Genomic DNA, 57511 nt, shown 5'->3' with positions numbered 1-57511 from the left:
CGAGCGTATGGGCAACAGCCCGGACCCGGAACCCCTCCCAAAGCCGGATGGCGGATCGTCGAGGACCCGGTGGGCCAAGAGCGCCCGGCGGCTCCGCAATGAGGCCGGCCTGCATCTGCTCCGCGGGGCCGCCACCGCGGTCGGCGGCGCCGTCGTCGCGTACGGCGGCCTCTGGATCCAGTCGCGCTGACCGCGGATAGGAGGCGACAGCCCTGGTAACCCTCCAGGAGGCACACAGCGGGACCGTGTGCGTGAGAAGATCCTCCGCCAAGATTCACTCGCCCTGAAGGATCCCCATGCATGAGCAATTTCTCGATGATGCGTCGAGTCATGAACCTGAGGAGATATCGCAGTCAGTGGATCAGCGCTTGGTGGAACATAACGGGTCCTACTACCAGGTGCGCCAAGCGGAGCTCGCAGGTGATGTGCACTTTCCACCCGTCAGGAATGGTCTGGACTACTTGGTCAGCGTGGCAGAGCACCTGGAGGGTGGAAGTGAACCGAGTGCAAGAGCCATGAAGTACGCCGTGCTGCACCTGGCTGCGGGTGCAGAAGTGCTTCTGAAGGCGCGTCTGCAAATGGTGCACTGGTCTCTGGTGTTCGCCAACCCCGGGGACGCTACGCGAGAAGCACTTGAGAACGGAACACTGAACAGTTGCTCTCCGGAAGAGACGCGTAAACGGCTGACCAACCTTGCGGGTATCAGATTCAGCCAGAGTGAAAAGGATGCCCTCTCCGACCTGGCCAAACGCCGCAACGCTCTGCAGCACTATGGCTTGTTCGGCGAGAACGCCAATGCTGGCAAGGTGGAAAGCACCACTGCCCAAGTGCTGAACTTCCTCATCGGTTTCGTCGGTGAGCACATTTTGGAGCGCATCACGGATGAAGAGGAACGACACCACGCGGAGATCGACATGGACCGGATCCGCGGAGGGGTCCGTACGATCCAGGGCTATGTAGCAGAGCGCATGAAGGACCTCGCTCCGGTGCTGGGACCCGTCAGAGCGCGTACCCTCCAATGCCCACAGTGCCAGCAGTTCGCCCTCACTCCGACCGTGATCAAAGGCGTGCCGAAGTGGTGCCAGTCGGACGCCATCCTCTTCCCCATGTACTGCCACCTCTGCGTCGAGGGTTACGCCCCTCAGGGCCTGGCTCTGGGCTACACCGTCCGCGTTCTCGACCGCGCTGCTCCTGATGCCTCGTACGACGGTGACGCCCCGAACCGCTGTCCCGTCTGCGCAATAAACAGCCTAGTGCGAGGGGCGCGGACCGCTGCCGCTCCAGAGACACCTATCGACTTCTGCTTCCGTTGTGCAGACGTGGTCGATGGGCTGCAAGAGTGCCAGCGCTGCGGCTTCATTTACACCACTGAGATAGAACATCGATGCCGACTCCGTAGCTGAATGCTCGCACGTGAGGACGTCGTCCGCCGGGAACGAGCAGCAGGGCCAGGCAGGCCACTGCCGCCAATATCGGGAGCCAGACCTTGCTCAGAGCCCCGGCTCCTTTGGGTAGCCGGGAACACCGTAGCCCTGATCGCGCAGCCACTCACGTGTTACTGCAGCTCGCTGCCGAAGGGTGAGGTATGTGTCGGCGTCTCCGCCTCCGTCGGTGCGCATTACCAGCGTGTAGCCGTCCTCCATCGCCTGCAGAAACGCGTCGGACACCTCCACCACGGTGTCTTCGTCCAGTTGCTGTTCCTCGAGCCACCGGGTCAGCCGGTCACTGGCCTGTCGCCACTCTGTCTGGCGCTGATCGGCATCCGGCGTGCTGGCCGCCAGCTCGGCGTTGCGCTTGGCCGCCGTCAGCCGGTCGCCGAGGTGGCTGGTGATCGCGAACTGGGCAAGGTAGGTGCGGCGCTGTTCGTCTGGTGTCATGGCACCATCCTGTTGCTTTCACGGGCGCTCCGCGAAATGGGAGGGCGGCGCAGTCCGTCAAGCCGTCGTCCTGGTCCACGTCGTCACCGTGCCGCGCACCAGCTGGCGCATCATGCGCACCCCGGCCACCTAGACGCGGGCGCCGGCACCCGCACGCGACCCGAACTGGGGCACCAACCGCTCCCCGGGAGGGCACGAGTAGACGGTAGGTCTCCGACTCCCTTACTGGCGTTCGACCCGCTAGAGGACTTCGACAGCGCAAGGCCCGGACCAGGTGTCCGGGCCTTCGTCATGCCCGGGATCTTTTCTCCCGGCCGTTGCTGTCCGGGTCCCAGCTTCCGGCCCTGCGGGGTGAAGGAGCCGTGCCCGCCAGGACGAGACGCAAGCACCTGAGTCCTGTCACTGTCCCGCTCGCTCAGCCGAACTCACCCCGGAGGCAGTACCGATGACCACCCGCCAGAGCACCCAGGGCAACACCCGCGCCGATCGCCGCTACGCTGAACACGCCACCCTGGGCTCGGGCAGAAGCCCCGCAGGGACGCTCTCAGGCAGAGAGCAGCAGGACCGCCGACCGCGAGGCGCGCGCCACCCCCACGCGGACGACACCACGCAGGTGTCCGCCGTCTCTGTTCCTCCGCCTCGTAGGAGACTCCCGATGGCTCGGGACCCGCACCCGCACTCCCCCGTACCCGCCCGGCCCGCCCAGCTCGGGGCTGCCGTTGGAGGCCCCGCTACTGTCGGTGCACGCCGCCGTCGTGTTCTGGCGGCCGTCATCATCGGCCTCGTCATGGGCGGACTCATGTTCCTCCACGACAAGTCCGTGCCCGCGGCCGTCGCGACGGGCCTGGTGGCCGCTGGAGGCAGCGTTCCCGTGCTGCACAAGCTGATCGGCTGACCGGCGGCGAGCGCCGGGTGCCACGTGCTGCGCCCGGCCCCACCGCCCTCTTGGACGTCAGGCGCCGTGGAACTCGTGGGCGTGGCCACCGCGCATGGGGTTCGGAAAGAGAACGACCTCTGAGGCGATGCCCCACGGCGCTGTCCAGCGGTCCCGCTCCTGGCGCAGACTTCGATCCCTGACGGTCATCGAGTTCCGCGCGCAGCTGCCGGTACGAGCGAGTTCCCAGTCCAGGTGACGGGCGGGTGCGTCATGGGCGAAAGCGGAGCCGCACCGGTGTTGTCGGGACCGTGTTTTCGGCCTGCCCAAGTGGAAGGATTCGGACGTGCTCGGCCGTTCAAAACCAGGGTCGGAGCACCGCTGGAAGACTTGCTGTGACAGTCGGGCGACGGGTTCGGGGGATGGGGAGCTGTGGCACAGCGCAAGGGGTACTACCGGGCAGGACATCACGTGAAGCCCTCGTCGGCCTCCAGCCGGTGGAAGAAGCCGTCCACGGGCGTGATCCTGGTGGTCGGCCTCGTGGCCATCGCCGGGTGGAACACCCTGGTCGGGAACGACTCCGGAAGCACGGAGAAGACTCCTCAGCCCCGCCCATCGGGAGCCTCGGCCCCGGCTGACCCTGGTCAGTGACCGCGGCCGCGCCACAAGTTGGAAAGTCGCCCTCGGGCCTTTCCGGACTCAGCGGCGTCGCCAAGGGGCGCTGCGACGCGCGCCTCTTGCGTCGTGGCGGCATCTCGGCGCAACTCCTGCCAGGCACTGTGCCATTGGCGGATCTGGTCGTCGGGGACGCCGCATGCGGACAGGTAGGCGGCTGCAGTGGCCCAGGTGGCGGGGAGCGTATCGCGGTTGACCAGTCTGCTGAGGCTTCCTGTCGAGATGCGTCCGGCTGAGCGGCGGCTGACCTCCTGCTGGGTCAGGCCGCTGGCCTCCCGCACGGCCGCGAGATTTGTGAAGAAGCCGGTGACGGTGCGGATCGAGGCGGGGTCGGGCCAGGGGCGATTGTCGGGCTCAGGGCCGGCCGCGGCGGTGACCCGGGCGGCGGGAAGGTCTGCATGGTTGCGGGCGAGCGCCACCCGGGCGCCGCTGTTGCGGTTCCTTGCCTGGGGAACGGGATGTCCCCGCGCTTCCAGGGTCAGGCGCAGGTGTCGGTAGACGGTTTCCAGGTCGAGCAGCGGCGGGCCGCCGGTGATGCCGTGGAGCAGCGTGTCGAGGAGGGCGCCGGTGAAGGCTGTGTGGGTGTCGCCGACCGGTGCCAGGGCGGTGCGGGTCTCGGCGGAGGCGGCGAGCAGGAAGGTGCCTTCCACCGCGGCCTGGTCGGCGAGTCCCTCCGAGGCGCTCATCCTGCCGAGGGCCAGGCCGCTGTAGCAGCAGTCGAGGAGGACGATGTGCCGCTCCGCGGGCGAACCCAGAAGGATCTGGCGCAGCCAGTCATAGTTCAAGCAGGTCTCGACCCGGTCGGGTTGTGTGTGCGGCAGGGCGAGCGTGAGCGCGTCGTGAGTGTCGACGAGGCCGTGGCCGGCGTAGTAGACGATCAGAGTGTCGGTGGCCTCCTCGGCCGCCTGGCGCAGCGGTTCCATCACGGTAGCCGGGTCGGGTGGGTTCTCGACAACGGTCACGTGCGGGGCGGGCATGCGCAGAGACAGCGGACCGGTCAGGAGGTCGGCAAGGGCGTTCAGGTTGTTCGAGACGGCCGGCAACTGCTCGAGGTGGTCGTAGCGGCTGGTGCCGATCAGAACTGCCCGTGAGGCACCCGGATCGGGCAGGACACTCACGAGTCCCGGCCCTCGTCCGCGGCGGCGTCCAGCGCTCTGGTCGCCCGCTCGATCTCCTCGGGCGTGCAGTCCGTGAGGACGATGGCCGTGTCACCCCGGCGGATCTCCACCCGCGGCCGCTGCGGCCGGGTCTGCCGCCACGCCACCAACGCCAGCACGAACGACGCCGCGCTCCACCCGTTGCCCGTCACCAGCTGCAGCACATCCAGTGCGGTGCCCATCTCCCCCGGCCGCGGCGTACTCCCCCGCACCACGGCCGCAGCAGACCTGCGCACATCAGGATCCGACCGCAACCAGCCCTGCAACGAGCGCAGCTCCCCCGCACCCGACTCCACGTGCACCTCTAACCGCACCCAGACCTCCCCCACTGCCCGTGCACCATTCCCGATGACGATGCGCCCTCTATCTTCCGCTACAACCTGGGGCTCCAGGCCGGAGACGCTGTAACTTGCCGTTCACCCAGCCGAAGCCGCCGTCAGGCCTCGATGGTGAAGGCCGCCTCGTAGCCCTGGGCCGTACGGACGTCCTCGTACACCACGGTGCGTCGCAGTCGGTTCCAGCGGTGGCCGAGGAGGACGGCGAGTCCCATCGGGCATGCGAGAAAGAGGTGGATTTGGGGGGTGGTTCGGGTGGCCCGGCGGAGGGTGTCGCGGATTCCGACGGCGAGGGCGTTGGCAGCCTGGCTGTCGGGGACGGAGCCGTCCTTGGGTCCTGCCGGCGGGGTGAGTATGAGGAGTTTGGATGCGGGAGTGTTCTGTTCTCGGAGGTGGTCGAGAACGTCTTTGGTGAAGTCCTGCGGTCTCACGGTCACGTTGATGCCAACGGCTAGATCCTCGCCTTGATCGACGTCGTGTTCCTCGACGGTGGGGTCGCAGTTGGTGTCGTATGTGTCGCTGGTGGACCACAGTTGTCCGCGTTGGAGAACGGCGAGGTCGGCTCCGGTGACCATGCGGAAGGCGGTGCCTGTCAGGAAAGCAGGCGCCAGGCGCAGGCTTCCTGTCACGGAGATGGCTGTGCTGCCGTGGAGGTGTGCGGGGGCAGCTTCGATGTCTTCCTGGAGCTGTGCCCAGGTGGAGGGTGTCAGCGGGCGGCGCTTGGTGAATTCGGAGGAAGTCTCGAACCGATCGACCCAGTCAATGGTGTGGTCCGCCTCGCCTGCCACGGGGTCAGGCTTGAGGGTGGCGATCGACAGGACCGCGCGGGCGGGTCCGGTCTTCAGATTGAGAGTGTCGACCGCTGCTCTGGCCATATCGAGGGTGATCGTCCGGTGGCCGTTCCGGACCTGTTGCGCGACCCAGTTGGCGCCGTCGTCGACCGCTTGGCCGTCGTACCGAAGGCCGGAAGCGGCCATGAGGAGCTGCAGTTGTTCCTGCAAGTGGGGCAGTTCTCGGGACAGGTCGAAGCGCAGGTGTGAGAGGAGGTCGTGGAGTTCGGTCTCGCTCAGCCCGGCGTCCTCGGCCCAGCGGGCTCGTGCCTTGCCGATTTTCGATCTCTCTGTGCCCTCGACTGCCTTGGGCAGGAGCAGCTGGGTGCGGGCGTCGCGCACGGCGATCAGGGGGTCGCTCGGGTCGGGCGCGCGGTTGGTGATGAGTGCGAGGTCCACGGCGATGCCGTCGGCGGTGAGCGTGCGCCATGTCCTGGCGATCTTCTTCAGGATGGACGGGCCGCCGGTGGGACTCGGTTTGGTCAGGTACTCCTCATTGACGGGTGTGGAGCTGCTGACGGTGTATTTGACCTGGGTGTAGGTGTGGGGCGGGGTGCGGCGCAGCAGGACGACATCGTCGAGGTTGCCTGCGTCGTCGGCTTCGACGCCGACCGAGATGACGGGATTGGCGGCGTGGATGGCGTTCTCGCGCAGGAGGGTAAGACAACCGGCCCAGGCGATGAGCCACTGGTAGTGGTCGCCGGTGATTCTGACGCTGGTGGGACTCGGGGCTGGCAGAGGTTCCATGGGGCGCTCTCCTGGGCGAGGGGGCGGTGTGGCGCTGTTCTGTGTGCGTCGCGCGGGTATAGGGCCGTTACTGGTGCCCTGGCTGGTTCGGCTGTCCATGTACGGCGACCTGGGTGATTGCGTTGTCGTGGCAGGTCCAGGCAGTCATGTCCCAGTGCCGTGCGCGGAGGCTGAGGATGACGGCGATGAAGCTGTGGAACGCGAGTTCGGGGTCGTTGAGGAGTTGGTGGTAGGTGGCTCCGTCGCGGGCGCTGGGGACGGGGTGGCTGGTGGGGTGGGTGTGCCATTCGCCGATCCAGACGCTGTGGTCTTGGGCGTAGGCCTGATCGGCCAAGGTCTGGGTGTGGGCCAGGTCGCGTAGGAAGTAGGTGGGGGTCTGGACCGCGTCGGGTCCGGGTGTTCCAGCGTGTCGGACGATCACCGTGTCGTGGATGTGGTGTCCCAGCAGGATGCCTCCGGTTTCCCTGGTGGGATCGGCGGTTCGGACCTCGTGGGTGATGACGTGGGCGGCTTGTGGGGTGAGGTGTACGGCGGTGACGGGGCGCGGGGTCATGGGGATTCGCAGGTGGGGCATCCGGGGCGTGGAAATGTGGCGGGGAGCCATCGCATCTCGCCGGTGCGGGTCAGGTCGAAGGGCGGTGCGCAGTCGGGCTGTCGGCGCAGGCTGATGAGTGCGTGTTCGCCGGGGACCCGCTGGTCGGGGTGCCCGCAGCGCTCGAGGAGGGTGGCGACAGCGGTCTTGGCGGCGAGGTGAGCAACGAGGTGGAGATCGGGGCCGACTGCGGTCATCGGCAGGTGTCTGGTTCCGGTGCCGTATCCGGCGTCGAGTGCGGGTTCGGGGTCGATGCCGTCCTGCTCGGCGAGTGTCTGGCGCCGGCAGGTCAGGCACCCGTGCTGGGGCCAAGGTCTCAGTCGCAGGACTTCGCCGATGGCGCCGTCTTGGAGGACGCAAGCCATGACGGCAGGTATGCCGGCGCGGCGCGTGAGGTGGCCGGTGACACGGCGGGCAGCGACGCCGTCGGCAGTGCAGACGACGAGGTCGCATGCTTCAAGCAGCGGTCTGATCCGGTCGGCATCCTCGACGACGTCGAGGACGAGGGGAACGACCGTGGTGTCGGGGCGGAGCGGGGTGAGTTCTTCGGCGAGGGCGGTGGCTTTGGGACGGCCGACGTGGCGGCGGGCAGTGGTGTGGCGTACGAGGTTGTGCCAGGAAAGCCGGTCGGGGTCGACGAGGGTGAGATGCCCAATGCCGTAGCCGGCGAGGGCGTGGGCAGTGGCGGATCCGATGCTGCCGGTGCCGATGAGCATGACGCGTGCTGCTTGAAGGTCCTGGACGGGCCAGTGGTCCTGGAGCTGGCCGATGCCGGTGACTGTCGGCTCGACGAGGGAGTTGAGGGGGTACGCACCGTCGCGTCCGATGCGCCAGGCGACGATGTCGGACACCTCGTGCTCGGGAAAGGATTCCTTCGCATCCGGTGCGTAGGTCAGGGCGAGGTACGGATTGGGGCCGGGGTTCTTGTATCCGCTGGTGAGGTGCTCTTGGAACACGGACAGGGGTATGCCCGTGCCGAGCCTCCCGCTCAGTTGGCGCCAGTAGAGATGGAGCATGGGGGCTACGCGGTACCAGCAGCCGGACAGGCTGACATCGCCGCCGGCCGCGAGCAGGGCCGGGCCCGGTGAGGCGTCGACGGGGAGGATCACGCCGTCGGAAGCGGAGATCCCTCGGATGACGGCCAGGTCCTCGTGGTTGCCGCGCAGGGTCATCAGACCCCAGGGGCCGGCCTGGCGGATGGTGGCTGCGGCGCGATGGGGAACGAGGATCAGCACGAAGGTTCGCTCCCGGCGTCGTGGTGGTCCGGTGCTGTGTCCGGTGGAGCCGCCAGGCTGTCGTCGGCGCCGGCCGTGGCGGGTGGCGGCTGAGTGAGGAAGTGATCGAAACAATCGTCTTCAACGATGCCGCAGTCGGACATCTGCGAGATCGCCCCATGCTTAATCAGCGCGTACTCCACCCGCCAGGCAGCGGCTTTGAGAAGCAGATCGACAACAGACTCGCGGCCGGTCCACAGAGCGTCGGCGCGCAGAAGACACAGGGTGCCGTCACCGTTGACGTGCCACCGTGACTGCGTCCACTCCGCCAGCTCGGGAACCGGATCAAGGGGGAAGATGTGGGGCGGCACCATCGGGTAGGCCTGTCGATAGGCCATGGCTACGCGCAGCCCTGTGGTTCCCATCCAGTCGGTGAGGTGCGAGGGCTGGGGCCTGTCGAACGGCCACAGGGGTAGCGTCCCGTGCCATATACCGGCGCCTTCGCCGTCGTAGATCAGGTCGGGGAAGGCGGCGGTGATCTCTAGCTGGTCCCGCTCGAGGCGGCGTGGCTCGCAGGCCCACCATGTGATGGGGTCAGGGGGCGTGGGCCTTCGAGGGTCGGGGCTGTTCGTCATCCCTGGGGTGCGTCTTTGATCGGCCGGGGGGTGATGAGCGCGGGCGTGCCGGTGATCAGGGCCGGGGCTCCGGTGATGGGGCGTGCGGGTTTGGCCGGGGCGGGGAAGGAGTCGCCCAGGATCTCCTGCCACAGCCGCAGGGCGTCGTCGGTGGCGCCGGCCGCGGCGGCGGCACAGGCCCGGTCGGCGAGCTCGGCGGCTTCGGCGAGCGCGGCCTGCAGGCCGTCGTAGTCAAGGTCGGGTTGGATCTCACCACACAGTTCAGCAGGGTCGCGTACACCTTCGTTGACACGGGCCGCGGCAGCGGTGAAGAAGCTGCGCAGCCCGCTGGCGCGGTTGCCGGAGGTGGGCATGCAGTCGAGAGCGAGGACTTCCATGACGAGAGACTTGATCCGGCCCGTAACTGGAACGTCATGGCGCCACTGCTTCAGGACGCGAACAAGTGGGCGGAAGTGCTCCCACTCTCCTTGGTGTGCGGCTACCAGGTTGATCAAGTGCTCAGGATGAGCAGGCACCCACATCTGCGTCAGCTTCTCGGGGATGAGGAGGGTGCCGTCTGCCTGCCGGAGGGCCGGCATCACGTCAACGGTGAAGCCGCTGTCGTCGTCAGAGTCGTCGAGGAAGCACTTGACCGCGTGGTTCCTCGGCAGCGCGCGCCAGACTTCCCTGCCGTGGCTGCCATTGGTCTTGCCCAGCAAACGGTTGACCTGGCCGCGGGTGTGGTCCAGGGCCTGCTCCGCGCTGAGGCCAGGGGTGCCCCAGCCCGGGTGCTGGACAGCGTCGTAGACGACAACAACGTCGACGTCGTGAATGGGCTTGAGCTGGGTGCTGCGACTCAGCGAGCCGGAGCCGAAGACCTCGGCGACATCGGGTTCGCTGCCCAGCGCCTTCTTGAACAGGTCGCGTCGATCCCGGGCGAGCCTGGTCTGGCCGATGTCCTCGTTAACGCTCTTCTGGAAGTCGTCGAACGCCTCGTCGATCCCCATCATGCCTCCTCGATCTTGCGTGTTCAGCCCTGGTCCCACACCGAGTTCGGCCGGCTGGTGGGGCAGGCTTCGTCCGCGTTCGGGAGGCATCAGGCCACTCCCGTTCAGCGTAGGCGGCACCACTGACAACACCCCCTGAAAGCCGCATAGTTGATCAAGGGTGTACGACAAGGCACCAGGATCCCTCCCCGTGCTGACGGCCCCTCGACGGCGGTGTGGGTCTTCAAGATGTGGGGTGGGGTCCATCAGGTTGCGGGCGGGGAACTGCGGGCGGAAGGCCTGACGGAGGTACTTGCTGGTCACGATGCTGACCGCGTTCACCGACCCGCAAGTCGCTGGCCTCCTCGCTCCGGACTGGCACGACCATCCAGCCGGGTAGGAGACGCAGCGGCGAACAGGCCAGCAGAGTCGCCGGGTGGCGAGGTCATCGTGCGGTGTTCTCGGTGCGGATCATGCGGCGCAGGCTGGTGCGGGCCGCAGCGAGGTCCTGTTCCAGGGAGGTGGAGCGGGTGTGGAGGGCGGTGTTCTCCTCGATGGCCTGCTGGAGCTGGTCGGCGAGCTGGTGGTTGTGGCGAGTGAGTTCGTCGACGCGGCCGGCCAGGTCCGGTGTGGTGAGCGTGTCGAGTTGCTGTCCGAGCTGATGCCGTATGGCGCTGCGGAGGCGGTCGCGTTCCTGGCGGAGATCTTTGATCTCTTGGCGGGCAGTTTCAAGTTCTGCGCGCAGCCCCGCGGGCGTGAGAAGGGTTCCGGAGCCTGGTGTCGGGGGCGGGGTGTGGGCCTGTCGTTGTCGGGCGGCGTCGATGTGCTCGCGGATGCCGTCGGTGTAGGTGAGCCAGGTGGAAACGTTGGCTGCGCGGGCGACGGCGGTGTGGGTGATCTTCTCGCCGTCTCGTTCGAGGGTGGCCAGGGCGGTCAGGACGCGCTGGCGCTTGTCGAGGCTGTGCTGCCGGCGGGCCTGGGCGAGGATGGCGGGATTGCCTTGTCGGTTCATGACGGTGGGGTGTGGGTTCGGGTGGTGACGGTGAGGGGGAGGAGGGGGCGGCTGCCTGCTCTGGTCTTTCGCAGGAGAGTGCTGGCGTGTTCGAGTTCTTCGCGTTCGTGGGCCGGCATGGCGGCCAGGCGGGTTCTCATCCGGTCAACGACGTTTTCGAAGGCGGTGATCTGGGCGGTGAGCGCGGTGGTGACGAAGTCGGCGGCGGCCATGGCCTGGGCTGTTTCGCGGTCGGCTCGTAGTTCGTTGATGTGCTGCTCGATGGCGGGCAGGTAGGAGGGGTCGGGGCGGTAGTAGCCGCAGCCTGCGCATTGGAAGCGGATCGGGCAAGCCTCTCCCCCGGCCTTGACGTTGCTGGGCTCGGTGCAGCCGCCGTAGGGCACGGCCACGGAGCGCAGTTCATAGGTGCCTGGGGAACTGGGTGCGGGGTGTCCGAGACGGTCGACGACGTGGGCGCTGAGGGCCGCGACGGCTGCGCTCTTTCGTTTGAGGGAGACCTGGTAGTAGCGCTGTGTCATGGCGATGGAGCGGTGGTCCATCAGCTCTCGCAGGACGTCGACGGGGGTGCCGGCGTCCGCGTGGCGCTGGGCGTAGGAGTGGCGGAAGGCGTATGGGTAGATGAGGGTCCGGTCGAAGGGCAGCGGGTTGCCGCCGGCGTCCACGCCTTCTGCGTGGAGGGCGTGCAGGGAGTCGACCCAGGTGCGCAGGGTCTCGCTGATGTAGTTGGCGCCGAGGTGGCCGGCGCTGCTGTAGGCGCTGAGGGCGGGGAAGAGGTAGGCGTCGCCGGTGCCTGGCAGTTGGAGGTGGCTGCGGCAGGCTTGCCAGCTGCGGATGGTCTGGGCCGTGGATGCGGTGATGGGAAGGCGTCTGCGGTGGCGGCGGCGTTTGTGGTTGTTCCAGATCAGCGTGGTCTGCCCGTGGGCGGTCTCCAGGCAGTCGCGGGGCAGGGAGGCGATCTCCAGCGGGCGGCGGCCGGTGTCCCGCAGGAGGATGTAGACGGTCTGGTAGAGCAGTTGGAGGTCGGCGGCGGGAATGTCGCGGCGGCCTTGGACTTCTCCGGTGCCGAGGGTGTCCAGGTGGGTGTCGAGCTGTCGGATGACCGACTCGGGGAGGGCTTTGCCGATGGCGTCCTCGTCCTCCTCTTCCAGACGGATGCGGTGCTGGACCGGGTCGCGGGTGAAGGCTCCCGCGAGAGTGTCCAGGTGTCCGGAGCGGCGGCCGTAGTCGATCAGTTGGAAGAAGCAGGCCAGGAGTGTGCGCCGCTGGGAGGAGCGGTAGGCCGTGCCGTCGCGTCGCAGTGCCGTGCGGAAGGCGTCGACGACCGCGCAGGCATCCGTGAAGCCCAGTGCTGCCGGGTCGAGGCCTTCGCCGGGCCGTTGGGCCAGGGTGCGGGAGGCGATGGCCAGGGCGCGCATCGTGTTGGAGAAGTTGTCGGTGCGCGGGGAACTGGTGGTCAGCCAGTGCCGGAGCAGATCGCGTAGCCAGGGCTGGTGGATGGTGCGCAGGTCAGCGGTGCCGGGCATGTGGCGAGGAGCGTTGCCGGCGACGGTGCGCAGGCCGGCGAAGCGCAGGTCGAGCACGTCCGGGTCGTCTAGGGGGGTGCCGGTGAACTCCTCGAAGCCGGTGCGGACAGCGGTGCGAAGGCGCGTGAACGTTCGCAGGGTGCCGGCGTCGTTGCCGCGCAACCGGTCGGGACCGATGTCGTCGGCCAGCAGCGTGGTCGCATCCGCCAGGTCGCGTACGAGGTGGCGGATGCGGTGGGGCTCCAGGCTGCGGGTCCAGCGGTCGGTGTGCTGCAGGGCGTAGAGGAGTTCGCATCGCAGCGGCTGGTCCAAGAGCTGGAGGCTGAACTGGTGAGCGGCTAGGTAAGGGCTCTGAGAGGGTGCCCACTGAGAGGCGTCGGCGGGGTGGCTGCGGTTGTCCTTGCTCCACTGGCGGGCGTGGTAGTTGCACAGGCCGCGGGAGTTGTAGGCGGGGCTCGGGCAGAGGGGTACCAGGCACGGGGCGGTCTCGGTATGGGGCTGGGCGGTCTCGCGCAGCCAGGTCTCCTCGGTTCCTCTGGCCGCGTGGTACTTCCAGGTGCCGTAGTGCGTGGCGCACATGCCCTTGCAGTGCCGGGGACGCACGCACTGCTGATCGTCGCGGGTGATGGAGCAGCGGGCGGTCACCATGCCGCGGGCGCTGCGTTCGCGTTCGGGCCGGTGGCTCGCGGCGAACTGCCCGGCAGTGAGACCGGATGCTCTGAGGTGTTCGCCGCACGGGGTGCAGAAGGTGTTGCCCGAGATGACGACCTGCCGGCAGCGGCTGGTCCGGCAGGTAGAGGAAGAGGTGCGGGGGTTGGCCAGGTCACCGGTGAACAGCCAGTGCCCGCCGTCCCACTCCCCCGGCCGCCAATCCTCGGTGAGGCGGTCTTCCAGCCAGGCCTGCCACGCGAGGGTGTCCCAGCCGGAACGGTCCGGCGATCCGGCGGCCGCAGGCAGCTTCAGGACACGGCTCATGGGCGGTCTCGCAGGGCTTGGACATGCTCGACGGCCTGGCGGGTCTCGGCATCGTCCACGTGCCGGTAGCGCTCCATCGACAAAGGTGAGACGTGTCCCAGGAGCCGCTGGACGACATCGCGGTCCACCCCGCCCCGCAGCCAGGTCGTCGCGGCGGAGTGGCGCAGCATGTGCGGCCGGAACGCGTGTGTGGCGGTGCGGGCCAGGCGGTCGAACATGTCCTTGGTGTTGGGGTAGGACATCGGCCGGCCCACCGGCGGACGGAACAGGTTGACGAACACCATCCCGGTGCCGGCCGCGCCGATGATGCTGTCGCGTTCGTACTGGTAGTCGGCGTAGAGGGCGACCAGGTCGGCGGTGACCGGCACGGTGCGGGGCCGGCGGGACTTGGCCATCGCCCTGTTCGGGTTGTCGGTACGTCGGCGGATGTGGAGATGAGGGCCTGCGGTTCCGCATCCCAGTACGCGTGAGGAGGCCAGCAGGTGCAGATCCTCCTGACGCAGACCCGGCGCCTCACCGATCCGCAGACCGGTACAGGCGAGCAGGGCGATCAGGAACCGGTCCCGTGCCGTGCGTGCGGACGAGATCATGACGGCGATCTGCTCCGAACTCAGGTCCTGGTAACCGGGGTCGGTGAGCGCGAACCGGAACGATGCTTTGTCCACCGTGCGCCACTGCCCGTCCTCACCGACGTCGTAACCCGGGGGCAGGTGCCCTAGCGTCTTCGGCTCGGACAACAGAGCCACCGTTGCGGGTGCGACCCAGCCGTGCGCAGCACCGAACTGCAGGAAGCTACTGACCACGGTCATCACAGCGTTCGCCGTCCCCTGGGAACGGAAACGAGGACGGCTTGCGGTTCGCGTGCTGCGGGCCGGCAGCGGCTCACTCACCAGCCACCGCTGCAGCCCCGCAAGGCCCAGAAAAGTCGGAGCCGTCCACACAAGCCGGCGGCCTTGGCAGTAGTTCAGGTACAAGGCCACCCGGCCGGCATACGCCCGCTCGGTATTGACCGACCGGCCCTTGCTCCGTAGAGCGACCAGAAAAGCGGTTGCCTCTCGGTGCAGAGCCAAGGTCTCAGCCTCGGCAACCACCCATTGCTCTATGCCTGTTGCCGGAGAGACCGACCGCTCCGCGACGAAGTGCTCCACGTACCAAACACAACCACCACACCCAAGCCACCCGCACCGCCATCAGTCGGAGACCATCCCCGCAGGTGACAGGCAGAACAAACGTCCCTCACCTCCAACCACCTCTAGATAATGTCGACGCCTTCCGCGTAGCAGCGGCAGTTGGTCAGCACTGCCCGTCGCGGTGGTGCGCCTGCGGGCTGGGTGTGCAGGGGTGTGGTGATGAAGCCTTCGGCGGCCTGGTGGCGTTCGAAGGGGCTCTGGCGGGAGTTGACCGTGGCGACCTTGAGGGGTGCCTGGGCCTCGGGCGGCATGAGGGCTGCGGTCTCGTGCAGGGTTTCGGCGAAGGTGGTGGCGGCTGCGACGAGGGAGTGGAAGCTCAGGGTGCGCCTGAGGTCGTAGCGGTGCTGGGCGCGCAGCAGTGCCACTTGGGCGGCGGCGACGCGGAGCCCTTCCGTGGTCTGTGTACTGGTGGTGTGGCGGTTGAGGATGCGGCGCAGGTCTTCGTCGGTGATCTCTACGGCGACGATCTCGTAGTCGGCCAGCAGGCCTTGGTCGATCGCTTCGGCGAGGGAGATGCGGTAGACGACGGGGCCGTACAGGCTCAGGTCGTCCATGGAGGCGATCTCGCACTCGGGCGCCCGGCGGCGGCCGCTGTTCACCGCTTCGTGGTCGAAGACGCGGGGGGTGGCGGTCATGTAGAGGCGATGGTGGGCGGGGAGGGCGTCGTTGCCGTGGATCATCGCCCAGGCCTTGGAGGCTTTGCCGGCGGAGCGGTGGGCCTCGTCGGAGATGAGCACGTCCCACCGCGGCAGATGGAGGTAGCGGTGAGCGGTCTCGATCTTTTTCAGAGAGTCGTAGGTGCTGAACACATTCACCGGGCCGTCGGCGCTCGCGGCCTGAGCGGCGAGTTCTTCTTCGCTGTTGACCACGGTGAGGATGCCGCGCAGGGCGGGGTTCTCGGGCTCGGGGAGTGAGCAGACGCCGAGGTAGCGGCCGCGGCGGCCCTCGCGGTGCCAGACGGCTGCGGTCTGCTCGAGCAGTTTCCGCGTCGGCACGACCACCAGGGCCCTGCCGTGCGGGGCTGTTTCCTGGACGGTGTTGAGGCCGACGAGGGTCTTGCCGGTTCCGGTGGCCATGATGACCGTGACGCGGGGTGTGCCGTCGGCGAAGCTGGTCACGCAGGAGTCTTTGGCGATCTCTTGGTGTCCACGCAGCGGGGTCTTCAGACCGTTGGCGGTCAGCGTGGCCACGATCCCCTCCTGGATGGATGGTCTGTGCGGTTGCCCTTGATCACAGGGTGGAAGGGCACGTCAGGGCGGTGCGGCGGGCTCTGTGGGGGTTCACCTGAACGAGTGCTGGCGCTCTTGACTGGCCGCTTCGGGGCTGGCGAGGGTGCCGTGATGCCATCCGGTGGAGGAGGGTCGGTGCTGGACGGTCCTGGTGTGTACGGCCCGCGCTGGCCGCTGCCGCTGTCGGCGCGGCATCTTGTCGGTGAGTCGACGGGCTCGTTCGTGAACCGGCTTGCCCACCGCAACGGGCTCGAGCTCCACGAGTTCCTCGACCGGGTCGGCCAGGGGAAGGCCTCGGCGGATCCTGGGCGAGTCGACAAGTACCCGCAGTACACCGAGATGTATGTGAACGCTGCAGGCCTGCGCCATCTGGCTGTTCTGACGGACCAGCCGGAGGCGGTCTTGCGGCGGGCGCTGCCGAGTCTCGCCGAGCGGCACCTGCTGCCCGGTACGGGCGGGGCCGTGTGGAAGTGGCCGTGGGAGCCGTTCGAAGGGCATCTCGTGCGCTGCTGCGCCCTGTGTGCCCAGGCCCGCGGGGTGGACGAGCCGGTGTGGCTGATGTCGCCGGACAGTTGGCGGGTGTGCCCGCGTCACCTTCGGTGGACGGATGACTCCCGCAGCGAAGAGCCCGCCTTCATAGAGCTGGCAGAGATGCCGGAGACGGTCCGGGCGCACCGGCAACGGCAGCACTTGGGGCGGTGGTTCGGGCCCGCGGGTGAAGAGCTGTTCGCCGACGCCTTCCAGGTCGCCGTGCACTGGTGGACGAGCATGCCGGACACGACGCGCTGGGTGCAGCGGGCGTGGTCGGCAGGGCTGGGGGCCCGGGCGATGCGAGCCGCGCCCTTGGTGATCTACCCCGAAGCGGCCGAACTCGCGCAGAGCATGCTGCGGTTCGAACAGGCCGGGAAACGTGACCGTGCGGGGCGGGCAGGGTGGCTGGCGAGCCTGCAGCCTCTGATGGACGGCTGGGAGGTCGACTTCGGGCAGGGGAAGGAACCTTTGCTGCAGTGGCTGGAGTTCCACAGCCGGGCGGTGCCCGCCCCGGTCCGCTCCCCCGGCCGTCGCCGGCTGGTGCTGGCCCTGGGGCACAACCGCATCGCCGCCCGGACCGGTTCGCTGGACAAACGGTCCTGTCTGCCGTGGCAGTTGGGCATGGCCGCCGCGGAACTGTAGGTCCGGTCCTTTGCCTCCTCTGGCCAGCGGCTTGTGCCCCCGCCGGTTCGTGTTCTCACATCTTCTTGTGTCGGCGGTAGGCGGCCTGGCGGCAGCGGTCGGAGCAGTACTGCCGCGGTCTTCCCAGACAGCTCCCCTGCAGGGATCCGGTTCGCTGCGGAAGGGGAAGATCGCACTGCTGGCATCGAGCAATGCTGTTCTCGCCGGTGAGACTGCACTCGGCCAACAGCCGGCGCAGCCGTGGGGAGATGGGCGTGCCCCGTCCATCTCCCCACGCAGCCTCTCCAGCAGTCTGTGGCCTTCCCCTTCCTGCTGGCCCCAGTAAGCGGGGCGGTAGCGCCGGAAGAAGTTCTGCCGTATGCGGAAGACGTCGAACGGGGCCCCACCTGGTGACTGACTCGGCCAGTGCAGCGTTCTACCTCTTCGACGCCGACCCAGCCCCTGCGGTCACTGTCGAACAGCCGCCACTCCCCTTCCGCACACCTACGCCACCCCGACTTCGACACAGCTGGCGGAACTCCCGAACTCACTCGATCACCCCTGGGGTGGCCGTGCTCCGGCCAACGGGCTCCTCGTCTTTCACACGTGACTGCGGGACGTCCTGGAGACGAACGCCCAGCAGTTACACCAGCTATGAAGCTGGAGCGGGATCAGGCAATGGCGGCCGTCCAGACCAGCATGGAGACCTGCATGCACTACCCAGCCAGATACCGCGCTCGGACCGCTCGACGGAAACTCCGCTACAGCCCCAACCAAGGGCATCGGTGTGGCCACCCCTTCTTGCCAGACCCCCGCCACGTGCGGCGCCGTCAACGCGCTCGCCCCGGCCTGGCGGCGCTTGGCCCGCTCTACCTGGCGCAGCAGCAGGACACGGTCTGTCAAGTGGGCACTCTCTCGATCTGGTGAACCCCAGCGGTCGGCCGACGCACCTTGCAGGTGCGCCGTCACGCTGGAGGGACCCGGGTAGGAGGTGCTGGTGAGAGATGTGGTGGCGTGGTATCGCGATCCGCAGGGCGGGTTGACCCGTGTGAGGCCGGACGCGCTGGCCAGCGTGGCGTTGGAGGCGTGCGCGCCGCCGACGGATCCCGTGGCCTATCACGGCCGTCAGGGCATCATCACCGCTTGGCCGGCCTCGTCGCGGTCGAAGGTCGTGTGCGGGTCACTGCGCCGGCTGCGGGTGGCGATGGAACTGGACTTCGACCCCGAGGTCGAGAGGTTCAGCGGGGAACCGGTGGAACTGCACTGGCAATCGGGCCTGACCAAGCACCGGTGGCGCCCTGACTTCGCGGTGCGGATGCGGGACGGTTCGCGGCGTGTGGTGGTGGTGCGGCCGCCGCGCAGGATGGGACCGCAGTGGCAAGAGCGCGTCGCAGCGCTGGACGAGGTCGCGCAGGCGGCGGGCTGGGAGGCAGAGCTGCGGTCGGTGCCACGCGGCGTGCGGCTGGCCAACCTCATGTGGCTGGCGGACTACCGCTTTCCCGGACGGGTGGATCCGGCGGAGGAGCAGGCCGTGATGTCGGCCTTTCGCCGTCGGCGGGCCCTGGGTGAGGGTGTGGCGGCCTGTGGGGTGCCACGGCTGTTGGCGCTGGATCTGGTGTACCGGCTGATCTGGCAGAGGCGTCTGCTCTTCGCCTGGGACCGGCCGCTGCTGCTGACGGCACCGGTGTGGGCTGCCGGGCAGGCCTCATGACTCGGAGGAAGCTGTCTGGGCGGTTCGAAAGCGACCGGGTCAGGCTCGCAGACCGGGTGCGCTGGGACGGGGCCGAGTACCGGGTGACCGCGTTTGCCGGGCCCTACGTGACGCTGCAGCCGCTGGACGGGCCCGGCTTTGCGTTGAACACCTTGTACGCGGAGATGGCGGGTGCACCGGACTTTGCCGTCCTCAATGAGGAAGGCACCCCTACAGAGCGCAAGGGGCTGCCTCCGCTGGGGACGCTGCTGCTGGCCGCCAGCAAGGAGGACCGCAAGCAGGCGCTGGTGTGGCACCGGCACATGAAGGAGGTCGACACCGGGTTGCGCCCAGGACGCCGATTTCCGCGGCCTGGCTACGACCCGGACAGTACGACGGTGGAGCAGCGGCTGAAGGCCAAGGCGGCCGAGCTGGACGAGCTGGGCATCTGCATCAGTTGGCGCACGCTGGAGGACAAGCGGCGCAAGTGGAAGACGGCCAACGAGAACCCGCTGGTGCTCATCGTCGATGGGCGCAGGGGCAGGAAGCGCAAGCCGGGAGGGAACACCGATGCACGTTTGATCGAGGCCATGCACGAGGTGACCGACAAGCTGGCCCGGGAGTCCGGGGGGCGGATCGGGCGGGCACTCGACGACGTCGAGGACCTGATCCGCAAGCGGTACGCGAAGGAGCTGGCCGATCCTGAGGAAGAGAAGCGGCTGCTGCTGCCGCGGTCCACGTTCTACAAGCGGATGGACGAGCTGGGCCTGTCCGAGATCCTGCGCGGGACGACCCGGCAGCGCACATCGCGGGCGAGCAAGCCGCGCAAGCCGTATACGCCGTCGGCCGCGTTGAAGCCGGGTGAGCTGACGCAGATCGACACCACGCCACTGCGGATCAAGGCCCTCGGCGACGACGGGGAGGTCGTGTCGGCCGAGCTGACCACCCTGATCGACGTCGCATGTCGCAGCGTCCCCGCGCTGATGATCGTTCCCGCGGTCACCGGCGACGGGCCGCCCGGCCGGCGGATCGGCGGCCGCGCCACCCGGGCTTTCGATCTCATCCTCACGCTCGCCCAGTGCTTCGCCCCGATGCCGACCCAGCCCGGCTGGGATGCACTGACGGCGGCGTCGGCATCCGCACTGCCGTTCAGCGAACTGAGCGCGGCCGACCCCCGCTTCACCGAAGCGACCGCAGCGCGGCCGGTCATCCACCCGAGCACCATCATCGTCGACCAGGGCAGCCCCTACCTCAGCCAGCATTTCGAGGACGTGTGCGACTTTCTCGGCATCGCCCTCCGGTACGCGCGCAAAGGCCAGCCCACCGACAAGCCCATCGTCGAACGGTTCTTCCCCACCCTCGCCGACAGCTTCAGCCAGTACGTGGCGGGCTGGACCGGCCGCAGCCACGACGTGCGCGGCCGCAGCATCGAGCGACGGCCGCTGTGGACCATCAACGAGCTGCAGCACATGGCCAACGAGTGGGTGGCGCTGGAGTACCAGCAGATGCCGCACGACGCTCTGACGCATCCGGAGCTGCCCGGGGTGCGGCTGTCCCCGAACGAGATGTACGCGGCGCTGGTCTCCCGCTCCGGCTACCGGCCCCGTCCCCTGACCCCTGCGGACAACCGCCAACTCCTGGTGCCGGCCTGGGTGACGATCACCGACAAAGGCTTCGACATCGACAACCGCACCTACCAGAACCGGCAGCACAGGCTGCGGCTGATGGAGGGAATGCCCTCCGGGCTGGCCGGGCCGGGAACAGGCAACCGGTGGGAGGCCCGATACAACCCCTACCGGCCCGAGGTCGCCTGGCTGTACGACCACCGCGGCCGCGGCGAGTGGATCGAGGCCGACTTCGTCCACCGCCATCTGCTCACCAACCCCTGGACCGTGGACCACTGGGACGAGGCCACCGCACACGTCCTGGCCGGCGGCGGGCGCAAGGAGCACCAGCGCAAGATCGCGCTTGCGATGAAGGAACGGCGTCGGCGTACCCGTACCGCTCCCCCACGCTCATCCCGCACGGCGCCGGTCCTTGCCTTCCAGGGACCGGAGCTGGAGGTCGAGGAGCCGCAACGCGACCGGTATGCCGGCATCGGCGACATCGACCTCGATGCCATCACGCCCTACGCCTCGCAACCCGTACCGGCGGGCTGCGTGCCCGAGCCGGTGGGGACTGCCGTGCCGAGTCCCCGTGAGAGCGGCCTTGCCGGCCTGTTCAGCGACACGGCGGATTCCGACCGGGCCATCGAGGAGGAACAGATCGGCGCCGTCGCCATCCAACTGCCCAGCGACGTCGATGCGGATGAAGGAGAGATGTGAAAGCGACAGTTGCCCTCAGGAGCAAGCGTGAGGAGCGGGCACTGCAGCGGGCGCAGATGGCGCCGATGCGCCCGGAGTGGATCTACAGCCGGAAAGGATGGAACCAGTACGTGCGGGAAGACGTTCTGCCGCCCGATCTCAGCGCCTGCCCCGTGCGCAAGTCGGCGGACCGCAGGAACGACTCCCGCCTCGGCTACCACGGTCATCTGCAGTTGGTGCAGACCGAAGCCGTCGACGTCGGCGTGCTGGATGCCTTCGGCGCCGTTGTCGTGAACGGTCACCGGCGTGGCGGTCTCCTCGACCGGATCCTCGACGGACCGGGAGGGACGGGGAAGTCACTGCTGCTGCGGGCCATCGGCCGGGCTGTGCAGCGCGACATCGAGGACCGGGCCGCAGACATGTCCACCCAGATCCCCGTGGTGCACATCCTCGCGCCGGCGGACACCGACAGCAAGATCAACTGGATCTGGGAGATCGCCTGCTTCCTCGGACTCAACCCAGAGCCGCTCAACGAGAACGAGCTCTTGGCGCTGAGGAAGTACCCGGACCTCTCCTTACCCGTCAACTACGTGCTGGAGACCGCGCTGACCCGCCTTCTGCTCGTCGACGACATCCAGCGCGTCGCCCCCGAACAGCTCGCCCCGGTCCTGCACTACTTCGACTACCTGCGCAACCGGCTCGGCATCACCACCGTCTTCTGCGGCACCGGCGCCGGGGACATCGTGCACGAAGCACGCTCGATCGCCGACCGGTACTCCGTGGTGGCTCAACAACGCGATGCACGCTTCGAATCACGCTGGGGCAAGGACACCGCGAAGGAGGACCCGGTGCGCAGCCTCCTGCCCGTCACCTGGCTCGACGCGATCCCCTTCCACGCGCAGGACAAGGACGCCTGGCTCCAGGTCCTGGCCGGGTACGAGAAGGACCTGCGCCTGCACAACCTGAGCGAGCACGCCCTGACCAAGCACCACCAGCATCTCCACGACCGTACGGGAGGCTACTTCCTTCACCTGTCCCAGCTGATCTGCCAAGCCGCCACCCGCGCGATCCTGACCGGCACCGAAGACATCACTCTCACCGAACTCGACGCCGTCTCCATCGGCCGCGGACACTGACCCGGCCAGGCCCGGCCGTCCCCTCACTCTTACGGCTTCCTGCACCCGCCGCGCGCTGCCCCAACCTGGCCCCACCGTGAGGTGCGGCCAAGCCGGGTGGGCTGGCACCGCCGCATTGCGGGGCGGCAGCAAGCTGCTGAAGCTCAGCTCTCCCCGGGGATTGCGGTCTTGCGCCAGCAGGCAGCATCACCCGCCCACTTCGGTGCGCGGCATGGGACGGTTTGGCGCTCTCACCGGTCAGGAGGGGCCGGCTCCAGGCGCATACAGGGCGCTGCTGCTGGCGGCGTCGCGGAGTCCGACGCCTGCCCGCATTACTGATTCACTGAGATCGTCAACTCCGGGCGCTCCGTACGGGAAGTGTGGGATTCTACGGGTGCAAGCCCTAGACGATCGCGGAGTTGCACGCACGGATGAAGCAATGGCTGGCCGAACGGGGCATTCACTACCTGTTCCTCCTCTTCTCCGCGGTCCTGGGTGTTGCCGTTGCCGTCGTCTCCGTGTGGGCAGATGGGACCCAGGGGGCCGACAAGAGACTCTGGGCTCTCATAGCCGGTGTCTCCGCCTTCGGCGTCGTCCTGATCACTCACTTCGAGAAACGGCTGGTGGAGAAGGGCAAGAAGCGGGCCGAGGATCGCGCCATCCGCGCGGAGGCTGACATGACGAAGCTGTACTCGACGACGCTTCGCCCCCTGAGCGACACAGTAAAAGCCCTGACCGCGCTCTACGCGACCGCGGCCCCGCTGCCGTCCTCCGTGCCCGCGCAGATGGTCTCCGACCTTCAGCAGAAGCGTAAGGAAGTCCTCGATCGCGTCCTGGCCGGCGCGGTCTCCCTCACCGCTCCACCGATAGGGCCGGCCTTCATCCCGCGAGCCCGGTGCAGCTTCTACCTGTATGACGCCGCCACGGGCGGTTTCACGCTGGAGGGCACCTTTCCCGGGCACCGGCCCCCCAGGACCGTCATCGACCCGGTCGGCGCAGCGCACATGAAGAACGCAATCCTCGGAGGAGGCGGCAAGACCTTCAGGATCGACGGCGACCAGGAGAAGCACTCCTATCTGATCCCCGTCGGCACTGGATACGAAGCGGTGATCGCCGTCCCCGTCATCCACGGGACCGAGGAAATAGGCATACTCTCCGTCGACGCACCCAACTTCTCGGACTTCATCGATCCGCATGTCACGCTCATGGAATCACTGGCCAACGTACTCGCGGCTTCCTACGCATTGAGATAGAGGAGGCTTTCGATGGCACGGTGGAACCGCCGGCGTCGTCCGCGCAGACGATCCGGCGAACCTCACATGCCCGAGTACATGGAGGGCGTCAGCGCCGAGGACTGGCGGCTGATGGTGGAGCACGAGTACGCGCACCGTGCCGCCCTCGACGAGGCGCGCCGCAATGTGGAGGCCGAGCTGGCACGGCCACAAGAGCGGAACCTGTCGAACCTGAGCATCACCGTCGTCGCGTCGATCGTGTTCGGCATCATCGCCGTCGCCCTGTTCACCATCGGGTTCGGTTGGTGGAGTCTCCTGCCGGTGGCTCTGCTGGTACCGGCGCTCGTCCTGGCCCTCCACTTCACACGACAAGTGCTCGGCCCGGAGCCCGAGGGCCGTGGCCCAGGGTGACGGTCGGCCGCACCCATATGCTCGCCTGTGACGATCCCCGAAACCCCTTCCGCCATGGCCTAGTTGCCACTCCCCCGTCACCCGGATCACCAGTGTCGGCCGTACATTCGGGCTCAGTGCGGGGCAGCGCGCGGCGGCTGGCTGCCTTCGGCTGAGACACTGGACGCCCTACGACGAACGGCATGAGTCACGGCGGTCGGCGTTCTCGTCGGCACCGATGCTGCAGCACGCGCAGCCTCACCGACCGGGTCAGGCCCATGCCCTGTGTTCGTCCATGAAGTACGGCCACGGCTGCCAGCCGGCTGTGCCCTTGCGCAGCAGCTGGTCCATGCCGCTAGCCCAGGTCTGCAGGTCGGTCAGCTCCAGCAGAATCCGCTCGAGCTCCGCCCTGGCCATCAGTACGCGGCGGCCGTGGCCCTGAATCGCCACGACGGGCTGAGCCGGCTTCAGGTCGGCGCCGTCCGGCAGGACCCAGTGGGCGTCCAGACCGGCCTTGCGGAGTTCTTCGATGAAGTTGTCGGACGAGAGCGTCACGCTGAAGACCAGGACGTCGGCGATGAGGCCCGCGCACTGCGCGGGCTGGAGCGGGTAGATGCCCCACGGCGGGGCGAGGGTGTTGCGCGCCGCGCTGTCTCCGCTGCTGAAGCAGATGCGCTCCCCGGTGAGCCGGGTGCGGCGCAGCAGTGCCGCGTACGCCGAGTGGAACTGACGGGTTGCTTCCTGCAGTCCCCACCTGTTGCCCGCCGCTGCGATGTCCAGAGCGAGAAGACCGCGCTGCCCAGGCACGCGCATCGTCTTCAGTCCCTCGCGGTGGGCTCGGGCGAACGCGTCGCCGAGGGCGGACAGGTGGGTGGCGTACGGCACGCCCGTTTCGACGAGGCAAGCCTTGTCCGGCCCGGGCAGCGGCCCGCCCACGTACAGGGCTTCGGCCGCCATCCGGGTCCGCGTGAGCTGGGTACTCTCACGCCGCTTAGGGTTCGTCTTCAGCTCGTAGAGGTAGATGTCCTGTGCGCCGTCCGCGTGCCGGTCGTGGAACACGGTCACGTCGCCGATGCGCAGGCAGTCGGTGAGGTCGTGCAGCAACGCGAAGTGCCGGTGCTCGCTCCATTGCTCCTCCGCAAACTGGATCTCGTGGACCGTGCCTTCCTTGCTCAGTGTCATCGGTCCCGGCGATTCGTTGCGGCGCAGGGTCAGTATGTAGCGGCGGTCGTACCGGAAGGCGCGCCAGGCCAAAGCGTCCCCAACCGAGCGCAGCTGCCGGCCCACGCGCTCCAGGACGTCGTACTCCAGCCGCCAGTCGTCGATGTCGTGGGGATCACCGACGACCAGGTCGGGGGCGTCAGCGGGGAGCCTTTGTCCCTTTCGGAGCCGCTTGATCACCCGGGAACGCTCCGCCCGTGCCTGGTTCGCCGCGAGCGCGGCGAGGAGGAGGTCGCGCTGGAAGGCCACGAAGTCCTCGGAATCGTGGCACTGGCACAGGTCCTGGATGAAACCGACCAGCCGCTCACCGTTCTCCCGATGGAAGGGGTGCTTGACCAGTACATCGAGCCGGTCAGTGGTCATATCGGTCAACAATGGAGGCACGAGGACATTCTTTCGGGTAGGAAGCCTCTCCTCCAGTGAATTCAGCAGGCCTCCGATCCCGGGTGACGAGCGCGCAGCCGAGAAAGACCAGCTCCGGCCTCCGCCGCGTCCGTCACGGGAACCGGGGCCTGTTTCGTGACGTGGCGCGCCGCAACGGGTGGGGGCAGGCAGTGCCGCATCAAAGTGGGCGAAGTAGAGCGCGGAGGCCGGGCTGTGCACGGGGCGGGCCTGACGGTGTACTCGCGCTGCTCGATGACGGTGATCAGGCGGGCCCAGGGGGCGGCACCGGTCGCCGGTCAACGGGCCTGTTCGGCGGGTGGCTTGGCAGTGCCTTGGGACTCTCACGATAGACACGGGAATCTCATTGATCTACGGGATTGCAGGTCACACGGCATCAAATCTTTACCCAGAGCAACACTCAGCGAAGTAGTACCTGATGACAGCCACGTTCTCGAAGCAGGATCCTCATCTCACTCAATCTATGGGATTGCGGGACAGAGCCCCCAGCGTTCGCAGTTCAAAGCCGAGAATCCACACCGGAAGCTCACCCTGGGCGCCGAACGGTCGCAGCTCGAGTTCTACGGGACGCCACAGGCGCCGAACGCCTTTTCGATGGACTCGCTGGAGTTCTTCCTCGTCATCTCGCAGTTCTTCCGCGAGGCGCTGCCGCTGCGGATGATCCTGCTGCTGATCGCCTGCCAGCGGGCCGGCGGCCGGATCCACCTGACGCAGGAGGAGATGGCGACCGTCCTGGACGTGGCGCGGCCCAAGGTCACCGAAGCGCTCGGCGAGATCATGCACCACGGCATCGTCTTCAAGGTCAAGCGCGGGGTCTACCAGTTCAACCCGCCCTACAGCTACCGGGTCGCCGAGTACATCCCCGGCACCGAGACCACCCCGGCCGAATACACCAAGGTCGAGCAGCACAAGACCATCAACACCATCCGCAACGACCAGTCCCTGCCCGAGCTGGTGCGCTACCCCTCGCTGGAGAAAATGCGCGAGGAGATCGCTAAGCTGCGATCCGAACGGGCAGCAGAACGAGCCCAGCGTCGCCGCGCACGTGCACAGCGACAGGAGAAGGGGACCTCATGAGCCTGCAGTTCGCCGCGGTCAACGCCGAAGGCATCGTCGCCGACCTCGACCTCCTGCCGGCCGCCTACCGGGTCCTGCTCAAGCTCCGCGCCCACAGCCAGCCCGGCGGCCGGATCGACATCGACCAAGGCACCATCGCCCAGATGCTCGGCCTCAGCCGCCCCGCCGTGAACGCCGCCCTGCGCGACCTCGACCTCGCCCAGCTGGTGAAGAAGGAACGGCCCGGGGTCTACCAGATCAACCCCATGCTCGCCGCCTACCACTCCCCCGAAGACGCCGTCGCCGCCGTCAAGGCCATGCCGGCCGAGCAACGCCTCAACCACCCCGACTTCGTCGACAACTACCGCCAGGCCCTCGCCGACTACCAGGACCAGCTCGCCCAAAAACGCCGCCACAAGGACGACCTCAAGCGGCGCGAGATCCTCAAAGCCGTCTCCTGATAGGCCGGGAGCCGGCGCCGGGAGCTCTGGTGCGGCGGGACGATGCGGGCCATGGGGCTATGACATGTCGAAGCGGGGGCAAGCGTGAAGCCGAGGTCGTTACTGGCAGGTGCCGCGATAGCCGTGTGCGGCCTCCTGGCCGCCGGATGCACCGCGAGCACGGACAGCAAGGACGCCGCGTCCCCTGCGAAGAACACGCCCGCTCCCTCCCCCTCGACCATCGCGCTGCACCTGAAGCAGGTGGGCGGCGGCCCTGCCCGGCCCCGGTGACGTCCCCGCCGGCTGGCAGCCCAGCGGCAAGCCACGGCGAGAGAGCTCAGGCGACGACGGACGGATCGCCTACGCCACCGCCGGCTTCCAGGCACCAGACCTCGACGGAGCCGTCGGCTTCACCATCACCTCCTACACCACCACCGCCGACGCGATCGCCCGCTTCACCGTCCTCAAGAGCCAGTACGGCAACACCGTCAACCCCATCACCATGACCGGCACCCAGCAGGCCTTCGCCGCAAAAGGCTGCATCACGGAGAACTTCTGCAGCGGCACCATCGCCGCCCGCACCGGACAAGCAGTCGTCACCGTCAACATCAACACCCGCGACGACCACGCACCCGACCCACGCATGCTCAACACAGCCGCCCGCATGCAGATCGAACGCGTCCGACAAGCCCAGCAAGGCCACACCCCCACCGCCAAAGCCACGTGACGGCCTGACCGCCCCGGGCGGGCGGCCAGGCAATTGGCTCACTAGATCTCCTTCAAAGACGAAGATGCCGCCGCTGCAGCGCCCGGCACCTGGAACGCAGGGAACGAACGAACAGGGGGTAGGACCATGCACTTCGCGTTCATGGACGACAGCGCACGGGCGGCCAAGGACGTTCCGCGGCGGGGTCTCGGGCCACTCCATGCCTACGGCGCAGTGATCTTTCCGCAGAACGCGGTGCAGCCGTACCGCGAGCACCTCGCGCAGCTTCGGAGAGATCTGAAGATCCCCGTGGGTACGGAGTTCAAGTGGTCGCCCGACGGCGGGCCGCTGCACAAAAAGTGGAACGACGTCCATATCGCCCGTGTACGCATGCTTGAGGACGCCGCGGCCCTCGGTGTCCGTGCCTGCGTGGTCGTCTGCGCGCCAGAGCTGATGTCCGGGTGGACCGAAGAGCAGCTCAAGAGCGAGATGCTCGAGTACCTCTACGAGCGGGTCACGTACGCCTTCGGTGAGGAGCAGGGAGTCCTGATAGCCGACCAGCCGGGTGGTGGGCGCGGGGACGAGACCCGCTGGCTCTCCGATGCCCTCGCACTCGACACCGACGGCACGCAGTACGTGAAGCCTGAGAACAAGCAGATCCTGTTGCCCATCGTCACCACACGGTCCGACCACGTCGACCACCTGCAGCTGGCCGACCTCGTTGTGGCGGCTACCACGGCGCTGATCGCCGGCGCTTCGGCTGGAGACCGATACCGCGACCTCATCCGCGCAGTGCTGGTGAAGAATTCCCGGAACCATGTCGGCGGACAGGGCCTGAAGTTCATACCCAGCGTCGTACGTAATCCCCGCGCGCTGATGAACCTCGCCCACTGGGTCTTCGGCGACGACGGCTACGTGATCCCCGGGACTGGCGCCTCGCTGGAGCCCGACCTGCCCTGGGGCAACTGGCTCTACAGCAGCGGCGACGGCCTGGGTACACCCGCACCGTCCCCGGCCGGCGCCCTTCCCGCAGCAGCCGAGGTGTGAGAACCATGGCGATCGAGTGGGAACGGATCGGGCAGCCGCAGTTCGACCGCATCATCGAGGCTCTCGTCCATCGTCTGTACGAGGCCACCGCCGAGGTGGCGCACCCCGTCAACGGCCGCGGAGGCGACGGCGGCATCGACTTCAACGTCCGGCAGGGCGAGCGGCTGCGGATCTTTCAGCTCAAGTACTACCCGGACAGCCTGGAAGGGCGCGGCCGTCGGGCCAGCATCAAGAAGTCCTTCAAGCGCGCCATGGAACACGAGCCGTACGAGTGGGTCCTCGTCGTCCCCTGCACGTTGACTCCCGGAGAGCGAACCTTCGTCGAGGGCCTCGCCGGAGACCAGGAGGTCAAGATCACGGTCATGGACCGTGCGGTACTGGACGACCGGCTCGCCGCCCACAGCGACATCGAGCGCAGTCTCGCCCGGACCCGCGACGATGGCGGTCTGCTGGAGTACGCGAAGATCATGAACCGGGAACGGGACATCCTCGCGGGCGGCACTGACGACCTCCGAACCCGGGTACACGACCTCGGTCGTGTCGTCGACGACCTCGACCCTCACTGGACGCTCGACTTCGCCCGGCAGGGCGCTGCCGTGATCCAGACGCTACGCGGCAAGCATCCTCGCGCCCAGGAGGTCAGCCCCATCGCCATCCGGCTCAAGAGCCGTGCGCAAGGTATCGACGCGGACCTGGCCGCAGCCATGGAACGCGTGCTCGGCTTCGGCGCCGGTGAGGACCTCGTCCTCCCACCGGAGGCGGTCGAGAGGCTCACGGTCGAAGGGCCAGAGTGGATCGCCAGGGAGTACAGCAACGTCGGCGTCATATGGCGGCGCGGGCCCCAGCAGATCACAGCAGGCACCGAGGCAGAGTTCGCGTTCCTCGCTGAAGACGCGGTGACTGCTTCCTACCGCGGCGAGCTGACCGACTTCGGCGAGGGGACCGCCGGCCGCACGCTAGCCCTCACCATCGACGGCGTGAACCTGCAGCTGATGATGCCGCACAGCCCCGGAGCCCCGAGCACCCTGAACTATTCCCTGGAGATCGCCGGAAAAGACACCGGCACGGCCCTGCGGGCCATCAGCCTTCACCGGCGACTCCTGGAAGACGGAAGGTTCCACGTCAGCGTCGCCGGACACCTCGTCTGCATCGGCAACCTCACCGAGAACACATCCGACGAGGCCTTGCGCGACCTCGCCGACCTCCGGGAACTCGTCCTCGACCTGGAGGCGGTCCAGCGCCACTGCGAGCGGTACTTCCCCGTACCGCTCGAGATCCCGGCCCGAGAGCGGATCCTTCTGCGGCTGGCACGCCGCCTCGTCGACGGCAGCAGCGTGATCAACCCGTTCGCGAAGTCCCTCAAATGCACCTTGAACGGCACCGGCGCGCCCGTCCTACGGGGCCTGCTCGGCAGCGCCGGCTTGTTCCAGGCAACCCGGCCCAACTGCCCCGTCACCATCGGCGGCCACACCCTCGACCTGGGCCCCGTCCGGATCTTTCATCCCCGGATCACCGTAGATGATGCTGCCGAGGCGCTCGCCGCCCTCGACACCGGCGACTTCGCGGGGCTCGAGCTCACCCTGCGCCCGGCCGACGGCCAGTGCTACCGCGTCATCCTCGACAGCGCCCTGGAGACCATCCCTCCAGAACAGCCTGTACCGCCGGCTCCGTACGCACTCGACGGCTACCCGGAACCGGCCTGAGCCACCGGCGACGATTCCCGTCACACTCCGGCGACAGCCCTGGACCGACCGGTACGGGCCGCTGAGGTCGGTATATGACCGAGGGGCGAGTCGCGTGGCAAGGTGGTGTTCTCGGGGAGGGCGCCCTCCCCGAGAACACCGGCACGCTCCCGTCAGCCACGACGGGAACGACCGCCGGTCCCGCGGCCGGCAACCCCTAGGTCTTGTAGGGGTTGCCGGTCATCAACAGAGCGGCTGCTCTTTGATGAACCGCGCCGTGTAGTACAGCGCGACCGGGACCTTGACCGCGATCTCGTACGACCATCGCAGCCATCTGCGCAACCGCCCAAGCGGCTGCTGCGGCACCTTCCGGTGACGCCCCATAGCGTTACCTCCCTTCCCCGAACGGGCCCCCTCGAGGAGGAGGGACATCCCGACCGGTACCGGTGCCTGGATGTCTGACGGAGGTTCAGCGCGGCGCGCCGGACGCAGTTCATCAGACCGATCTCTCTTCGCGCAACTCCGATCACTAAGCGTGACGTTGGGCGCGGAATGGTGCCCTGACCTGCGAATCAACGCACTGAGGAGTGCGTTGGAGGACATTCTTTCGCGTTCACGAATAGGCGTAAATCGACCACCCGCGACGCGCTGGCCAGCCGGGACGCGCAGCCGTCCGCTCCTGCCCCCTCTTCATTTGGGAGATGAGCAAGACACCGCAAACCGGAGGAGGCAGAACGACCAATCAACCGCTGTGAGCAGGCACTCTTACACTGAGCGGCCGTCAGCGGAGCCCTGCTGTTGGGAGATGGCGTCCACGGCCGACTAACTGCCCAACCAGCTCCCGCTGGGGGCGTAGCGGGTCGCAACCGACGTCACGCTGAGTGAGGGACCACGAGACCGTCCCCCGACGCCCACCAGGTTGCCGTCGACGTCCGCCGGCGAGGCACAGAACGTCGGCAGCGCGGGACGTATCGTGTTGATCATGTCCACGCCCCCGCCGTTTCCTCCGCAGCAGCCGTATTCACCGGGTCCCCCGCAGTCGCCGTACGGGCCGCAGCCGGGCCCGTACATACCGGGGCCGGCGCCGTACCCGGTGATGACCGGTGTGTGGGTGCCGCCGCAGCCAGTGCCGCGAAAGAAGCGGACCGGGCTCATCGCCGGCATCGTCGCCGGATCCCTCGTAGCCCTCGCAGCCGTGGGCTACGGAGTGGTCCAGGTCGTCGGCCCCGTCAAGCTTCCGGACGGCAACTGGCCCAAGGCGACACACCAGCTCACCGCGCCGGGCACCGTGCTCGAGGGAACCTACGCCCTCGCCGAAGACGCCTCGGACACCGAGGGACAGCTGATCCGCAGGGGCGTCAACGACCACCGGGTCCGCGACAGCGGCATGACAGTTGCCTCCTACCTCACCAAGGACGGCGAGAGCGCACTGCAGCTCAACGGTCTGTACGGCAAGATCAAAGAACCCGACTCGGTACGTGCCGAGGTCCTCAGGGCAATGGAGGAACCGTCGGAAGGCGACACCTTCTACCTTCCGCCCACCGACTTCAATCCGGCCGGACACGACGTGACCGTGCGCTGCGCGGTCCGGGACATGGCCCAGAACAAGCCGGTCACCCAGGTCGCTTGTGCGTGGGCAGATCAGAACACCACCGCCGTGGCAGTGTTCACCAGCACCACGCTCGACAGGCAGAAGCCCGAGCAGGTCGCCCTGGCCCCTTACGCCGACCTCACCGCCCAGCTCCGCGACGACGTACGTCAACCCCTCAGCTGACGCACGTCCAGGCCGGGGCACAGGCTGGTTCAACGGAGCATGGCAGATCCCGGAGTACTCGTCCCGCCCGGCATGGTGGAGCCGCCGGCGGCCGAGCGGTGGGCGATCGCCTCCGAAGGTGATCTTCTCGGGCGGGCCCCGCCCAAGAAGTCATGAGCCTACGCGGTGATCTGATCGGTGAGGTTGCGGACGACGAAGTCGTCGGCGTCCATCGCTTTGGCGGTTTCGAGGTCGGCCCGCAGGTCGTTGACGTGCTGTTCGATCGCGGGCATGTAGGACGGGTCGGGGCGGTAGAAGCCGCAGCCGGCGCACTGGAATCGGATCGCGCATGCCTTGCCGCCGGCCTTGACGTTGCTGGGCTCTCGGCAGTTGCCGAACGGAACGGCGACCGACTGGGCCTCGTAGTCGGTGGTGCTGGTGAACGGCGCCGGACGGCCGGAACGGTCGATGGTGTGCCTCCGCACGGTCGTGATCGCTTCGCGTTTCCGCTTCAGAGACACTGTTGGTAAGCCCGGCTATCAGATGCTGCGGAATGACAACTGATCCCCTCAGCCTGCCTGCGTAAGTGACTTCGTCCGGATCAACAAACGGGCACCGCTGTCGCGCGGGTACTCGCTGCGAACTCGCGCCATCGAGGACCGCATCCTGTCCATCTGGGACAAGCTGAACAACGGCCCCGCTGCTGACCGAGATCTGCAAGGTGCGCGCCAAGTCAGCGGCGTAGGTGGTGCTGGTCTGGCTGGTCCAGCACCGTGTGGTCGCCATCCCCAAGTGGATTGCTACCACCATGGCCTGGCTGGAGAACCGTCGGCCTCCAACCCAAATCGCTGCATCTGTTCCGCACCCTCCGGATCGCCTGCGTTTTTACGTAGCTCCACTAACCTCGAAAAGCCGAAATCATCTTCAGCATTGACCGCATGCTGAAGGAGCCGTTCCGCGCTCTCAACATCTCCGGCCCGCTCACGCAGCTTCGCCAAGTCCGACAGAGCGGAGAAATGCCCGGCAGAGGCTGCCTGCTGAAGGAGCCGTTCAGTGGCCTGAAGGTCTCCGGCCCGCTCGCGCAGCTTCGCCAAGTGCGAGAGGCCAGAAGGGTCTCCGGCATCGGCTGCCTGTTGAAGGAGCCGTTCCGCGCTCTCAACATCTCCGGCCCGCTCACGCAGCTTCGCCAAGTCCGACAGAGCGGAGAAATGCCCGGCAGAGGCTGCCTGTTGGGCGAGCCGTTCCGCACTCTCCGCATCCCCAGCCGCAACGCGTGACTCCAACAGTTCACACATCGTGCGGCGATTTCCGGTGTTGGCGGCGCGCAGGGCGAGCTGTTCCGCGCCTTCCGTGTCTCCGAGGCTGTCGTGCCAGCGTCCTATCAGCGTCAGTGCGTAGGAATCACCGGCGTCGGCAGCCCTCTGCCATAACCTCGCTGCGGTCCTTGGGTCCCTGGTCTGGTGGCGTTGCGCTAGCAATATTAAGGCGTCCATTCCGTGGCGGACCTCGCATTCGTCAAAAGCCTTATGGAGGAGGTCTCCGGCTTCGTTGTAGAGACCGTCGGCGTCGGCGGCTCGCTGGGCGAGCTGTTCCGCGCCTTCCGTGTCGCCGTCGTGGTCGAGCTGCAACGCCAGTTCCGTCAGGGCAGTTGGGTCTCCGGCGTCGGCGGCCTGCCGACGCAGCCGATCCGCCTCCCGTGCGTTTCCGGTTCGCTCACGCCATCGCGCCAACTCCAGGAGGCTGTAGGGGTGTCCGGCGTCGGCGGCCTTCCGGAACAGCCGATCCGCCTCCTGCGGTTTCCCGGTTCGCTCCTGCCACCGTGCCAACTCCAGCAGGCCGTAGGGGAAGGCGAGCTCAGTGGCCCTTTCAGCGAGCCGCTCCGCGCCTCTGATGTCTGATTGGATGATGTATCGCGGTATGAGCTTGACCAGGGCTTTGGGGCTTCCGGCGTCGGCGGCCTTCTGCATCAGACATGCAGGATCCTCGAAGAAGCCCCAGGCCCCAAAATACGACCGTGCCAACTCGTACAGGGTGGAGGGTTCCCCGGCGTCGGCGGCTCGCTCAGCGAGGTCTACGGCGATCCGGTCGCGGCGCCTCGTGCGTGCCCCGTGTGCGAGGGCGTTGAGGTCTGCCGCGCTAGTGGCGTGATCGCGGGCGGCGGTCCAAAACGCCTCCGGCGGGAAGATGTAGCGGCGGGCGGTGCGGGCGTGGTGGTCGAGGTAGTCGCTGAGACGGAAGACGCCAGGGAGGGCGCCCATACCATCTGGGTTCGCTGCGGGTTCCAGGGCCGAGGCCACACCCCTGACCGGCTCGCGTGCGTAGGCCAGGGCATGAGTGAACCAGCCGTCGGGGGCGGCGGCACGCTGCCGCTCGGTCAGGTAGCCGGAGGCTGCGGCTTCGAGGAGCGCGATCGGCAGGTGCGGGGAGTGACCAAGACGGCGTGCGTCCATTGCGGCGGTGATGATGGCGTGACCGTAGGGGCCGTGAGGTTCGGTAGGCTGCTGATAGTGATCGACCAGTTGCGGGCCGGCCGCCAGGGTCTGGGTGATCCTTCCGCCGGTGCTGGTGGTGATGGCCGAGGCCAGGGAGGGGTCGCGGTGCACCCGCGGACCCTCGAGGAGGTTGGCGGCGAAGGAGGCCGGGACGTCCACCACCACGGCGTGCTCGAGCAGGGCCCTGGCGTGGGGGTGGACGTCAGTCCAGTCCTGGTCGGGCCGCGGGGTGGCGGTGAGTGCACGGTGGTACTCGGGCCACAGCGTGCCCAGGATCACGATCGGACCGGATTCCTCCAAGCGGCTGCGCAGCGCGGCGGATGTCTCCTCTCCGCACTCCGGATCGGCGAGATAGGTCTGAGCCTCGTTGAGCCATAGGACAGTGCGCTGGCCGGGGACTCCGGTGTCGAGCAGGGCGAGGAGTCCTTCGCAGGTCTTGGGGAAGACGAGCTGCCAGCCAGGCAGACAGTCCTGGACGGCCTCGAAGGCGGTACGGGTCTTGCCTGTGCAGGACGCTCCGCGCACGAGTACGAGCATCGGCTTCTGGCCCCGGGCCGCCGTGTACAGGTAGTGGCGCAGCCGCCGGTCGTGGTCGCGTTCGAGGTACTCGGGGAGCCTGAACACACCATCGTCGTCAGGAGCATTGGCGCCGTGGATAGCGGGGTGGACGCCGAGCTGCTCGGCTCTCCACTCATAGACGGGGCGGGGACGATCGGGGCGCGGATTGCTTCGAGTGCGGGAAAGGTGTACGTGGACGTGATCAGCTCTGCCGATGGCGACGCTGCCACCCGCGGCATGGGCGACCACACCTCCCGATTGGGACATGGCGGGAGGTACTCCTGGAGCGGTGGGCTGTGCCTCGCCCGGTCCGTTCAGCCCTGGGACGGATCCGGCATCTGAGGGATGCTGATGTGTGCTCCTCCGTGAATGACGCCAGCAGCAATCGAGCCGTCCTCAGCGCGGATGCCTAGGTCGCCGCCGACGGCCAGCCCTCCATTGCCAGCTGATGCACCTAGCTTGGAGCTGTGTTGGGCCAGCAGTGCGCGCAGCTCTGCAGTGGCCTGGACGCGCTCGGTGTCATTCAGGTCCTCCAGCAACGCTTCGATACGAGCCTGCCACGCCGCCTGCTGACGGATGCGCAGGTGATCCGCCTCGGCTGGTTCGGCCCTCTCCAGTTCCCCCGCCGTCCGGTCGAGACGCGCCAGTTCAGCGTTCTCACGTTGAGGGTTTCCTCGGCCGAACCATTGGGCCACCTGCTGGCGAAGCCCCGTCCATGCGTCCGTGCCAGCGGCTTGAACCACCGCCGTGCCTCCAGCCGCGGCAATCGCGGCCATTGCTTCCGACAGCATCCCTTGTCCTTTCCTCGCCCCGGGGTACGTGTAGCACCGGTGCCATTACCACGTCACTGCATCAGACACGTGCCGTCGGTGTCCCTGGTTCCGTGAAGAGAGGCGTCGGCCGAAGTGGGTCACCACAGGACCGAGTACTCCGTGATCATTGGTCGCGAGTGGAGTGCCTCGAACTGGTGAGCCCATGTGCCTCACACAACAAGAACCAGATCAGAACCGCAGATAACGACGGTGCGCAGCGCGGTGACCCAGTACAGGAGCCGTACGCGTTCGACTTCGTCGGCGTACTGGCGCAGCTGAGGGCCGGCGGTGTCGGCGGGGATCGGCTCGCCGATGTCGGGGTCGACGGAGATGACGACCAGGGCGCGGTCCAGGGCGTGGATCTCTGCTTCGCTGGTGATGTTTTCCAGCTGCTTCGCGGCGGAGTCGGAGAAGGCGATCCGAGCGCGGCGCGAGCCATGCTGCGGGGGCATCAGGCGACGGCCGGGCGCTGTGCGGCGAGGCGGGTGAGGTGGGCCTCGCGCAGCTCCTCCCACGGCGTGCAGTGCTCCGGGTCGGGCAGGCCGTTGGTGGCGATGTCCTCAAGGACGGCGGCGAACCGGTCGGCGTCGGCGCGGGTCTTGGCCGCATACGCGCGCACCGCGTCGGCAGCCGCGGGCTCCAGCTTCCGGACGGCGTTGTCGGCGGGGGCCGGCTGTTCGCTCATCGATGGCTCCAGGGGGCAGAACTGACGTCTCTCACCACGGTATCGCCGGGCATGGTGTCCCGGGACCACTCCGGGTGAAACTCTGTACGAGCGCAGGTCAGAGCGGCGTTGTCGGTGACAGGTGCGATTCTGAACGGATCCGGCGGCCGCGCATGCGTCGCCGGGCGCACCAGCACGACGAAGGAGTAATGCGGTATGGAGAGCGTGAAGCTCACGTGGGTGCAGGACGGGTCCGACGGGCGCAGGGAGTCTGCGGTCACGTACAGCCCGGCGGCTGCAGAGGACTACAAGCAGTACATGGAGGCGCGGGACGGCGTCTCCGACGTGCAGATCGTCCCGGCACAGCCCTGACGGCAGCGGCTCAGCACAGGGGCGACCCGGTGGTGTTCGAGGTGGTGCTTCGGTTCACGGTCGGCGGCCCGGCCGTCACCGGTGAGTGGCGCAACGACGAGACGGCCGTCCGGAAGTTCCGCTCTCTCGTCGGCCTGTACGGCGACCATGCCACCGCGACCATCACCCTGACCGCGTCGGGCCCGGAGCGGCCGCGGGTGCTGAGGACCTGGACCAGGGAGCACGGCGAGACGGTGTTCACGGCATGACCAGCGGCGCCCGACGCCTTCGGCTGGGGCGGTTGTGCATTCGGTGCAGAGTGGGCCGGTTTGTTCGAGGCATTGACGCCGTAGCTCGCTGAGGCTTGGGTGAGCGGACGATACGAGCTAGGAGGTCGCGGTGGACCACATCGAACTCTCCGATCAGCTGCCGTCCTGTTCACGGTGCGGTGGCGAGGTGTTGTCCAGCGTCGTGATGCCGCAGACCGATGCTGCGGGCCGACCGATCCACCTTCAGCTGTGTCCGGCGTGCGACGCCGACAAGCCCGCGGCCAGCGCCCTCCTTGCTTGGCTCGCAGACGGCGGCGGACACGACCCGTCCCGTACCCAGGAAGGGGCGATGCTCCTGATGGAGTGGACGAAGGAGGGCATGGCCGAACATGGCTGGCACTGGGCCGAGTCGCCTACCGGCACACCGCCGCCCGCAGGCGCGGACGGCCACACGGGTCCCGAGTCGCTGACCGGTACGCCCGCCGACCTGTCCATGGTCGAACGCCTCACGCACCAGCGGGACGCGCTACGCGCCCGGCTGACGACCGCGCCACCGGACGAGCGCGAGCAGATTCGCACGGCCATCCGCGAGCTGGGGAAAGCCGTCGCCCATGCCCTGGCCGAAGCGGACGTCACTGCCGAAGCGCTGCGCGCCACCGCTCCCCAGCCGGCCCCCGGGCCGCTGAGTCCGGAAGCCGAGCAGCGCATCCGCGACTTGTACGAGCGGCTGGCAGCCGAGGAGGAACGTCGCGACAACGGAACCTGATCGGGACCGGTGACCGCGCCGACCAGGCGGCGACGGCCCAGGCGCGCCCTGGCCAGTGACCCGCGCGGCCGGCCAGGTGCGGGCTATCCGGGCGAGGCGCCGGGCTTGTCCGGCATAGTGCCCAGGGCCGCGACGTCGCCAGCTACCTGCTGCGCATCGCCGACACCACCGCCACCGCTCGGCGCGGGCGCGGCCGCCTCCAGTGCCATGCTCCTCGCCCACCTTCAGCAGCCGGCCTCCCCCGCCCCGGAAGAAGCGCCGGTGGAGGCCCCAGCCCCGGTGCCGGCGCTGGACCCGAAGGACGTCCTGGCGGCGGCAGAGCGGTTCCCGTGGGCCCTGGCCGACGCCGGGGATGCGTCACTGGCCGGACGTTGAGTTCCTGGACGTCGCTCTGAGCGCGGTGCGCACCGAGGAACGCAAGGGGTACATCGAGCGCCTGGAGGTGTTCGTGGAACAGCACCGCGCCCGCCCGGAGGAGCTGCTGCGCGTGTACGGGCCAGGCAGCAGGCCCGCCTCGCACGGCCGGTACGCGTTGATCGGGCAGCCCGAGACCCTGGTCATCCTGGAGCGGATGGAGACCAACCCGTTCCTCCTGCGCAGCCGATGGGACGAGGCGTTGGAAGCCATCCTGCTGGACGACCTCGAGTTCGCGTGGGGCCGCGCATCCGCGTCAGCCGGTGAGCAGGCGGGAACGAGCAGCGGGGCCGGGCAGGGCGATCCTGTCCGGCCCCGCTGTCGTCTGGTCAGCCGAAGTCGAGCGTCTCCTGTGCGAAGTCGGCCGGGGCCGAGCTGGGCAGGGGCGGCGGCGCGCCGTCCTGGCGTGCGGTCTCCCAGCGCTGGATCAGCTCGTCCTTCCATCCCTTGGGCGGTGGCCACGGCACGCCCCAGGCCGCGAGCTGGTCACGCTTCCAGCCGCCAGCGGGCGTGCGGGCGGCTTCGATTTCTTCAGGCGACGGCAGTTCAGGCATGCGTGGTGAACGAGCGGCACGCAGTAGTTGTCCCCCAAATCCGGTACGGAAGCGCGAGAGGTCGGCTGCCTTTCCCAGTCGAGCCCAATCCTTGGGCAGCGGAGTACTCGCAGTTGTCGGGGCTTTCGTTCCGACAGGAGCGAAGAACACCTCGCCACTGTGTTCCCACGTGGTCGACTTCAGCGCGACCTGCTCGTCAAGAACCTCCTGCCGCAACTGCAGGACACCGTCTTCGTGCAGCGCACGAATGTAGTTCAGGAGCTCGATCGTTCCGACCATGGTCCAGGCGACGAGTGGAACTGCGCCCCGGAACCTCTCGAACAGCCCGAAAGCGTCGCCTTCCTGCCGCCGTTCTATGTCGTGATGCACCACGTCCCCATAGATCCAGGCCATAGCCAACTTGTGACGATCGAGACCTTGGTCTTCACCGGTGACCGTGTCGCTGATCATGACCCAGTATCCAGCTTCCTCTGGCGTGGATGGGTCCACTCGCAACCGCCATTCGGCACGTGTGGCCTTCACCCACTCCGTATCGAGCGGCAATGCTCGACAGAAGTAGCCCAGCGATGCCAACGCCTTCTGGTAGAAGCACGCGTCACCGTTCAGCAGAATCGGCCTGATGCGTGCAGCAGCAGACTCGACTACCTCTTCGTCCGGAAATTCCTGCCGGATCCGCGTCTCGCCATTGTCGAGCTGGACCACGCTTATTTGCATCGTGGTCAGGGCAACCAGCTCATCCCAGTCCGCCGCGAGCGAGTGCTCTTCCACTCGGCGAGCACGTAGCGCAAACGCCTCAAGACAACTCTGGTGCCTCGCCTCAACGGTTCCCCCCTCGCCACTCCCCACTGTTGCTCCCCCTCGCAGCCAGCCGCCAAATATCGGCTGAGGAACAGCATGACGCGGCACTTCTGAACCATCCACCCGATTGATTCCACGGAGTACCCGCTCCACCACGCGTCTGTGGGCGCTTGGAGAGCCCCCAACCCCGCGGGCCAGAGCCCTGGCCACTGCCCCTGCACCCGGCCACGCCTCGAAGGCATCCCTTCGAGTCATTCGAGTCAGTCGACGAGGTAGGCCTTTTCTCCCATCACAAGCGGAGCGTCCGCCGGGCCCTTGATGTAGGGGCCTCGCCAGATCACGCGGTGCTCCTGCTTGCTCGGGTACCACTGGCGCACCTTGTGCATCCGGACCGGCCAGCGCCGGTTGTAGACGCGCTCCCTACTTGTGCTCTCTGGGTCAGTGCGCTGGGCGGAGACCTGGTGTGTAAGCCGCACGACCCGAATGTCGCGGTCAGCCGTCGGTGCGGTGGTGTCCGGGCTGGAGGAAGTTCGACGGGCTGCGACCGGCCCGATGGTGGTGGTGCCGTGGGAGGCAAGGCGCCAGAAGGCGAACATGTATCGGGCGGCGAAGTCGTCGTTGACGTCTTCGATCCGGCCGCCGTCCCATTCCCCCATATCGGAGGGCGTGTTGGGGCGGGCCACCTGGTTGAGCGCTTGGTTGAGCTGGCGGTGTTCGGCGTTCAGGCTGGCGAGGTCGGCATCGGTCTTCTCGGCTGCGGCGCGGTCGCCTCTCAGTCCGTACATGCCGTCGGGCACGAACGGCGGCAGAGGCATGTGGTTGGCGCGGGCCTGGGCCACCACCATGCGCCACTCAGCGGGCTGGACCGGGCCGTCCCGATCCATGAACGTCGTGAGCTGAACGCCAGGGTAGGTAGAGGTGGGGAGTACCTGGTGCTGGGTGATGAACTGCCAGCCGAAAGCAACCGTGTCGGACACGCCGGGGCCGGCGGCGAACGCGCTGAAGCAGTGAGTGAGGCGTGTGAGGAGATCGGCTGGACCTACCAGTGCCTTTTCCCGCTCGACGACGTCGCCGGTGAGTCGACAGGATCGTTCGTCAGCCGGCTCGCGCAAAGCAACGTCAGGACGCCAGCCAACTTCTCTCGTATGTCGGCCCTGGAAAGGAGTCGGCCGACATACGAAGGTGGACAAGTATCCGCACTCCACCGAGATGTACCCGCCGTTCTGACAATCTGCCGACCGACGTGCTGCGTCGAGCACTGGCCAGCCTGGCCATCGGCATGTACAGCGGAGCCAGAAGCTGGTGTGATCTACGCAGCCAACGCAGCAGACCTTTCAGCTGCAAGATCATTCCCAGTTGCGCCGGAAATCGCAGGTTAAGCCCTGACGCGAGCGAGACTTGAGTATGCCCTCAGAGCGAGGACTCACAGTGGGTTTGGTCCTGTGATTCTGATCATCCCATCATGAGCCGCATCAGTAATGATGTTCGCGAGCCTCATCAAGTCGGGACTCGGCTCCTCACCTCGCTCCAGCGCAGCAACGTAATCCATCGACTGCTTTAGCGTCATGTCAGGGCTCTGCTGACGTAGCAGGCGTAGAGCAGCGACCTTTCCCGAAGAAACCAGGAGTCGCTCAACTCGCTCCTTAAGAGGGACGTTTGAGTGTGAGTCCATGCGGCGATTCACATACACCTCCTCCCAGTCGCCGGTTACAAACATAACGATCGGGATCATGTGGATACTGCCATCCTCGCCATCTACGAAGTATGGGCCGCCGCCAAGGACTACCTGCCCCTCTCCCTCCACCTCATAAGGATCAACGACCTTCGTAAAGATGACCCACCCGAGTTCATGCTGCTCAATTTCGTCAACAACCTGCGATGAGCGCTGGAATCCACCCTTTCCATCAACGCTCATCACTTGCTGGATTAGCTCAATGGCGCGTTCCTTCGAGATCATCGCTCCATGATGGCGCAAACCGAACCGAAAGCCAACCATGGATGCACTGGGGCCTGGGGAGGCCAATGCAGTTACCTTAACGGCCGCGCTGCTGAGGTCGGTACCTAGCTAGATACCGGGGCGCCGACTTCCGGGCACTGCGGCCAGCGATGCCGAGACGAGCCGCACCCGGTCAGGAGTGGGCACGACCACCAATCGATTGCGGTGGAGAACATTCCGACTCAGATCACCAGCCGACGGAACGACCCGTCGGGCCGACCGCCTGGGGCGATGCCGCTCAGCACGGTCGCGCTTGGCTATCGCCGCGTCCACCAGTTCAGCGGTGAACACCTTCGGCAGGATCCCGATCCGCACATGTTGTCCTGCTCCCCACCCCATCACACTCCGGGCAACGTCCTCCGCAGCTCAAAAGCAACTGTAGTGGCCGGGGGAGGCCCCGGGGCACGGAAGCTCGCGAGGGGCGGGAACTAGGACCCACGCGTCTGCCAAACCCGCATTCACGATGTCCACCAAGCCGGAACACCCCCTGTCCCATGTCCATCCAGGCCGCCACAAATTAGAGTCACATCCGCACCCGAAGATGCGAATGCAGAGCTCTAACGTAAAGTCAGTCGGTCCTCAACAGGTGATAGTGACGCCAGTTCTCCAAATGCCCAGCGGCACTTTCCCTCTGCCCATCCAGGAAAACAACCGTCCCTCGATGATTGACAACATTGAAGACGTGCCCCTCCTTGCGATTCGACCCCAAAACAATGCCTCGTGCACCGTGTCCAGCTCCCTGAATTTCACCGATGATGCCTCCGAGAGTAGCTCCACGGAAGCTTCGCCCCGGGTAATTGACCTCCACAGACCGCGCACTACCCCTTTCCATATTACCTCGCACTCCACCAGGAACCCTTGAGGGCGGCATTCCCTTTCCAGCAAGGATCGAGTCGACCGCGAGCGCACAACCCCGGCAATTCGTGCGACCTCTCTGAGGGTTTACAAGCTTCATAAGAGCAATATTATCCGGGGCCTTATACGCCTGGTTGGAGTACCTCGCAAAGCGCATTGGCGCCATGCGCAATGCGCCGCCCACGTTGAACGCCATGGGCGCAGGCGCTTCGGACATCACTGCGGCTTCGAACGCTAGCGATCCGCACGCCGCCGGCATGGCGGCACAAATGGGTGAACCGATTACCGCGGCTGCGATGATTGATATTCCCCATACGGCGGCGCAAGTCCAGCCGCTGCAGGGTGCGTTCATACTGGGATCACCCGCGGGATATCCGCCTGGTACGTTGATCGGCTGCGGCTTGTCAACAAGGATCTCGCCCGGTGAACTCGTAGGGCCTGAGCACATATTCATGCCCATGGCGTAATAGCATTCGCCGGAACCGCCTCCTCCCGTCGAGTCGGATCCCCAGTTGCCGCCCGCTACGCCTGGGTCTTCTTCGAAGGCGGGGTCGTGAGTCGGCTTCTTGCCGCTGCCTGAGGTGCTGCTTTGGTGGCAGCGGCCGCTGCCAGGGTCCTCACACAGCCCAGTGGGGTCGGATGTGGTGGTTGGGTGCTGGTTTGCATAGGAATAACCGTTGAGAGACTGGTGCTGCTCCGGCATCAGAAGGGGATCGACGCTGATGAACTGGCCGATCGCGACGTCGTACTGGCGTGCGCCGATGTGGGTGAGGCCGGTTGTCTTGTCGTCGGTCTTGCCGAGGAATCCCTTGTCGTCGGGCCACGGGTTGCCGATGGGAGTTCCTCGGTCGGCGCCGAAGGGACTCGTGTAGCGCTTGCTAAAGGTCTGCGTGCCGTCGGCGGAGACAGCCAGGCTCTGAGTGCCGTGGTGGTCGCCGGCGAGGTAGGTGAGTTTGCTGCTTCCTCCACCCTGGTTGCTGCGGAGCGCGACGGTGAGATCGCCGGCGGCGTAGTAGCGCTGTGCCCATGTGGCACCACTGCTGGTGAGGTGGAGTTCCGTGGAGCCTGCGTACAGGACGCGTTCGCCGTTTTGGGTGGTGCGGGCAAGCAGGGTGCCGTCGGCGTCGTAGAGGTAGTCGGTCGACGTGCCGTTTTCGGTCAGCTTGGTCAGTTGGCCTTCGTCCGACCAGGCCAGGTCCTGTGCGGCAGTCTTGCCGGGTCGCTTCGTGGTGTTGCCGGTCCGGTCGTAGGCGTAGTTGGGTGCGGCTGTGGCGCAGTCAGCGTCGGCCTTGGTGCTGGTGGCTGTCAGCGTGTGGGGCTGGCTGCCGTTGTAGCAGTAGGTCGTTCTGGTGTTGCCTGCGGCCTTGTGGATCGTCTCGCTGGTGCGTTGGCCGGCCTGGTTGTAGGTGTAGCTGGTCCAGTACGGCGCCGGGCCGGAGAGGCCCGTCGCGCTTTGCGGGTCGGAGCACTTCTGTGAGGCTGGGGTCCATGCCTCGGTGAGGCGTTGGTGGCCGTCATAGGTGTAGCACTGGGTCTCGGGTGAGCTGGTGCCGCCGAGGTTGGTCGGGTCGGCGATCGAGGTGACGTTGCCGGCTTGGTCGAAGGTGTAGTTGAGGTCTTGCAGCATGTACGGGTGGGTCATGTCCGTGACGTGGCTGCGGGTGAGTCGGCCGGTGCCGTCCTCGTAGGTGTTGGTGATGTAGGTGCGCTTGTGGGCGTCGGTCGAACCGGTGCCCATGGTGAGTTGCTGTGGCTGGCCGAGCGCCGAGTAGTCGACGTCGAGGAGGTAGCCGGTCGAGCCGCCGATTGACGTTACCTGTCCCAGTCCGTTGTAGCCGAGCTCGACGGATTCGGCAGGCAAGCCGCCGAGGGCAGGTTCTTGGGAGCTCTGGAGTGTGCCGTCGATGCGGTAGTGGCTGTTGAATGTCAGGGTCGACGCTGTGCCTGCTTGGGCGAACGGGTCGTCTGCGGGTAGACGCAGTTCTGTGGTGACGGCGCGGGACAGGCTGTCGAACTGGGTTGCCGCCTTGGTGTAGGCCTTGCCGCTCTTGCCACCCACATATCGGGTGGACTCCCCGGGCTGCCCCTTGAGGACGGTGTCGTAGGTGTAGGCGGTGAGCTGGTTGGCATCGATCTGGGAGCCGGACCAGGTGCCGGTCTTGCGGCCGAGCGCGTCGTAGGCGGTCAGGATCGACTTGCCGCGTGCGTCGGTGGACTTGATCGGTTGATCAAGGGTGTTGAAGACGGTGGTTGTTGTGCCCTTGTCGGGGTCGCTGGCGGCCACCTGCCGCCCGAAAAGGTCGTAGGTGTAGGTCCACCTGGCTGCGTCGGGCCCGGTGATGGAGGTTTGCTTGTCGTCCAGGGTGTAGGTGTGGCGTGTGGAGGTGTGCGCGGTGCTGCTGGCGTCACCGAATTCAGTGTCGAGGGGTTGGGTGCCTGCGTAGGCGCGGGTTTCGGTGGTGCGGCCACGGGTGTCGTTGATGGTGCGGGTGGCGGAGCCGCCTTCCACGGCGGTGGTGGCGGTGGAGTCGCCGGTGTAGCTGGTGGTGGTGGACCATTTCTTGATGCCGCCGACGAGCAGTGTGCTGGTGGTGGCGCGGCCGGCGCCGTCGAAGAGGGTTTCGGTCTGGGTGGGGGCTTCGCCGTATTCGGCGCGGGTGTAGGTGCCGTTCGGCGTGCTGGTGTTGTCGAAGATGTCCGCGTGGGTCTCGTAGGCGAGACCACGACTGTCGTAGCGGGTGTCGGTCAGCAGTCGGCCGCCCTGCGGTGTCGGGGCCTGGGTCTGGAGGGGCCGCAGCAGGGAGTCGTAGATCGCGTAGCTGGTGTTGTAGGTTTCGCCGTCGGCCTTGAGCGTCGCTGTGGACACCGAGGACGGGGTGGTCTTGCTCAGGTTGTAGGTGTACTTGGAGTTGGGTGCTTGGCTGCTGCGGATTCGGTTGGGCAGCCAGACGTCTTTGGTGCGGCCGAGGGCGTCGTAGGCGATCTCGGTCAGCTTCGAGTTGACGTCGTAGCTGCGTAGGGGCAGTCCGCGCCGTGGGTCGAGGAAGGTGGCTGCTCGGTGGCCGGCGGCGTTGGTGGTGATCGCCTTTGTGAGTGGGCCGGCGGCGGCGGGTGTGTAGGCGGTGGAGGTCGTGTTGCCGGCTGCGTCCGCGACGCTGAGTGGGCGGCCGAGGGTGTCGTAGGAGGTGGTGGAGACCTTCTGCCACGTCACTCCGGCTGTGGTGTAGGCCTGGGCGCGGCCGGTCCACGTGGGGAGGCCTGCTGTCGGCTTCATCGTCGGCGACCAGGTGAGATTGTCGTAGGCAACTGCGGTGTCAGCCAGGACATCGCCGCGGCGTGTGGCGTCGGTCGGCAGATCGAGCTGGGCATCGGTGGTGGCGCACGGTTTGGACACGAGGCGGCTGCGGGAGGGCAGGCTGATGAGGCCGGCGTCCGCGTTGCGTGCGTACCAGGTGACTGCACAGGTCTCGTCGCCGGCTTGGGCGTCTCCTTGGTCTTCGACGTGGGTGGGCATGCCGTAGTCGTCGAAGCTGGTGGCGATCGTGCGGGCCCGCCAGGTCTTGGGGGCAGTCAGGTAGGTGTAGGTGGTTGTCTGCTTCGTTCGCACGAAGCGTGCGACGTGATCGCCTGCGTCGGGTACGTCCGTTTGGCGGGCGGTCTCTTTCGACCAGGGCTCGTTGACGACCGAGCTGATCGGGGTCGTGCCGTCGTAGGTGACGCTCTGCCGGAGTTGGCCGGCGTACTGGTCCGTGTCCTGAAGCGCCGCGACACCGAGTGCTGGGCTTGTCAGGGCGGGAAGGGTGACGGTCCGTGTGGTGCCGTCCTTCTTCTTGTCGCCGTGCATGCCTTGGAGGTAGAGCGAGACGCTCTTGGACCGGGTGGTGTCCGTGGCCCCCTTGTAGACGGTCACCTGACGGTAGCCGCGCCAGTCGGACCAGGTCCGTTCTTCCTTGGGGGTGAACGGATCGTCGCTGTGGTGCCAGGCGGCGCCGGAGTATGCGTATGCGTTTTCTACCGTCTGGCCGTGGCCGGTGGGATCGGAGACGGTTACGGCGAGGACGCGGTACTTGTGGAACCAGTCGACGGACGCGTCCAGGGATCCGTTGATGTTCCAGTACTGCGGATAGCAGGAACGCGTGTTGGAGTCCTCGGCAGCGCCGATCACCTGGCTGCGCACGCACTCCGGCGAGGAGAGCGTGACGGTGGTGATGGCTCCTGTCTCCGAGGTGATGGTGGAGATGCGGGGGCGGGTCAAGGGGAGGATGTCATCGGTACCGTCCACCCGGTTGGGCCGCATGTGGTAGGTGAACGTGGTCGGATCCAGGCCGATGACGGTGCCTGCCGTCTTGCCCCACCGCCGGATGGACTTGAGCGTCAGAACGTGGTCGGACGTGTCGCCGATGTCCCCGCCGTCCAGGTACTCCTGGTCCAGCTTCCACGAGTCCACCTGGTCGTAGGCGCCCGTGGTGACGTTGTAGGAGGAGGTGTTGACGTCGGTGAGCCGCTTGCGCGTGAAGAACGAGGGGCTTCCCGAGACACAGTCGGTGTCGTCCTTGGTGCAGATCGCGTCGAACGGGACGTCCGGCCAGTTGTCTGAGGTGTCAGCGGTCAGGTCACCGCAGTCGGAGACGAGGCAGCGCTCGGCATAGCCGAAGGTGACCTTGGCATCGGCTGCGTCGGTGAACAGGGCGTCCTTGCGAAGGCCGTACTTGATTTCCGTCAGGTAGCCGCCGCGGATGTAGGCGGCGTTCGCGGTGGTGGACTTGTTCTTCTTGTAGTAGTTGGTGTCCTTGGCGTACCAGTAGGTGGCCGCGTTGCCGGATGTGCCCTCGACATAGTCAAGGTTCCAGCGCCACGCCTGCGTCAGAGAGCGGTCGGCGAAGGAGGTGCCCCCGGAGTAGCCGGGTTCGCCCGAGTCGTCACCGAAGACGGGAACGGTCCAGGTGGAGTTCGTGCGCTCGGTGCCGGCACCGGGGAGCTTGTTGAGGCCGAAGACGTACTTGGTTCCGTCGCCGGTGACGACGGTCCAGTGCTCGCCGTCGTTGTCCCCGTTCTCGGTGTCCGTACTGGTGGAGCGGGTCACTTTGGAGGCGTCATCGCCTTCCAGGCGCCAGGTCGTGGCGCTGACCTTCACCAGGCGGCTGGCACTCCCGTTCAAGACGATCCGGGCGTTGTCGTACTTCCAGCATCGGTCGAAGACGTCGTCGTGGCCGTCGTCCTCACAGCTGCCATAGCCGCGCTCGATGTACGACTCGGAAAGGCTGAATCCCTCACCGACGAGTGTTCCCTGGTTGTTCGTCGTGGCGGTGCGGCCGTCGATGCTGCCCGAGTCGTAGGACAGAGTGAGCTTGGGGGTGGGGCCCGCGGCTGCGGGCGGCATGGTGAACCCGTGGGACCAGGTGAACGATCCTGAGTTGCCGCCAGCCACCCAAGACGAGGAAGCGGACAGTTCGGTTGCCGAGTAGTCTCCGGTACCCGTCGGCGACTGACCCGAGCCGGTACCTGCGGCGGTGACGGCCAGAACAGTCGCCTGCCCGCCTGACGCGGCGGCCGTGGTCCCAAGCTGTGGTGCGGGACCCTCCTGGGCCTCGCCGAGGGCGACCGTGGCTGACAGCGCCTGACCAGCGATGTTGTTGTGCGCCTTCAGGGGAGTCTGCGTGCGGCACTTCGGATCGTCGGGGGTGGTGAGGACACAGGCCGGCAACTGCACCAGGCGCAGGCGCTGCGACCAGCCGCCGCCTACCGCGGCGGCGAAGCCGCTGTAGTCAACGCTTACCTCGGCGACACCAGCTTTGCCGGCCTCGGCTTTCAGGAGCACACCCGTGACACCGGCCCTACGGGCTGTCTTCTGGTCGAGCACCGTGATCCGTGCCTGCTCGCCGGCCGGCTCGGTGTGCTTCGCCTTCTGCGGGCTTACCGATACGGGCAGTCCGCCGGGGGAGGCTTTGGCTTCCGTACCAGCGGCAAGTGGCACCGTCGCGGTACCGGGGTGAGGCCACCGGGCGTTCTGTTCGGCTGTGGCCTTCTTGGCCTGTGCGGCGTTGGCTGCCTTGTCCTTGGCGACCTGTTGACGGGCCTTCTTGGCCCCGAGCCCGTTGACGGCTTTGACCTTGGTGACCCGATCTTCGGGAAGGTCGGGGCGCCCCAGTCCGCCCGGTTTCGCCTGGGCGGCGGGCGCTGCCAGACCAAGGGGCACCATCAGCACAAGTGCCACGGACCGCACCAGCATGCGGCCACTCCATCCGTGTACAGCACCGCGCCAGCGTCTGGACGCCCTTGTACCCGTTCTCATCTGCCCCGCCCCATTCGCTTGCCGCAAAAGTCCGTACTTCGCTGCACGACGGCCCCCGGTCGGAGACCATGTGCGGGCGGCGGCAGAGGGCAGCCGCCCGCAGAGTGGATTCAGTCGCCCACTGCAAGCCCGACTTGGGTTTCACTCGCCATCGCCCCGGCCCACATCCGCACTTCGGAGATGCGCTGCGGCATGTAGTGCTTCCAGGCGCCGGAGGTGAAGCCTCGGCCGATGGCGAAGTCTCCGGAGCCCGCCCTGGCGGCAAACTCCTTGGGCTCGCCGTCCCGCATGCCACCGAGGTACAGCCGGACGCTGCCGTCCTGGGCGTCGAAAACGCCGGTCAGCCGGACGGCACTGTCCAGCACCGCGCTTTCGGTGGAGCGGACCGACGTGAATGTGCCGTCCGTGTTCAACCGGCCGAAGTGCCAGAAGCCCACCGGAACGGTCTCCTCTTCGAAGTCGTCGTTGAGGACGGTCTCCGTGCCGGTCAGCTGGAACCAGAATCCCCACGCCGAGCCATCAGCGGTGCGTTGGCCGAGCACCTGCCCGGTGTAGCCGATTTCCTTGGTGAGCAGTTTGGCGCTGTCCAGCGTGGCCAGGCTCGTCACGGTGAAGGATCCGGTGTCATCGACGACCGGACCGGCTGCGCCGGCCGCGTCGTCGACGCCGTCGAAGACGATCTCCCCGTTCTCGATCGCTGTGCCGCCGGTCAGGGTCAGCGTCCTGCCGTATCCCGACGTCGGATCTGCGACGGAGGTACCGCCGCTTCCATCTGCAGACCAGTCGGCCACCAGCTCAACGTCCGCGAAGTGCTCGGACGTCTTCAGTTGGGCTTCATCTGCGATCTGGCTGGAGGTCAGTGGCACCTGCCATACGGCTACTTCGTCGATGGAGCCGTTCATGTAGTCCGTGAGCACATCGCCGTACATGAGACGGCCGAACTGCAACGGGCCGTCCGCGTTCCACGTGGTTCCGGCGTCGGCGGATGCCTCGAGCTTGCCGTTCACGTAGAGGTGCATCTTCTTGTTCGCCGCGTCGTGGACGCCCGCAACATGGGTCCAGACACCCTTGGGCGATGTCTGGGCAGCCATTGCCTCGCGGATGAACGTGCCGTCCGTGGAGTGAACGCGCATGCTCCACTTGCCGCCATAGGTGAGGGCGAAGGGACTGTACTTCTTGGTCCATGGACCCGCTGTCTGCGGTGTCTGGCTGATCACATTGACTGTTCTCGTGGAGCTAGGGTCCACCCTCACCCATGCCGAGACCGTGAACGACGCCCGTGCCTCAAGTACCGGGCCTACCGTGCCGGCGTAGCCCGTGGTCCCGTTAAGGGCGAGGCCTCTGTCCATAATCGCCGTGGTCAGCGGATTTCCCTGTGCATCGTGGGTGACCAGGCCACGGCGTCCGCGATCATCGCGTCCCGCTCCACCGGCCAGCGTTGCGTCGTGGGCTGTCGCTCCCGCGGAACTCTTCGCGGGGCCCTCGGCCTCGTCGAAGTGCCAGCGTCCGACCGGGCCCGCACCGGGCGCTACCAGGAAGTCCACAACGTTCTGTGCCCCCCAACGACCGACCTCGTCCTGGGCACGCACGTACAGCCGGTACGTAGCAGCACGTGCAGGTGTGAACGTGCCCTGCATCTTCACGTCCGGCGACGACAGCGGCAGCTTCAAGCAGTGCATATCCGAAATGCCTGGGGTGCAGACCTTCGTCGCTGCAGTCCAGGCAGCGGGGGAGCTGAGCTTGTACTGGTAGGCGACGTTGCCGGTGTCGCCTTCGGCCGGCTTGAAGCTGAACGTGGCCTTAACTCCCGGACCACCGTTCGATGGGCAGTCGTTGGGTGTGCAGGCGGCATACGGCGAGTGGATCCCAATGATCGGCGCCTTGGGCGCTGTTGGGTCGACCTTGAAGTAGCAGTAGCTCGAGACAGGCCCGGACAGTCGGCTGCTGCCGTTGTTGTAGTAGGACTCGACGTAAGCCTTGTAACGGTAAAGCTTCCCTTCCAGCAGAGCGGGCGACCAGGCCATCACCAGGGGAACGCCGTCCCCGACGTAGCCGGTGGAGGGTCTCCGGTCCCCGGCTGTCGGCGTGTCGGACCAGGAACCGTCGGCGTTCTTGTGATCAACGTCGAAGTAGACCCGCAGCTGAGAACCCTGCTCGCCGCCGGACTTGGTCTGGGGTGTGGCCCTGAGGTCAGGTGTCGGATCGGACACGACGGCAGGGTCCGACTCCGTGGTCTCGCAGGTTGTTCCGGACCCCGTCACGATGCCTACGGATGTGGGCTTGTCGGGCAGACCGACGAAGTCCACGGCCAGCACCGCGTCGTTCTTGAACCGCTTCCATGCCGAGGTGTCGGACTCGTCCTGTGCCCGGATCTCCAGCGTGAGCCGTGAGAACTTCCCGGCCGCGAAATCTCGGACCGTCGCGGTGAGGTTCTCGTTCGGCTCGTCGGGGAGGTTGTCGTTGAACTCGATCGGCGCATCGGGAGAGTCGGGGTCACACAGCGAACCGCGGCCGGCCGACACGTTGCGGTCGACCATCCAGTCGATCTCCGCCGGCCGCGACGACCAGGTCGTGGCGGAGGAGATGTTGTTCGTCCGTACCAGTTCCACCCAGCGCGGGTCGCACTGAAATGCCCACGGCTCGGTGACGCGGAAGGTGGCGTCGAGGACGTGCTTGCCCTTCAAACTGGCCGGGGAGAACTCGAAGTACAGCCTCTGCACATAGCCGGGTCCGCAGTAGTAGCCGTTCCACGTGCCGCACTTGCCTGCGCCCATGCCGCGGTCGTCGTCACCGTTGTCCCAGCCGTAGGACTCGTAGCCGTCGCTGCGCAGCAGGGTGCGCTCGGACTCGCTCCAGGAAACCGTGGGGTCGATGAAGATCGGAAACGCCTCGGGTGCGGTGGAGGTGAGCAGGCCCGTGTCTGGGGTCACGGACAGGCTGTCCTTGTCGACGGCAACTTCCATACGGGCGACCGCGTCGCCCTGCCCCGGCGCGGCGCCAGTCCCGGAAGGTGCCTTCTCCGACGGGTCCCCCGGTAGCGGCTGCTCCCCTTCCGTGACGGCGGCCATGCTGCCGAACTGGGTGGCTGTACCAATGGAATCGGTGGTGGCGCTGGACGGTGCGGGGGCCGCCTGCTGCTTGCCCGCCGAATTCCACATCTGCGCCGGCGGAGCTTTGAAAACCGTATTGCCGTTGCCGTCGACCGCCGCCAGATTCCCGGCCGCCCCCTCGCGTACCGTCAGCCCTTCGGTCCTCAGACCGAAGGTGAGTTCTTTCAGCTCAGGCAGTGCGGCCGCCTCGGGCGTCTTGACGACCAGTACGTGCCGGAAACTCTCGGTGGTGGCAGTGACCTTCAGGTCCACGTCCGGCAACAGGTCGGGGTACACGGCACTCGCGCCGTTAAGTACCGGCTCGGGCAACTGATCGGCCCAGCTGAGTGCCAGCGCATGGCCCTGTTCGGCGATCCGAGCGAGCGGCTCGTCCTTACCGCCGTCGGAGAAGGACATGGCCACTGCCGCCGCCTTCGGTCCTACCGAACCGTCGGCACGCCGCACCAGTGTGGCGTCCGGGCTGCGCCAGCCACCCTGCGGGTCCGTCACTCGGACCGGAACCGAAGACTCCTCAAGCGTGAAGGAGAATCCGTCAGGATTCGCGAAGACCGTGGTCTGCTCCGACCGCTCCCCCACAACCTCCACGCGCTCACCAGACTCACTGGCCTGAGCCAGCGCCTTCTGCCCCTCGGTCAGCGACGCCAGGGGCGAGTCCGTGGCCGGGGCTGCCGACGCCGCCGGGAGTGTCATCACGGACAGCGCCATTGTGAGCGCCGTGAGCGCCGCTGCCCGACGCCTGCGTCTAAGCGCACGCCTCCCCCACCGCAACTTCACAGTCCCCACCTCACGGTCAAAAGATCTTCAAAAGTTCCGCGAGTCAATCCCTAACCGCGGTGCAGGGTCAAGGTGTTGACGGGATGGGCACGCCCCAGCCCGCAGCATGGATTCGAAGCAAATGTCTACACATGTCAGAAGCTGAGGGATTCGCACATGGCGACCCGTCAGCTACTTTCTGTCACAGTCGACAGTGCGGTTCAGATAAGGGCCGGACCGCGAGCCAAGAACTCGGATGCGGGCAACTCGCTGGCAGCGCTTTATGTGGAGCCACTTCCAGGGGTGACGGCTGCACCGAAGAAGCCGGAACCCGACACTCCTATTTGGTCGCCCAACGCCACAGCGACTACTGGATGTGACAGTGACTCAGATCACAACCTCACTCGCGTCCTTCCGGCCCTCTCACGGCTCAACAACCGCATCGCGGCCAAGCAGGCCATCGATCCCTGGCCCCGTGAGCATCTCCGCACGGTCCCGGTTCAGGAGGCCTTGCTGGTCAGCTCGAGCAGTGCGTGGGCGCTGTCGGACAAGGTCCACGTCGCCGCGGCCGTTGATGAGCCTGAGGTGGCATCTGGCGCTGCGGCTTTCGACGTAGAGGCTACGGTCATCACTGGGCCTCGCCGCCAGCCTGGACTGCCTCGCGCTGGTCGAAGGCGGCCGATCGTCCGTCTACGGAAGTACCGCGTGCGGAAAATCGGGACTTCGGTGAACCGTTCGACATGAGGCTGACGAGAGGCGGGCTGCGCGGTCATGGTCGACGGTGTGGAAAGCCCTTCAATGCTGCTTCCCCGGCACCTCCAACGCCCGCCGGGGGCAGACGTTCGTCTCCGGGCGGGCGGAAGTTCGGGGGCCGGGGCCTCACGGGCGAGTGATCAGCCGATCGTGGTCTGGACGCGGAGCCGGTCCAGGCCCCGGGCGTTGCGTAGCTGGCGGGAGGCCTTCCGGCAGTGGCTGGTGCAGGGCAGGGCGAAGTTGCGGATCACTGTCGAGGTGCTGGCGGCGTCGCGGTTGGCGTGGTCGGCCCGGTCGTGCGCCTCGGCGACTTCGTCGAGGATCCGCCGGGCCAGCGGCCGGGAAGACGCGGCACGCGGCCCCTCCGACTGCCCGAGCGCCAAGGGCCAGCGGATGCCGCGGCGGTGCCAGGCGGCATCCCAGAGGGTCCGGGGCATGTGCTCTGTGCCCTTGGATTCTCGGGGACGTGAGGGGCAGGTCCAGCCTGGGCGGGCGGGCCGCTCCGCGACGGTCCACTATCCGGTGCCGCGGAGACTGGCGCCGGTCTCACTGGCCTGGGTGTAGGTGATGAGGCGTGTGTAGCCGAGGGCCTTGGCCGCGCGCCAGGCTGCGCCGTACAGGAGGCTGTTGGCGTTCCTGGTGCCGTCGGTGGCGGTGCGGGTGACTTCGAGGGGTCTGGCTGTTGTCGAGGGGCGACGTGGTGGCGGACGTGGGGTCAGACAGCGGCCGGGGCGAGTCGCAACGGCGAGCCAGAAGCCCGCCCGCCGAGGCCTCGCGTTCGCATAACACCGAACGGAAAGGGTGGATTCAATTTCCATACGTACGGAAACGGGAGCGTGGGGATAGGTGGAATGTGATGGAATTTAAAGCACAGGCCTACTACAGGCAGCAGCATGCAGATGAGCCGGCGGTTATTTGTTCACCCGAGGACGTCGACACCCTAATCGATTCCCTTGCCTTCGGAGCGGAGTTTGAGAGCATGGCCGTTCTGCAGAGTTTGCAGCGTGAAACCCTTCCTTCAGGGTTTCCTGATCATGAATTCCTGGTCGGCGTCAACAGGGAGCGGCAGGCCGGGGTCGTAAGCTTTGTCGACGACAAAAATTATGTCTCGATCAGCCCTTCGGTGGCCAGGAGTGGGGAAGTTGTTTATCACATTGCAGGAAATCCAACCGAATTTCCTGCCGCAGCAGAGATCCCCCTCCCCCTCGTACGGGAGGCAGTAAAAGAATTCCTTCTCTCCGGAGGGCAGCGGCCTACATGTGTCGAATGGCAGGAGGACTCGGAAATCTGACGGATTGTGAATTTCTTCCGAATGAGCTTGGGTGAGTGTTGTCGGCGCCGTTTGCGTATCGGCGGCCGCTCAGCTCAGGTAGTCCTGGACCGTGAAATACACAAGGCGGTGGGTTGACCGAGGCTGACAGGGCCGCGTGGCAGCCGATCCGCCTGCAGACCTCGGAATGCTTCGAGCGCGGAGAGAAGAACCGGGAGATGGCTACCGGTCGGTGGAACGGCTGTGCCGCCCTTGACGCAAGCGCGGCGAGTCTTGGATGGCCTTCGGCACGCGTATTCGTCCGGGCTGGGCTACTGCTGCTCGTCGTCGACGACGCACGCAGCGCCACGCAGGTGCGCCCCTTGCTGCCGGCCGGGCCGGGAAGCCGGGTCATGGTCACGTTCGGCAGCGCCTGACCGGTCTCGACGGCGATATACGGCTAACCGTGGAGCCCCATGACACGGCCGACGTAGTCGGCCTGCTGGAAGAGGGATCAGCCAGGGGGTGGTGTTGTTGAGGTGGGTGTAGATGTGACGGACGTGGTGCCCAGCTTGGTGGCCGCCTTGGCCACACCGTCACCGAAGGCGGCCATCTTGTCGGGTTCCAGTCGATGACGTACACGGTCGTACGCGAGCCAGCCAGCATCACCCCCGTTCCCGGACATGGCGGACCAGCTCACGGGCGCGCATCGGCGAAGCGCCGCGAACATGGGCGGAAACCGCCAGGAACTACAAGAGCCAGGCATGCAGCCGCGTATTGCCGTCAACACGGGCTGCGTGGACCTGCCTCTCACCAGTTGCTCCGCAGAACTCAGGTCTGGCCACGTGGGTCCATGACGAACAGCGCCGCTGGCGCTGAGGCTCGCCCGTGCGATGATCACGTAGCCACTCGCCGCAAGCTAGGCACAGGCTCGAGGCTCGCGCGCACACCCATGCCGCCCAGGCGAACCTTCTCGACATGCTGCCTGGCGTCCATCTGCCAGACCTGGGCGAGCTGCGTGCCCGCGGAACCCTTGGAGTGCGCCCCACCACGTCGCCGATCTCGCGACGGGGCCTGGGAACGGGCGCCGAGGACGCGGAGCCCATCCGGTAGCGGGAGCCGAGCGCGTCACACTGTGCTCGCGCCTCGATGGCAGTAGTGCCAGTGAGGGTCGTGAGGTTCGAATCCGAACGGCTCGCGTACGTACACGGCACCATTCCAGCACTGTTGGTAGGGCGGCCGGCCGTCGTCGTCGGCGTCCACTGTCGCCGCTCCGCCGTCCAGCGGGCCGCCCTCGATCCCCAGCGTGTACATCGTCACGGTTGATCAACGCCCTGGAAGGGCGCGGGTCACCGCTGCTGCACGACCTGGTGGGGCTGGAGCTCTACGGGGCCGGCTGGTGGTCGATGACGGTTCGCAGGGGCCGTCGGCGAAGGTCTTGAGCGCCTCGAGCTCGGCCTTGTCGACCGCCAGGCCCCAGCGGATCTTGGTGCCGATCCACTCGCCGATGTAGCGGCAGTGGTCGGACGCGGGCGGGAGCCACTCGGCCGGGTCCTGGTCCGCCTTCGAACGGTTCGTCCGGGCCGTGACCGCAACCAGAGAGGTCGCGGCACCCTGGTCGTTGGCGTACGCCTCGCGCTTGGCCGAACTCCAGCCGGAGGCCCCAGCTGGCAGGGAGCGTCATTCCAACCGTGCGCTGTTTTCTCGTGCCGGTTTCTCGGATCGCTGCCTCAGAGCTGGCGTGTCCGAGGTGGCTGGCACACTCGCCGGATGACGAACGAGGGTGGGAGCGCGGGTCTCGTGGACGTGCGGGCGCTGTTGCTGCGGACGGACTGGAATGCCGTGGAGCACTGCTGCCCGAATGTGGCGCCGATGACGCCGGTGATCCTGCGGCAGCTGCTTGATGACGATCCGCGGGTCCAGGGCGCGGCGGTGCGGGATCTGTTCGACGCGGTGACGCACCAGGAAACCTTCTACAGTGCCACGGCGCCGGCGGCGTTGTTCGTTGCCGCGGTCCTGGGCGATCCGCGGACACTGGCAATGGTGACCAAGCAGAGGCCCTGGGAGATCGACCAGCACGGCGAGCAGCTGTCCTCGCTGCGGGTGCTTCTGCTCGACTGGCTCGGGGGCACCGCCCAGGACACGGACTATCCGCCGGAGTGGCCGCCCGGCGCGCAGGAAGACATCGACGCCTTCCTCGCGACCCGCCCAGCCCTCTACGACGCGGTCCACCCGTTCCTCGGCGACAGTGAGCAGGAGGTCCGCGACGCCGCCCTCTTCGCGATCCTGCCGCTGCTGGCCGACCCGGTGCTGGCGCATCACATCCCCGCCCTGACCGACGCAGTCCACGAACTCGCCGCCCGCGGCACTCCCTACCGCTGGTACGCCATCGACCGACTCGCCGCCTGGGGCCAGGACACCTCCCGCTACCCCGAGCCCCCACACCCGGACCCGAACCTTTTCGCCGGTCCGGTTGCCCAGGACGCCATCCACGGCGACCACGACCCGTGGGCAGGACACCTCGAACCGTGGCCAGACTCTGCATACGACAGCCTCCAATAGAACGGCCGCCGGTGGCCGTTCCCGATCAGCCGAGGGCACCTTGCTCGACGTCTCTCTCACGTCGGCCCCGGTACGGCCGCTGGCGACCGGACCGGCGACTCGCTGCGCTGCAGCGCTTCCAGGACCCTCTTTCCGGGCGCTGCCCAGCGACCTGGGTCAGGCATGCTCCTAGTCTTCTGAGTCGGGAATTCTGTTCAGATGTATAGGCTTGCTCCATGGCACGGACGGGGCGGCCGAAGGCCGA

General features: G+C 67.1%; 48 protein-coding genes and 2 pseudogenes (1 of these 50 cut by a window edge). 21 read left to right on the top strand and 29 right to left on the bottom strand.

Annotated elements, in window-relative coordinates; genetic code table 11:
• Together ACTMTU_RS34855 and ACTMTU_RS34850 are read left to right on the top strand one after the other, a co-directional pair.
• Positions 1-190 carry the 3' portion of a hypothetical protein gene (locus tag ACTMTU_RS34855; protein WP_441267436.1) on the top strand. It extends 11 nt beyond the left edge of the window, so 190 of the gene's 201 nt are visible here — the last part of the coding sequence; its start codon lies beyond the left edge, outside the window; it ends in the stop codon at positions 188-190.
• A gap of 106 nt (positions 191-296) precedes the next feature.
• On the top strand, positions 297-1403 hold the full coding sequence (locus ACTMTU_RS34850; protein ID WP_441267435.1) for a hypothetical protein: 1107 nt from the start codon (positions 297-299) through the stop codon (positions 1401-1403).
• Between the two features lie 87 nt (positions 1404-1490).
• On the opposite strand, the gene ACTMTU_RS34845 is transcribed toward ACTMTU_RS34850, so the two are convergent.
• Positions 1491-1877: a hypothetical protein gene (locus ACTMTU_RS34845; protein WP_441267434.1), complete on the bottom strand. Its 387-nt coding sequence runs from the start codon at positions 1875-1877 to the stop codon at positions 1491-1493.
• 655 nt (positions 1878-2532) lie between these two features.
• On the opposite strand from ACTMTU_RS34845, the gene ACTMTU_RS34840 reads away from it, so the two are divergent.
• Positions 2533-2772 carry a hypothetical protein gene (locus ACTMTU_RS34840; protein WP_441267433.1) on the top strand — a complete coding sequence of 80 codons (240 nt, stop codon included), beginning with the start codon at positions 2533-2535 and terminating at the stop codon, positions 2770-2772.
• Between the two features lie 446 nt (positions 2773-3218).
• Here ACTMTU_RS34840 and ACTMTU_RS34835 read toward each other — a convergent pair whose 3' ends face one another.
• From ACTMTU_RS34835 to ACTMTU_RS34780, 12 genes are all read right to left on the bottom strand, one after another.
• A complete protein-coding gene (locus ACTMTU_RS34835) occupies positions 3219-3341 on the bottom strand; it encodes a hypothetical protein (RefSeq protein WP_441267432.1) in 123 nt (40 codons plus the stop codon).
• A gap of 54 nt (positions 3342-3395) precedes the next feature.
• Complete coding sequence (locus ACTMTU_RS34830; RefSeq protein WP_441267431.1) at positions 3396-4544, bottom strand: caspase, EACC1-associated type; 1149 nt, start codon at positions 4542-4544, stop codon at positions 3396-3398.
• Complete coding sequence (locus tag ACTMTU_RS34825; RefSeq protein WP_441267441.1) at positions 4541-4879, bottom strand: effector-associated constant component EACC1; 339 nt, start codon at positions 4877-4879, stop codon at positions 4541-4543. Before ACTMTU_RS34825 ends, ACTMTU_RS34830 begins: the two co-directional genes overlap by 4 nt.
• 140 nt (positions 4880-5019) lie before the next feature.
• Positions 5020-6495 carry an SAVED domain-containing protein gene (locus ACTMTU_RS34820; RefSeq protein WP_441267430.1) on the bottom strand — a complete coding sequence of 492 codons (1476 nt, stop codon included), beginning with the start codon at positions 6493-6495 and terminating at the stop codon, positions 5020-5022.
• Between the two features lie 67 nt (positions 6496-6562).
• Entirely contained in the window at positions 6563-7048 is a 486-nt protein-coding gene (locus ACTMTU_RS34815; RefSeq protein WP_441267429.1) for a Mov34/MPN/PAD-1 family protein, read from the bottom strand.
• Positions 7045-8322: a HesA/MoeB/ThiF family protein gene (locus ACTMTU_RS34810; protein WP_441267428.1), complete on the bottom strand. Its 1278-nt coding sequence runs from the start codon at positions 8320-8322 to the stop codon at positions 7045-7047. Before ACTMTU_RS34810 ends, ACTMTU_RS34815 begins: the two co-directional genes overlap by 4 nt.
• Positions 8316-8936 carry a hypothetical protein gene (locus tag ACTMTU_RS34805; protein ID WP_441267427.1) on the bottom strand — a complete coding sequence of 207 codons (621 nt, stop codon included), beginning with the start codon at positions 8934-8936 and terminating at the stop codon, positions 8316-8318. The genes ACTMTU_RS34810 and ACTMTU_RS34805 overlap by 7 nt, the downstream gene beginning before the upstream one ends.
• Complete coding sequence (locus ACTMTU_RS34800) at positions 8933-9922, bottom strand: hypothetical protein (protein ID WP_441267426.1); 990 nt, start codon at positions 9920-9922, stop codon at positions 8933-8935. The genes ACTMTU_RS34805 and ACTMTU_RS34800 overlap by 4 nt, the downstream gene beginning before the upstream one ends.
• Positions 9923-10346: 424 nt before the next feature.
• Positions 10347-10913, bottom strand: coding sequence for a DUF6262 family protein (locus ACTMTU_RS34795; protein ID WP_441267425.1), 567 nt, complete (start codon positions 10911-10913; stop codon positions 10347-10349).
• Complete coding sequence (locus ACTMTU_RS34790) at positions 10910-13411, bottom strand: tyrosine-type recombinase/integrase (RefSeq protein ID WP_441267424.1); 2502 nt, start codon at positions 13409-13411, stop codon at positions 10910-10912. The genes ACTMTU_RS34795 and ACTMTU_RS34790 overlap by 4 nt, the downstream gene beginning before the upstream one ends.
• Positions 13408-14157, bottom strand: coding sequence for a tyrosine-type recombinase/integrase (locus ACTMTU_RS34785; RefSeq protein WP_441267440.1), 750 nt, complete (start codon positions 14155-14157; stop codon positions 13408-13410). Before ACTMTU_RS34785 ends, ACTMTU_RS34790 begins: the two co-directional genes overlap by 4 nt.
• Before the next feature lie 506 nt (positions 14158-14663).
• Positions 14664-15791, bottom strand: coding sequence for a DEAD/DEAH box helicase family protein (locus ACTMTU_RS34780; RefSeq protein ID WP_441267423.1), 1128 nt, complete (start codon positions 15789-15791; stop codon positions 14664-14666).
• Between the two features lie 174 nt (positions 15792-15965).
• Between ACTMTU_RS34780 and ACTMTU_RS34775 the strand changes: the two genes are divergently transcribed.
• The 6 genes from ACTMTU_RS34775 to ACTMTU_RS34750 all read left to right on the top strand — a co-directional run bounded on the left by ACTMTU_RS34775 (position 15966) and on the right by ACTMTU_RS34750 (position 23733).
• Positions 15966-17003, top strand: coding sequence for a TniQ family protein (locus ACTMTU_RS34775; protein WP_441267422.1), 1038 nt, complete (start codon positions 15966-15968; stop codon positions 17001-17003).
• 976 nt (positions 17004-17979) lie between these two features.
• On the top strand, positions 17980-18693 hold the full coding sequence (locus ACTMTU_RS34770) for a TnsA-like heteromeric transposase endonuclease subunit (RefSeq protein WP_441267421.1): 714 nt from the start codon (positions 17980-17982) through the stop codon (positions 18691-18693).
• Positions 18694-18749: 56 nt separating this feature from the next.
• The gene (locus tag ACTMTU_RS34765) at positions 18750-20996 is read left to right on the top strand and encodes a transposase (protein ID WP_441267420.1); all 2247 of its coding nucleotides are present in this window, start codon (positions 18750-18752) and stop codon (positions 20994-20996) included.
• Complete coding sequence (locus ACTMTU_RS34760) at positions 20993-22111, top strand: ATP-binding protein (RefSeq protein ID WP_441267419.1); 1119 nt, start codon at positions 20993-20995, stop codon at positions 22109-22111. Before ACTMTU_RS34765 ends, ACTMTU_RS34760 begins: the two co-directional genes overlap by 4 nt.
• Positions 22112-22509: 398 nt before the next feature.
• Positions 22510-23343, top strand: a complete 834-nt coding sequence (locus ACTMTU_RS34755; protein WP_441267418.1) for a GAF domain-containing protein — start codon at positions 22510-22512, stop codon at positions 23341-23343.
• Between the two features lie 66 nt (positions 23344-23409).
• Positions 23410-23733 carry a hypothetical protein gene (locus tag ACTMTU_RS34750; protein ID WP_441267417.1) on the top strand — a complete coding sequence of 108 codons (324 nt, stop codon included), beginning with the start codon at positions 23410-23412 and terminating at the stop codon, positions 23731-23733.
• Positions 23734-23982: 249 nt separating this feature from the next.
• Here the strand turns inward: ACTMTU_RS34750 and ACTMTU_RS34745 are convergent, their stop codons facing one another.
• Positions 23983-25296 carry a hypothetical protein gene (locus tag ACTMTU_RS34745; RefSeq protein WP_441267416.1) on the bottom strand — a complete coding sequence of 438 codons (1314 nt, stop codon included), beginning with the start codon at positions 25294-25296 and terminating at the stop codon, positions 23983-23985.
• Positions 25297-25929: 633 nt separating this feature from the next.
• On the opposite strand from ACTMTU_RS34745, the gene ACTMTU_RS34740 reads away from it, so the two are divergent.
• From ACTMTU_RS34740 to ACTMTU_RS34720, 5 genes are all read left to right on the top strand, one after another.
• Positions 25930-26412: a hypothetical protein gene (locus ACTMTU_RS34740; protein ID WP_441267415.1), complete on the top strand. Its 483-nt coding sequence runs from the start codon at positions 25930-25932 to the stop codon at positions 26410-26412.
• Positions 26409-26852 (top strand): helix-turn-helix domain-containing protein, encoded by a 444-nt coding sequence (locus ACTMTU_RS34735; protein WP_441267414.1) that lies wholly within the window; start codon positions 26409-26411, stop codon positions 26850-26852. Before ACTMTU_RS34740 ends, ACTMTU_RS34735 begins: the two co-directional genes overlap by 4 nt.
• Positions 26853-27333: 481 nt before the next feature.
• Complete coding sequence (locus tag ACTMTU_RS34730) at positions 27334-27558, top strand: hypothetical protein (protein ID WP_441267413.1); 225 nt, start codon at positions 27334-27336, stop codon at positions 27556-27558.
• A gap of 126 nt (positions 27559-27684) precedes the next feature.
• Positions 27685-28584 carry a DUF3800 domain-containing protein gene (locus tag ACTMTU_RS34725; protein ID WP_441267412.1) on the top strand — a complete coding sequence of 300 codons (900 nt, stop codon included), beginning with the start codon at positions 27685-27687 and terminating at the stop codon, positions 28582-28584.
• 5 nt (positions 28585-28589) lie between these two features.
• A complete protein-coding gene (locus ACTMTU_RS34720; RefSeq protein ID WP_441267411.1) occupies positions 28590-30287 on the top strand; it encodes a hypothetical protein in 1698 nt (565 codons plus the stop codon).
• Between the two features lie 222 nt (positions 30288-30509).
• Here ACTMTU_RS34720 and ACTMTU_RS34715 read toward each other — a convergent pair whose 3' ends face one another.
• Positions 30510-30650: a hypothetical protein gene (locus ACTMTU_RS34715; protein ID WP_441267410.1), complete on the bottom strand. Its 141-nt coding sequence runs from the start codon at positions 30648-30650 to the stop codon at positions 30510-30512.
• A 598-nt stretch (positions 30651-31248) separates the two neighbouring features.
• On the opposite strand from ACTMTU_RS34715, the gene ACTMTU_RS34710 reads away from it, so the two are divergent.
• Positions 31249-32040: a hypothetical protein gene (locus ACTMTU_RS34710; RefSeq protein ID WP_441267409.1), complete on the top strand. Its 792-nt coding sequence runs from the start codon at positions 31249-31251 to the stop codon at positions 32038-32040.
• Positions 32041-32198: 158 nt separating this feature from the next.
• Here the strand turns inward: ACTMTU_RS34710 and ACTMTU_RS34705 are convergent.
• The 5 genes and pseudogenes from ACTMTU_RS34705 to ACTMTU_RS34685 all read right to left on the bottom strand — a co-directional run.
• Positions 32199-32540 (bottom strand): annotated as a pseudogene (locus ACTMTU_RS34705) (tyrosine-type recombinase/integrase); the annotation flags it as partial.
• A 279-nt stretch (positions 32541-32819) separates the two neighbouring features.
• Positions 32820-35336 (bottom strand): SEL1-like repeat protein, encoded by a 2517-nt coding sequence (locus tag ACTMTU_RS34700; protein ID WP_441267408.1) that lies wholly within the window; start codon positions 35334-35336, stop codon positions 32820-32822.
• A gap of 47 nt (positions 35337-35383) precedes the next feature.
• Entirely contained in the window at positions 35384-35860 is a 477-nt protein-coding gene (locus ACTMTU_RS34695; RefSeq protein ID WP_441267407.1) for a hypothetical protein, read from the bottom strand.
• A 191-nt stretch (positions 35861-36051) separates the two neighbouring features.
• Positions 36052-36333 carry a hypothetical protein gene (locus ACTMTU_RS34690; protein WP_441267406.1) on the bottom strand — a complete coding sequence of 94 codons (282 nt, stop codon included), beginning with the start codon at positions 36331-36333 and terminating at the stop codon, positions 36052-36054.
• Positions 36333-36566 carry a hypothetical protein gene (locus ACTMTU_RS34685; RefSeq protein ID WP_441267405.1) on the bottom strand — a complete coding sequence of 78 codons (234 nt, stop codon included), beginning with the start codon at positions 36564-36566 and terminating at the stop codon, positions 36333-36335. Before ACTMTU_RS34685 ends, ACTMTU_RS34690 begins: the two co-directional genes overlap by 1 nt.
• A gap of 195 nt (positions 36567-36761) precedes the next feature.
• Here ACTMTU_RS34685 and ACTMTU_RS34680 point away from each other — a divergent pair, with 195 nt between their 5' ends.
• The 3 genes from ACTMTU_RS34680 (at position 36762) to ACTMTU_RS34670 (ending at position 37931) form a co-directional block, all read left to right on the top strand.
• Positions 36762-36917, top strand: a complete 156-nt coding sequence (locus ACTMTU_RS34680) for a hypothetical protein (protein WP_441267404.1) — start codon at positions 36762-36764, stop codon at positions 36915-36917.
• A 29-nt stretch (positions 36918-36946) separates the two neighbouring features.
• The gene (locus tag ACTMTU_RS34675; protein ID WP_441267403.1) at positions 36947-37165 is read left to right on the top strand and encodes a hypothetical protein; all 219 of its coding nucleotides are present in this window, start codon (positions 36947-36949) and stop codon (positions 37163-37165) included.
• A 130-nt stretch (positions 37166-37295) separates the two neighbouring features.
• Positions 37296-37931 carry a DUF6300 family protein gene (locus tag ACTMTU_RS34670; protein ID WP_441267402.1) on the top strand — a complete coding sequence of 212 codons (636 nt, stop codon included), beginning with the start codon at positions 37296-37298 and terminating at the stop codon, positions 37929-37931.
• A gap of 743 nt (positions 37932-38674) precedes the next feature.
• On the opposite strand, the gene ACTMTU_RS34665 is transcribed toward ACTMTU_RS34670, so the two are convergent.
• The 7 genes from ACTMTU_RS34665 to ACTMTU_RS34635 all read right to left on the bottom strand — a co-directional run bounded on the left by ACTMTU_RS34665 (position 38675) and on the right by ACTMTU_RS34635 (position 54274).
• The gene (locus tag ACTMTU_RS34665) at positions 38675-39667 is read right to left on the bottom strand and encodes a hypothetical protein (RefSeq protein WP_441267401.1); all 993 of its coding nucleotides are present in this window, start codon (positions 39665-39667) and stop codon (positions 38675-38677) included.
• 290 nt (positions 39668-39957) lie between these two features.
• Positions 39958-40887, bottom strand: coding sequence for a hypothetical protein (locus ACTMTU_RS34660; RefSeq protein WP_441267400.1), 930 nt, complete (start codon positions 40885-40887; stop codon positions 39958-39960).
• 233 nt (positions 40888-41120) lie between these two features.
• Positions 41121-41654: a hypothetical protein gene (locus ACTMTU_RS34655; RefSeq protein WP_441267399.1), complete on the bottom strand. Its 534-nt coding sequence runs from the start codon at positions 41652-41654 to the stop codon at positions 41121-41123.
• Between the two features lie 607 nt (positions 41655-42261).
• Positions 42262-48777, bottom strand: coding sequence for an RHS repeat-associated core domain-containing protein (locus ACTMTU_RS34650; protein ID WP_441267398.1), 6516 nt, complete (start codon positions 48775-48777; stop codon positions 42262-42264).
• 173 nt (positions 48778-48950) lie between these two features.
• The gene (locus tag ACTMTU_RS34645) at positions 48951-52655 is read right to left on the bottom strand and encodes a LamG domain-containing protein (RefSeq protein ID WP_441267397.1); all 3705 of its coding nucleotides are present in this window, start codon (positions 52653-52655) and stop codon (positions 48951-48953) included.
• A 941-nt stretch (positions 52656-53596) separates the two neighbouring features.
• Positions 53597-53893 (bottom strand): hypothetical protein, encoded by a 297-nt coding sequence (locus ACTMTU_RS34640; RefSeq protein ID WP_441267396.1) that lies wholly within the window; start codon positions 53891-53893, stop codon positions 53597-53599.
• Between the two features lie 78 nt (positions 53894-53971).
• On the bottom strand, positions 53972-54274 hold the full coding sequence (locus ACTMTU_RS34635; RefSeq protein ID WP_441267395.1) for an XF1762 family protein: 303 nt from the start codon (positions 54272-54274) through the stop codon (positions 53972-53974).
• 38 nt (positions 54275-54312) lie between these two features.
• On the opposite strand from ACTMTU_RS34635, the gene ACTMTU_RS34630 reads away from it, so the two are divergent.
• Together ACTMTU_RS34630 and ACTMTU_RS34625 are read left to right on the top strand one after the other, a co-directional pair.
• On the top strand, positions 54313-54747 hold the full coding sequence (locus ACTMTU_RS34630) for an Imm1 family immunity protein (protein WP_441267394.1): 435 nt from the start codon (positions 54313-54315) through the stop codon (positions 54745-54747).
• A 113-nt stretch (positions 54748-54860) separates the two neighbouring features.
• A complete protein-coding gene (locus ACTMTU_RS34625; RefSeq protein WP_441267393.1) occupies positions 54861-55142 on the top strand; it encodes a hypothetical protein in 282 nt (93 codons plus the stop codon).
• A gap of 691 nt (positions 55143-55833) precedes the next feature.
• On the opposite strand, the gene ACTMTU_RS34620 is transcribed toward ACTMTU_RS34625, so the two are convergent.
• Both ACTMTU_RS34620 and ACTMTU_RS34615 read right to left on the bottom strand, forming a co-directional pair.
• Entirely contained in the window at positions 55834-56025 is a 192-nt protein-coding gene (locus ACTMTU_RS34620) for a hypothetical protein (RefSeq protein ID WP_441267392.1), read from the bottom strand.
• Between the two features lie 6 nt (positions 56026-56031).
• Positions 56032-56373 (bottom strand): annotated as a pseudogene (locus ACTMTU_RS34615) (hypothetical protein); the annotation flags it as partial.
• 102 nt (positions 56374-56475) lie between these two features.
• On the opposite strand from ACTMTU_RS34615, the gene ACTMTU_RS34610 reads away from it, so the two are divergent.
• The gene (locus tag ACTMTU_RS34610) at positions 56476-57267 is read left to right on the top strand and encodes a hypothetical protein (RefSeq protein ID WP_441267391.1); all 792 of its coding nucleotides are present in this window, start codon (positions 56476-56478) and stop codon (positions 57265-57267) included.
• The last annotated feature ends 244 nt before the right edge of the window (positions 57268-57511 follow it).

Origin of the sequence: Streptomyces sp. OZ13 (genome assembly GCF_052068155.1) — a bacterium.
In the GTDB taxonomy this organism is placed as follows: Bacteria; Actinomycetota; Actinomycetes; order Streptomycetales; family Streptomycetaceae; genus Streptomyces.
This window is presented reverse-complemented; position numbering and strand designations above follow the sequence as displayed.

What these genes read in the sequence shown, in the direction of transcription:
- ACTMTU_RS34700 (WP_441267408.1), bottom strand. Translation starts at nt 35,336, where the DNA reads ATGTCCCAATCGGGAGGTGTGGTCGCCCATGCCGCGGGTGGCAGCGTC.
- ACTMTU_RS34680 (WP_441267404.1), top strand. Translation starts at nt 36,762, where the DNA reads ATGGAGAGCGTGAAGCTCACGTGGGTGCAGGACGGGTCCGACGGGCGC.
- ACTMTU_RS34800 (WP_441267426.1), bottom strand. Translation starts at nt 9,922, where the DNA reads ATGGGGATCGACGAGGCGTTCGACGACTTCCAGAAGAGCGTTAACGAG.
- ACTMTU_RS34655 (WP_441267399.1), bottom strand. Translation starts at nt 41,654, where the DNA reads ATGATCTCGAAGGAACGCGCCATTGAGCTAATCCAGCAAGTGATGAGC.
- ACTMTU_RS34685 (WP_441267405.1), bottom strand. Translation starts at nt 36,566, where the DNA reads ATGAGCGAACAGCCGGCCCCCGCCGACAACGCCGTCCGGAAGCTGGAG.
- ACTMTU_RS34805 (WP_441267427.1), bottom strand. Translation starts at nt 8,936, where the DNA reads ATGACGAACAGCCCCGACCCTCGAAGGCCCACGCCCCCTGACCCCATC.
- ACTMTU_RS34815 (WP_441267429.1), bottom strand. Translation starts at nt 7,048, where the DNA reads ATGACCCCGCGCCCCGTCACCGCCGTACACCTCACCCCACAAGCCGCC.
- ACTMTU_RS34645 (WP_441267397.1), bottom strand. Translation starts at nt 52,655, where the DNA reads ATGGCGCTGTCCGTGATGACACTCCCGGCGGCGTCGGCAGCCCCGGCC.
- ACTMTU_RS34725 (WP_441267412.1), top strand. Translation starts at nt 27,685, where the DNA reads ATGCACTTCGCGTTCATGGACGACAGCGCACGGGCGGCCAAGGACGTT.
- ACTMTU_RS34850 (WP_441267435.1), top strand. Translation starts at nt 297, where the DNA reads ATGCATGAGCAATTTCTCGATGATGCGTCGAGTCATGAACCTGAGGAG.
- ACTMTU_RS34790 (WP_441267424.1), bottom strand. Translation starts at nt 13,411, where the DNA reads ATGAGCCGTGTCCTGAAGCTGCCTGCGGCCGCCGGATCGCCGGACCGT.
- ACTMTU_RS34750 (WP_441267417.1), top strand. Translation starts at nt 23,410, where the DNA reads ATGCCCGAGTACATGGAGGGCGTCAGCGCCGAGGACTGGCGGCTGATG.
- ACTMTU_RS34640 (WP_441267396.1), bottom strand. Translation starts at nt 53,893, where the DNA reads ATGCCCCGGACCCTCTGGGATGCCGCCTGGCACCGCCGCGGCATCCGC.
- ACTMTU_RS34845 (WP_441267434.1), bottom strand. Translation starts at nt 1,877, where the DNA reads ATGACACCAGACGAACAGCGCCGCACCTACCTTGCCCAGTTCGCGATC.
- ACTMTU_RS34610 (WP_441267391.1), top strand. Translation starts at nt 56,476, where the DNA reads ATGACGAACGAGGGTGGGAGCGCGGGTCTCGTGGACGTGCGGGCGCTG.
- ACTMTU_RS34695 (WP_441267407.1), bottom strand. Translation starts at nt 35,860, where the DNA reads ATGCTGTCGGAAGCAATGGCCGCGATTGCCGCGGCTGGAGGCACGGCG.
- ACTMTU_RS34690 (WP_441267406.1), bottom strand. Translation starts at nt 36,333, where the DNA reads ATGCCCCCGCAGCATGGCTCGCGCCGCGCTCGGATCGCCTTCTCCGAC.
- ACTMTU_RS34720 (WP_441267411.1), top strand. Translation starts at nt 28,590, where the DNA reads ATGGCGATCGAGTGGGAACGGATCGGGCAGCCGCAGTTCGACCGCATC.
- ACTMTU_RS34820 (WP_441267430.1), bottom strand. Translation starts at nt 6,495, where the DNA reads ATGGAACCTCTGCCAGCCCCGAGTCCCACCAGCGTCAGAATCACCGGC.
- ACTMTU_RS34710 (WP_441267409.1), top strand. Translation starts at nt 31,249, where the DNA reads ATGTCCACGCCCCCGCCGTTTCCTCCGCAGCAGCCGTATTCACCGGGT.
- ACTMTU_RS34795 (WP_441267425.1), bottom strand. Translation starts at nt 10,913, where the DNA reads ATGAACCGACAAGGCAATCCCGCCATCCTCGCCCAGGCCCGCCGGCAG.
- ACTMTU_RS34740 (WP_441267415.1), top strand. Translation starts at nt 25,930, where the DNA reads ATGGACTCGCTGGAGTTCTTCCTCGTCATCTCGCAGTTCTTCCGCGAG.
- ACTMTU_RS34635 (WP_441267395.1), bottom strand. Translation starts at nt 54,274, where the DNA reads ATGGAAATTGAATCCACCCTTTCCGTTCGGTGTTATGCGAACGCGAGG.
- ACTMTU_RS34715 (WP_441267410.1), bottom strand. Translation starts at nt 30,650, where the DNA reads ATGGGGCGTCACCGGAAGGTGCCGCAGCAGCCGCTTGGGCGGTTGCGC.
- ACTMTU_RS34630 (WP_441267394.1), top strand. Translation starts at nt 54,313, where the DNA reads ATGGAATTTAAAGCACAGGCCTACTACAGGCAGCAGCATGCAGATGAG.
- ACTMTU_RS34745 (WP_441267416.1), bottom strand. Translation starts at nt 25,296, where the DNA reads ATGACCACTGACCGGCTCGATGTACTGGTCAAGCACCCCTTCCATCGG.
- ACTMTU_RS34650 (WP_441267398.1), bottom strand. Translation starts at nt 48,777, where the DNA reads ATGCTGGTGCGGTCCGTGGCACTTGTGCTGATGGTGCCCCTTGGTCTG.
- ACTMTU_RS34840 (WP_441267433.1), top strand. Translation starts at nt 2,533, where the DNA reads ATGGCTCGGGACCCGCACCCGCACTCCCCCGTACCCGCCCGGCCCGCC.
- ACTMTU_RS34735 (WP_441267414.1), top strand. Translation starts at nt 26,409, where the DNA reads ATGAGCCTGCAGTTCGCCGCGGTCAACGCCGAAGGCATCGTCGCCGAC.
- ACTMTU_RS34730 (WP_441267413.1), top strand. Translation starts at nt 27,334, where the DNA reads ATGACCGGCACCCAGCAGGCCTTCGCCGCAAAAGGCTGCATCACGGAG.